At 44.8% G+C, this 40,703-nt stretch carries 41 protein-coding genes, 2 tRNA genes and 1 pseudogene; 17 read left to right on the top strand and 27 right to left on the bottom strand.

Going from position 1 to position 40,703, the window contains the following annotated elements; genetic code table 11:
• Positions 1–201 precede the first annotated feature (201 nt).
• The 7 genes from purF to RIG66_RS31720 all read right to left on the bottom strand — a co-directional run bounded on the left by purF (position 202) and on the right by RIG66_RS31720 (position 7,589).
• A complete protein-coding gene (gene purF, locus RIG66_RS31750; protein ID WP_446383805.1) occupies positions 202–1,695 on the bottom strand; it encodes an amidophosphoribosyltransferase in 1,494 nt (497 codons plus the stop codon).
• A gap of 165 nt (positions 1,696–1,860) precedes the next feature.
• Entirely contained in the window at positions 1,861–4,209 is a 2,349-nt protein-coding gene (purL, locus tag RIG66_RS31745) for a phosphoribosylformylglycinamidine synthase subunit PurL (RefSeq protein WP_446383803.1), read from the bottom strand.
• A gap of 54 nt (positions 4,210–4,263) precedes the next feature.
• Entirely contained in the window at positions 4,264–4,671 is a 408-nt protein-coding gene (locus RIG66_RS31740; RefSeq protein ID WP_446383802.1) for a hypothetical protein, read from the bottom strand.
• Between the two features lie 3 nt (positions 4,672–4,674).
• On the bottom strand, positions 4,675–4,890 hold the full coding sequence (locus RIG66_RS31735) for a hypothetical protein (protein WP_446383800.1): 216 nt from the start codon (positions 4,888–4,890) through the stop codon (positions 4,675–4,677).
• A 180-nt stretch (positions 4,891–5,070) separates the two neighbouring features.
• The gene (locus tag RIG66_RS31730) at positions 5,071–5,766 is read right to left on the bottom strand and encodes an HNH endonuclease (RefSeq protein WP_446341132.1); all 696 of its coding nucleotides are present in this window, start codon (positions 5,764–5,766) and stop codon (positions 5,071–5,073) included.
• Positions 5,763–7,085: an AAA family ATPase gene (locus RIG66_RS31725; protein ID WP_446383798.1), complete on the bottom strand. Its 1,323-nt coding sequence runs from the start codon at positions 7,083–7,085 to the stop codon at positions 5,763–5,765. Before RIG66_RS31725 ends, RIG66_RS31730 begins: the two co-directional genes overlap by 4 nt.
• Before the next feature lie 78 nt (positions 7,086–7,163).
• Positions 7,164–7,589: a helix-turn-helix domain-containing protein gene (locus tag RIG66_RS31720; protein WP_446383796.1), complete on the bottom strand. Its 426-nt coding sequence runs from the start codon at positions 7,587–7,589 to the stop codon at positions 7,164–7,166.
• 317 nt (positions 7,590–7,906) lie between these two features.
• Here RIG66_RS31720 and RIG66_RS31715 point away from each other — a divergent pair, with 317 nt between their 5' ends.
• Complete coding sequence (locus RIG66_RS31715) at positions 7,907–8,719, top strand: CheR family methyltransferase (RefSeq protein WP_446383794.1); 813 nt, start codon at positions 7,907–7,909, stop codon at positions 8,717–8,719.
• A 64-nt stretch (positions 8,720–8,783) separates the two neighbouring features.
• On the opposite strand, the gene RIG66_RS31710 is transcribed toward RIG66_RS31715, so the two are convergent.
• Positions 8,784–9,044: a hypothetical protein gene (locus RIG66_RS31710; protein WP_446383792.1), complete on the bottom strand. Its 261-nt coding sequence runs from the start codon at positions 9,042–9,044 to the stop codon at positions 8,784–8,786.
• A gap of 462 nt (positions 9,045–9,506) precedes the next feature.
• On the opposite strand from RIG66_RS31710, the gene RIG66_RS31705 reads away from it, so the two are divergent.
• From RIG66_RS31705 to RIG66_RS31660, 10 genes are all read left to right on the top strand, one after another.
• Positions 9,507–10,385, top strand: a complete 879-nt coding sequence (locus RIG66_RS31705; protein ID WP_446383790.1) for a class I SAM-dependent methyltransferase — start codon at positions 9,507–9,509, stop codon at positions 10,383–10,385.
• 13 nt (positions 10,386–10,398) lie between these two features.
• A complete protein-coding gene (locus RIG66_RS31700; RefSeq protein WP_446383788.1) occupies positions 10,399–11,106 on the top strand; it encodes an HAD family hydrolase in 708 nt (235 codons plus the stop codon).
• A gap of 323 nt (positions 11,107–11,429) precedes the next feature.
• Positions 11,430–11,873: an endonuclease domain-containing protein gene (locus RIG66_RS31695; protein WP_446383786.1), complete on the top strand. Its 444-nt coding sequence runs from the start codon at positions 11,430–11,432 to the stop codon at positions 11,871–11,873.
• Positions 11,874–12,111: 238 nt separating this feature from the next.
• Positions 12,112–12,184, top strand: a tRNA-Ala gene (locus RIG66_RS31690).
• Between the two features lie 134 nt (positions 12,185–12,318).
• A complete protein-coding gene (locus RIG66_RS31685; RefSeq protein WP_446383809.1) occupies positions 12,319–12,549 on the top strand; it encodes a DUF4258 domain-containing protein in 231 nt (76 codons plus the stop codon).
• Complete coding sequence (locus RIG66_RS31680; protein ID WP_446383784.1) at positions 12,542–13,084, top strand: hypothetical protein; 543 nt, start codon at positions 12,542–12,544, stop codon at positions 13,082–13,084. The genes RIG66_RS31685 and RIG66_RS31680 overlap by 8 nt, the downstream gene beginning before the upstream one ends.
• A gap of 349 nt (positions 13,085–13,433) precedes the next feature.
• Positions 13,434–13,667, top strand: a complete 234-nt coding sequence (locus tag RIG66_RS31675) for a hypothetical protein (RefSeq protein WP_044208127.1) — start codon at positions 13,434–13,436, stop codon at positions 13,665–13,667.
• Positions 13,668–14,180: 513 nt separating this feature from the next.
• Positions 14,181–14,801 carry a FeoB small GTPase domain-containing protein gene (locus RIG66_RS31670; RefSeq protein ID WP_446383782.1) on the top strand — a complete coding sequence of 207 codons (621 nt, stop codon included), beginning with the start codon at positions 14,181–14,183 and terminating at the stop codon, positions 14,799–14,801.
• Positions 14,767–16,218: a nucleoside recognition domain-containing protein gene (locus RIG66_RS31665; RefSeq protein WP_446383780.1), complete on the top strand. Its 1,452-nt coding sequence runs from the start codon at positions 14,767–14,769 to the stop codon at positions 16,216–16,218. The genes RIG66_RS31670 and RIG66_RS31665 overlap by 35 nt, the downstream gene beginning before the upstream one ends.
• Positions 16,219–16,437, top strand: coding sequence for a FeoA family protein (locus RIG66_RS31660; protein WP_044208130.1), 219 nt, complete (start codon positions 16,219–16,221; stop codon positions 16,435–16,437). It abuts the gene before it with no gap.
• A 252-nt stretch (positions 16,438–16,689) separates the two neighbouring features.
• Here RIG66_RS31660 and RIG66_RS31655 read toward each other — a convergent pair whose 3' ends face one another.
• From RIG66_RS31655 to RIG66_RS31610, 10 genes are all read right to left on the bottom strand, one after another.
• Positions 16,690–19,965 (bottom strand): CHAT domain-containing protein, encoded by a 3,276-nt coding sequence (locus tag RIG66_RS31655; RefSeq protein ID WP_446383778.1) that lies wholly within the window; start codon positions 19,963–19,965, stop codon positions 16,690–16,692.
• A 136-nt stretch (positions 19,966–20,101) separates the two neighbouring features.
• Positions 20,102–20,305 carry a DUF433 domain-containing protein gene (locus RIG66_RS31650; protein ID WP_446350613.1) on the bottom strand — a complete coding sequence of 68 codons (204 nt, stop codon included), beginning with the start codon at positions 20,303–20,305 and terminating at the stop codon, positions 20,102–20,104.
• A 142-nt stretch (positions 20,306–20,447) separates the two neighbouring features.
• Entirely contained in the window at positions 20,448–21,014 is a 567-nt protein-coding gene (locus tag RIG66_RS31645) for a hypothetical protein (RefSeq protein ID WP_446383776.1), read from the bottom strand.
• 62 nt (positions 21,015–21,076) lie between these two features.
• Positions 21,077–21,769 carry a hypothetical protein gene (locus RIG66_RS31640; protein ID WP_446383774.1) on the bottom strand — a complete coding sequence of 231 codons (693 nt, stop codon included), beginning with the start codon at positions 21,767–21,769 and terminating at the stop codon, positions 21,077–21,079.
• 265 nt (positions 21,770–22,034) lie between these two features.
• On the bottom strand, positions 22,035–23,810 hold the full coding sequence (locus tag RIG66_RS31635; protein WP_446383772.1) for an ABC transporter substrate-binding protein: 1,776 nt from the start codon (positions 23,808–23,810) through the stop codon (positions 22,035–22,037).
• 9 nt (positions 23,811–23,819) lie between these two features.
• Positions 23,820–24,398, bottom strand: coding sequence for a PIN domain-containing protein (locus tag RIG66_RS31630; protein WP_446383769.1), 579 nt, complete (start codon positions 24,396–24,398; stop codon positions 23,820–23,822).
• Positions 24,376–24,909, bottom strand: a complete 534-nt coding sequence (locus RIG66_RS31625) for a hypothetical protein (protein ID WP_446383767.1) — start codon at positions 24,907–24,909, stop codon at positions 24,376–24,378. The genes RIG66_RS31630 and RIG66_RS31625 overlap by 23 nt, the downstream gene beginning before the upstream one ends.
• A gap of 26 nt (positions 24,910–24,935) precedes the next feature.
• The gene (locus tag RIG66_RS31620) at positions 24,936–25,532 is read right to left on the bottom strand and encodes a DUF4352 domain-containing protein (RefSeq protein WP_446383765.1); all 597 of its coding nucleotides are present in this window, start codon (positions 25,530–25,532) and stop codon (positions 24,936–24,938) included.
• Positions 25,533–25,810: 278 nt separating this feature from the next.
• Positions 25,811–27,658 carry an ABC transporter ATP-binding protein gene (locus tag RIG66_RS31615; RefSeq protein WP_446383763.1) on the bottom strand — a complete coding sequence of 616 codons (1,848 nt, stop codon included), beginning with the start codon at positions 27,656–27,658 and terminating at the stop codon, positions 25,811–25,813.
• Positions 27,659–27,748: 90 nt separating this feature from the next.
• Positions 27,749–27,889 (bottom strand): hypothetical protein, encoded by a 141-nt coding sequence (locus RIG66_RS31610; protein WP_446383761.1) that lies wholly within the window; start codon positions 27,887–27,889, stop codon positions 27,749–27,751.
• 379 nt (positions 27,890–28,268) lie between these two features.
• Here RIG66_RS31610 and RIG66_RS31605 point away from each other — a divergent pair, with 379 nt between their 5' ends.
• Complete coding sequence (locus tag RIG66_RS31605) at positions 28,269–28,589, top strand: hypothetical protein (RefSeq protein WP_446383759.1); 321 nt, start codon at positions 28,269–28,271, stop codon at positions 28,587–28,589.
• Between the two features lie 174 nt (positions 28,590–28,763).
• Here RIG66_RS31605 and RIG66_RS31600 read toward each other — a convergent pair whose 3' ends face one another.
• Positions 28,764–29,582, bottom strand: coding sequence for a pentapeptide repeat-containing protein (locus RIG66_RS31600; protein ID WP_446383757.1), 819 nt, complete (start codon positions 29,580–29,582; stop codon positions 28,764–28,766).
• A 212-nt stretch (positions 29,583–29,794) separates the two neighbouring features.
• On the bottom strand, positions 29,795–29,968 hold the full coding sequence (locus tag RIG66_RS31595) for a hypothetical protein (RefSeq protein ID WP_446383755.1): 174 nt from the start codon (positions 29,966–29,968) through the stop codon (positions 29,795–29,797).
• Between the two features lie 77 nt (positions 29,969–30,045).
• Between RIG66_RS31595 and RIG66_RS31590 the strand changes: the two genes are divergently transcribed.
• Positions 30,046–32,931: an nSTAND1 domain-containing NTPase gene (locus RIG66_RS31590; RefSeq protein WP_446383753.1), complete on the top strand. Its 2,886-nt coding sequence runs from the start codon at positions 30,046–30,048 to the stop codon at positions 32,929–32,931.
• Between the two features lie 100 nt (positions 32,932–33,031).
• On the opposite strand, the pseudogene RIG66_RS31585 reads toward RIG66_RS31590, so the two are convergent.
• The 4 genes and pseudogenes from RIG66_RS31585 to RIG66_RS31570 all read right to left on the bottom strand — a co-directional run.
• A pseudogene (locus RIG66_RS31585) lies at positions 33,032–33,241 on the bottom strand (hypothetical protein); the annotation flags it as partial.
• 30 nt (positions 33,242–33,271) lie between these two features.
• The gene (locus RIG66_RS31580; protein ID WP_446383751.1) at positions 33,272–33,676 is read right to left on the bottom strand and encodes a hypothetical protein; all 405 of its coding nucleotides are present in this window, start codon (positions 33,674–33,676) and stop codon (positions 33,272–33,274) included.
• Positions 33,677–34,003: 327 nt separating this feature from the next.
• Complete coding sequence (locus RIG66_RS31575) at positions 34,004–35,335, bottom strand: GTPase family protein (protein WP_446383749.1); 1,332 nt, start codon at positions 35,333–35,335, stop codon at positions 34,004–34,006.
• Positions 35,336–35,413: 78 nt separating this feature from the next.
• Complete coding sequence (locus RIG66_RS31570) at positions 35,414–35,929, bottom strand: AAA family ATPase (protein ID WP_446383747.1); 516 nt, start codon at positions 35,927–35,929, stop codon at positions 35,414–35,416.
• Positions 35,930–35,988: 59 nt separating this feature from the next.
• On the opposite strand from RIG66_RS31570, the gene RIG66_RS31565 reads away from it, so the two are divergent.
• Positions 35,989–36,510, top strand: coding sequence for a hypothetical protein (locus tag RIG66_RS31565; protein WP_446383745.1), 522 nt, complete (start codon positions 35,989–35,991; stop codon positions 36,508–36,510).
• A 49-nt stretch (positions 36,511–36,559) separates the two neighbouring features.
• Here the strand turns inward: RIG66_RS31565 and RIG66_RS31560 are convergent, their stop codons facing one another.
• From RIG66_RS31560 to RIG66_RS31550, 3 genes are all read right to left on the bottom strand, one after another.
• Complete coding sequence (locus tag RIG66_RS31560; protein ID WP_446383744.1) at positions 36,560–37,693, bottom strand: ferrochelatase; 1,134 nt, start codon at positions 37,691–37,693, stop codon at positions 36,560–36,562.
• A 28-nt stretch (positions 37,694–37,721) separates the two neighbouring features.
• The gene (locus RIG66_RS31555) at positions 37,722–37,892 is read right to left on the bottom strand and encodes a hypothetical protein (RefSeq protein ID WP_446383742.1); all 171 of its coding nucleotides are present in this window, start codon (positions 37,890–37,892) and stop codon (positions 37,722–37,724) included.
• A gap of 155 nt (positions 37,893–38,047) precedes the next feature.
• Positions 38,048–38,134 (bottom strand) — tRNA-Ser (locus RIG66_RS31550).
• A 76-nt stretch (positions 38,135–38,210) separates the two neighbouring features.
• On the opposite strand from RIG66_RS31550, the gene RIG66_RS31545 reads away from it, so the two are divergent.
• The 3 genes from RIG66_RS31545 to RIG66_RS31535 form a co-directional block, all read left to right on the top strand.
• Positions 38,211–38,579 (top strand): 2Fe-2S iron-sulfur cluster-binding protein, encoded by a 369-nt coding sequence (locus tag RIG66_RS31545; protein ID WP_446383740.1) that lies wholly within the window; start codon positions 38,211–38,213, stop codon positions 38,577–38,579.
• Positions 38,580–38,721: 142 nt separating this feature from the next.
• Positions 38,722–39,255: a thermonuclease family protein gene (locus RIG66_RS31540; protein WP_446383807.1), complete on the top strand. Its 534-nt coding sequence runs from the start codon at positions 38,722–38,724 to the stop codon at positions 39,253–39,255.
• Between the two features lie 543 nt (positions 39,256–39,798).
• A partial coding sequence (locus RIG66_RS31535; protein WP_446383738.1) for a filamentous hemagglutinin N-terminal domain-containing protein occupies positions 39,799–40,703 on the top strand: 905 nt, incomplete at its 3' end.

Here is a 40,703-nt window from a genome sequence, read left to right as displayed (position 1 = left end):
TGAATAGGTGAGGTGAATGGTGGTAGGTGTGAGGTTTTTTCGCCTCCAACAGACAATTCCATCCTGACACCCGACACCCGACACCCGACACCCGACACCCTTGCTCAACCGAGCTTTCACCTTAAGTTGACACCAATGGATAATATCGTGCCCCTAAAGGTAGCTTGAAGTGCCCAAAAACAGTAGGGGCGCACCAGTTGCTTAAACCTTCGCTTCTTCCAGCATCAACTTAGACCGTTTTAGTCGTTCGGGAACTGGAATCGGATAATCTCCAGTAAAACACGCCGAACAGAACGTATTCGCATTATCTTGAGTCGCCAGCATCATACCTTCCCAACTCACATACGCCAGAGAATCCACGCCAATTTGTTCAGCAATTTCCTCAACCGACTTGGTTGCGGCGATAAGCTGGTCTTGAGAATCGGTATCAATTCCATAGAAACAGGGATGAGTCACAGGTGGTGCAGAAACCCGCATGTGAACCTCAGTCGCCCCTGCATCCCGTAACGCTTTGACAATCTTCCGACTCGTGGTTCCCCGAACAATCGAATCGTCCACAATAATCACTCGCTTACCCATGAGAACATCTTTCAGCGGATTCAGTTTCATCCGAATCCCCGACTCTCGCATACTCTGCGTCGGTTGGATAAACGTGCGTCCCACATAGCGATTTTTAATCAACCCTTCCGCGTAGGGAATTCCCGACTCTTGGGAAAAGCCGATCGCGGCGGGAACACCGGAATCCGGTACCGCAATTACAATATCGGCGTCAGTCGCCGCTTCTTTTGCCAATTGACGCCCCAACCGTAGCCGATAGCTGTAGATGCTTTCATCCTGCATCACGCTATCCGGGCGAGCAAAATAAATCATTTCAAAAATACACAGCTTGCGTTGGGGTTTTTGACTCCAGTGGAATGACGCCATCCCGGCTTCGGTAATCCAAACCAATTCTCCCGGTTCCACATCCCGCAAGTATTCTGCGCCAATAATATCTAACCCACAGGTTTCTGAAGCGAGGACATAACGCATCGGATTCGTACCTAAGGTGCCAATCACCAAGGGACGAACGCCATGGGGGTCACGCACTCCCATCACCCCTTCCGGCGTACCAATTACTAAACTATAGGCACCTTCACAGAGGTTAAACGCACTAATCGCCGCGTCTAACCAATCCTTCCCTTGATCCACTTCCGCACCGATCGCGATCGCAATCATCTCAGAATCCGTCGTGGTCAAAAATTCATTATAGTTGCGGTTCTCTAAATGGGTTCGCAACTCAGAAGCATTGACTAAATTTCCATTATGTGCTAGAGCCAACGACCCTAAGCGGGTATTCACCACAGCAGGTTGGGCATTTACAACCCGACTCGACCCCGTTGTCGAGTAACGGGTATGACCCACTGCGATTGTTCCGGGCATTTGGTTCAAAAGGTCTTCGTTAAAGACTTGGGAGACAAGTCCCATATTCTTATAGAGACGCACCTGTTCTCCCTCAAAGGTGGCAATCCCCGCTGATTCTTGACCCCGATGTTGCAGGGCAAACAAACCAAAGTATGTTAGCTTGGCGACATCTTCGTCTGGTGCATAGATACCAAAAACCCCGCAAGCTTCTTCAGGTTTGTCGGGGCGTTGGCTGATAATCTGATCAGATTCAGCAGGATTGGGGGTAGAGGAGTGGGGTGGCTGGAGAATCATGGGTATTAGCTTACTCCTGATAGTGGCAGTCAGTTCGACTTGTATTAACGCAAATCAATCGGGAATCGTTAATTAAACTTAACGATTCCTTAACGATACCATTAATTTGTAAGTCATGGATCATGCGTCATTAGTCCTTCATTAGCCGTGACTGCCTTAACACGACTATAAGCGACGCTCTAGGGCGTTAAAGAAGCGATCGCTCATATCTGCGATCGTAGCGTTGATTAAGGGAGGATGATCGTTGATTAAAATTTTTAATCCTTCCGATAGAGATTTAACCCTCCCCAACCGTTGCCAACCCTGGGCAGATTCCCCTAAAGACTCCATCAAGTAAGCCTCCCAATCCTCCTGGGCTTCCGGCTTCACTGACACCAGAATCCGACTGGCGCCCTCACCAAATAAAATCTCATCCCAACGCCGTTCTAGAGAAGCCTCTGTCAATCCTAAGTCAATCTCAGCCCCCAATCCGCCGGAAATACAACATTCCGCCAGCGCCACGGCTAATCCACCTTCTGCACAGTCATGGGCTGAATTCAGGAAACTGCGTCGAATTCCCTCACGACAAGCCGCTTGTACCCGACGTTCTAACTCAAAATCCACGATGGGAGGTTTTCCCGCCACAACTCCATGAATCGCACTCAAGTATTCCGAACCCCCCAAAGTGAGATGAGGTGTAGTAACAGTTAGCGATAATCCCAATACGTAAATTAAATCCCCTTCACACTGCCATCCTTGATCACAAATCTGACTTAAATCCGGAATCGCCCCCACCATCCCAATCACCGGAGTCGGATAAATCGGTTGCGGATTTCCCTGACTATCCAAGGTTTCGTTATACAACGAGACATTTCCCCCCGTCACAGGCGTCGCCAATTCTGCACAAGCCTCAGCGATACCCTGACAAGCCGATGCCAGTTGCCAGTATCCTATCGGCTTTTCTGGTGACCCAAAATTCAGATTATCGGTGACGGCGACAGGTTCTGCACCCACACAGCTTAAATTACGGGCGGCTTCTGCAACCACCGCTTTTGTACCTTCATAAGGGTCAAGATAGACATAGCGAGAATTACAATCCACCGTAGCTGCGACACCCGATTGGGAATTTCTGCCTGATTCCGGGGGACGTAAGCGGATGATTGCCGCATCTGCACCACCGGGAAGCATCACAGTATTATTTTGCACCTGATGGTCATACTGGCGATAAACCCAGCGTTTTGAGGCAATGGTGGGTGTATCTAAGAGTTGCAGGAGAATATCCGTCCAGGATTTAGCCTCACCCGACAGTTCGATTCCGGTACGATTACAACTCGGTAATGACTCAACCGTCCATTGCCAAGCCTCTTTTGCATACTCTGGCGCTTCTGTCAACACATCCCGATCATAAATCGGCGTATTATCCGATAACGCCGTGGCTGGGATTTCCGCCGCTACTTCACCTTGAAACAGAATCCGCACAATTGGTTCTTCAATCACCGTACCCGCGACAACCGCCTGCAATTCCCAACGGTGGAAAATATCAATTAACTCCTGTTCTCGTCCCTTGTGCGCCACAAACAGCATCCGTTCCTGGGATTCCGAGAGTAAATATTCATAGGGAACCATCCCGGTTTCGCGGACTGGGATTAAATCCAAATCCAATTCAATTCCCACACCTCCCTTTGCCGCCATTTCCGAGGTAGAACAAGTAATCCCCGCCGCCCCCATATCCTGTGCCGCGACAACCGCCCCAGTTTTAAAGGCTTCTAGACAGGCTTCAATCAGGCATTTTTCCAAGAAGGGGTCTCCCACTTGCACCGCTGGGCGGTCATCCATCGATTTATCGGTGAGTTCTGCACTGGCAAAACTGGCACCGCCCATACCATCGCGCCCGGTAGTGGAACCCACATACAGCACCGGATTGCCAATTCCTGACGCCCCAGATTTCACAATTTCTGGCGTTTCCATCAATCCCAACGCCATCACATTGACCAGGGGATTCCCGGTATAAGCGGGGTCAAAGTAAACCTCACCGCCAACCGTAGGGACACCAACGGAGTTACCATACCCCGAAATACCCGCCACAACCCCAGAAAATAAGCGCCGGGTGCGGGGATTATCCAGGGAACCGAAGCGCAGGGAATTCAAAACCGCAATGGGACGCGCCCCCATGGTAAAGATATCCCGCAGAATTCCGCCAACGCCTGTGGCGGCACCTTGATAGGGTTCCACCGCCGAGGGATGATTATGGGATTCAATTTTAAACGCGAGTTGGAGTCCGTCGCCCAAGTCTACCACGCCAGCATTTTCCCCCGGACCCACGAGGATACGTTTCCCGGTGGTGGGGAATTGTTTGAGGAGAGGGCGGGAGTTTTTGTAACAACAATGTTCTGACCACATAACGCCGAACATCCCCAGTTCAGCTTTATTGGGATGACGCCCTAGACGTTTAACAATTTCCGCGTATTCGTCCGGTTTGAGTCCTTCAGCGGCGATTTCTTCGGGGGAAAAGGGGGCAGAGGATAGAGTAGACATGGAACCCTTGTACAAATGGCACAGGGATAATTGTATCGATTAATGGGCGTCTGGCTAAGGAGATTTCGGCTTGACTTCAAATTCCAATTTAGAACGGTAGAAGCAAACATCGAATTCCAGAAAAAAGTTGGTCTGACCCAAAATCAATGGTGTGTTTGGACGCTGCACCCATGCAAACAGCAATTCGGTTGGCGGACAGTCTGCGATTTGGGCGATCGCAGAAAACGGCATCGCTGGCTGATTGCTGAGATTACCCGCTAACTGAATAATAGCTTTGCGATCGTCCCAAATTTCCCCTAATTGAAGACCGAGTTCAAAAGGCAAGACATTAACTGTAGCACCGCTATCCACTAGCCCAATTGCTTCAACTGTTTGGTCTTCTCGATGTAGCAGTAGCGGAAGTCTGGGCAGGCTGTCAAACTCATTTTGAGTTGGGCTAGTGGTTGAATATTTAAACCGCATATATCACTGCTGACTTGCATCTGAGCGTTTGAAGGCTTCCATTAAAACTGCGCCTGCCCCAAAGCAATTGTATGGGGTTGGCAAGTCATAAATTTTAAAGGGTTCCAACGGTGAAATATCCTCAGCCGTCTCCAAATCCTCAGCCAAAATTCGGATCAGTTTGAGCTTTTCCGTTGGGGTGAGTCGTCGTGCAGCAGGAATTACCTCAGCTAGTGACATAATTACACGTTCCCAAATCGTAATAGTTTATACCAACAGCTTACTCAATGCCAGCCTGATCAGGTTCAGCATCAGCAACCTAATTCAGCTTTTACTGCTATCCTTTTTTGTTAACCCAGATGTGACTAAACCCGCCCCGATAAACGTGGCTTGGCAAGGAGATAGTTAACACGGATGGATTCACAGCGCCCCACCAGGGCGAGGGATTGGCTGAAACTGATCATTAAAACAGGACTGGCAAGTCCCCTCAAAACTATCAATAAACCGCTTCAACATATCAGTGTCTTCGGAGAATACAGTCATCCACACCGACCAAAATCCTCTTGTCTTAGCCGTTTCTACAATCTGTTCTCGCATGAACGGTGTATCGTTCTTTTTCAGATTTTTCAATGACCGTTCAGCAAGATCCCAGGCTTTTTGACGATTAAGCCAGCGTCGGTCTTTCATAGCTGGATCATTGGCTGGAGTACGATCTAACCCGGTTAATTTAAGAGTGTTTAGCGCCTGTTCCTGTTCAGACTCTTCCAGATTGGGGTCAACCCGGACAATTCCTCCAGGTAGATAGATGAAGGCACGAAATGTATTATCGCGATCAGGTAAATAATAGTCTGCTAATACAATGTTTTTATTCCCTTTAGTCGAATTGCAATTTGTGCAAGCCAGCAGAAAGTTATCCCAATCTCGTTCAAGATGTGGGTACAAGCTTTTGGGTAAGATATGTTCTACAGCCAAAGAAACGCCAAGCGGTGTTTCACAAAATGAACAATATTCTCCTATTCTCGTAATTAAATCGCCCCGTGCATCTTGATACTTATGAAATAGTTTAGGGATACCTGTCGCATCAGTAGGACAGGAACCTCGGTCAATTGGTCTCATTGCTTATCCCTACCTAGACCAGCCGCTTCTCGTTCCATTTTCAGAAAAGCGTGATAAGCAGGATCATCACTATAGGGCATTGTCAACTCATCTAATTTAGTTTTTAGTTCTTCAATGCGTTCTGGAGGAGCATCTTTAGCGTCTTGCAGTACCCGATAATACTCTTGGGCGGCTTCCATCATCTTCTGGTAACGCTCACTTCTTTGGGGAATTTCTACCCCCATCACATATTCTGTGATATCTTCAATGCTTTTATTTTCATATTCTTCAATTCCTGCTGGTTTATCTAGATTAATCAGTTCTCCTTCACGTAGAGATTGGATAATAAAAGGTGAATGTGTTGTTACTACAAATTGAATCTTAGGAAACGTTTTCTTTAAATCATCAACAACCCGTCGCTGCCACTTGGGATGCAGATGCAGATCGATTTCGTCTATTAATACAATACCAGAAGTTTGTTGAGCAGCGTCACGTCCTAGTTGAGGATTTAATACGGCGACGCGATAGGCGATATCGGCAACCATCCCAAATATATTCCGAAACCCATCACTCAACATCCGAAATGGTAGTATACGTCCATCATTGAATGTTGTGATCAATTCATCCTCAAGAATGTCATACCTAACACTCTGACAGTCTTCTAAACAATTAGCAATTGCCGTTTTAACAGCATCAAGTACCAGAATCGATTCTCCCCGCTGAAGCGCTGCAATTTCCATCGTTTTCAACCACCTCATCAGCACATTTGGGTTTGAGGTTGGATCTAAACAATTGACATATCCCAGCATCCGCGATCCAGGTTTAATAGTTTCAACGGATTCTTCCGTGTTTTGTAGCCAGAGGCGACCTGTTCCGTAATAAGCAATTAGGGGCAATAGTATGTCCTCTCCCCTACGGACTTTTTTCTGAATCTGTTTTGAGATATTGACTATATTAGGAGATACGGTTTGTTCTAACTGCGGATTATTCTCACCGCTATCGACTCTATCGACGATCTGTGACTTCCGTTCCCAAACAATTTCAGATCCATCAACCACAGCCGTACAATCAAATACAACAGGATATTGGGGTTCAATAGTTGGTGTTTGTCCTTTTTTATATCTCACTTGACGTACATCGTCATCGCTGAACTTACGTTCGAGATCTTTAAAGTTATCAAATTTACAAAATAGGCAACTTATACTTATTGCTATGGCATCAAGAATAGCAGTTTTACCTGTACCATTATCTCCTACCAGTACAGTAAAGCGTTCTGAAAAATCAAATATAGTATGTTCAAAGTTTCGGAAGTTTATCAGTTCAAGGCGGTGAATTCTCATGTCTTTCTCCTGCAACGTGAGTTAATGACTGGACTCAAGGGAGACTCAGTTCGTCATTTTCCTAGATATTATGCAGTATCAGTTGTCCCACGAACCACGTTCCTCCTGGAGATATTGGTCAGCTTCTTCCGCTGTTTTAAATAGTCTTTGACCAGGCAATGAATCTAGCAAGTCTATAGAGGTTTGAGGATGTTTTTCTGTGCTTAGTCCCCGACGTAGCTCTGACGGTGACACCCCTTGATGTTTGTTCTTACTCGGCTGATGAGTCGAGTCAGACGTTTCTACTGTTTCCGAGTCGGGTTCCCACAACATTAAGTCTCCGGGTTGACAGTTAAGAGCAGCACAGAGCTTTTCTAGGGTTGCCCATTCTAATCGTTCTGGCATCTCCTGAGAATTCTTTAACTTAGAGATAGTGACAGGATGCATTCCCGTTGCTTCCGTCAAGTCCTTATTTTTCAGGTATCGCTCAGCCATCAGCACATTCAAGCGCCATTTAACAGACATAGTTCTTCTTCAATGAGATAGGGTTATAGGTATCAATCTGGCTTTTCGTGAGCCAGTCTCGTCGTCAATGCCTCTAAGGTGCCACAACTCTACTGAGGATATTTTAGCCTCAGCGCTGACATAATTAGCCTATGCGTTTAATGCTGGAGTTAGTCGTAGATACTAATATTATCGTTTCCCCTATTCCAAGACGTGCCATGGCACGTCTCTACATTGCTCCCCTTCCCCTACGGTTACTCTGTTGGGTTGCACTCCGTTCAACCCAACCTACAAACGTGACATTCTAGATAACAGCGGTGACATTCTAGATAACAGTGATGAAAGATACTGAATGCTTTCACTTCTTGCAGTGGGCTTTACCTCAATTAAATTTACGTTGGGCGGGGTTTCGTAAGGTGCGAAAGCAAGCCTGTAAACGTATCCAACGGCGTATTCTTGAACTTGGACTATCTGATAGTGACGCCTATCAATCTTACCTAAATACTCATCCGGAAGAATGGACAGTATTGGATGGCTATTGTCGAATTACGATTTCCCGATTTTATCGCGATAAACAAATTTTCCAGCATTTACATCAAGAACTATTGCCCCAACTCATCCAGCTTGCCCAAGAACGAGGTGACACAGAATTTGTTTGCTGGAGTGCTGGCTGTGCATCGGGAGAAGAAGCGTATACCCTTTCCATTCTCTGGCATTTAGCTAAATTTGCTCAAACTTATAACCTTTCACTGAGAATTATTGCAACTGACGCCAATGACTATCTCTTGAAGAGGGCGAGAACGGGTTGTTATCAAGGGGGAAGTTTAAAAGAACTTCCGTCTGACTGGTTGGCACAGGCTTTCACTAAATCTGATGAATTTTATTGTATTCGTCCTGAGTTTCGTGAGGAAATTGAGTTTAAACAACAGGATATTCGTGTCACTATGCCTTCGGAGTCATTTCATTTAATATTGTGTCGGAATCTAGCATTAACGTATTTCGATGCAGACTTACAACAAAAAGTGTTATCGCAAATAGTCAAGCGATTGATTCCTGGAGGAGTATTGGTTGTTGGTAGCCATGAAGCTTTACCATCAAATTTTCGGCAGATGCAAGCTGTTCAGTTAGGACTTTATCGAAAAGAAGGATGATTTTAGTTAGGATTGACGATTGATAGTTGACGGTTGACGGGTCACTGGTATTTCGCAAAAGTCTTTAACAAACACAAGCGCCAGCTTTTAAAGGCTGGTGAGAGGCTAATGAACGAGGAATTAAGCCAGCAAAGGATAATTCACCTTGTTCTTTAATCTGAGAAGTTTGAGGATTGTTTTTGGAAAGAATAAATTCGAGGATTGACTGTGCTTGTTGGGGATCATGCAGGTAATAAATCGCCTGAGATTTAGGCGAGAGCCAAATTTGCAGCTTCCAGGGCTTAGATGCAGACACGGAATTGGGTTCGAGGGAAAAGGTAATCATGATCGGCTGGCGTCCTGATTTCGAGGAATTACAAAGATGGAGAACCTAAAGGTTGAGAGAGAAATGCTTTCTTGATTCCCACTTATAACTGTACCGAATTTTTCCACTCTTTATAGAGAGTTAAATCATCCGGAGTTTTGATTTTAATCCGCCCTAGGGGTGAGCCGCATAATATAAATTTGATGAAATCGATCAACTTAATAAAGTGATTGCAGTCACAAGTAGGGTGGCGGCAAATCATTCTTTTCCCGAAGAAAAACTGCTGTTCTGCCATTATTAGTTAGGCATCATTAGTCATACTCGCTCTTTCTCAAGTGAGGATGTTTATTTTCATAAAATGTGGTTTTTGTCAAGACTCAGTAATGAATGGGTGGTCTAAGACATACCTGAATCCGGATGTTATGCTCAGAAGTGCCAAAATTATTACAATAAATTAAGCAAGTAGGATTAGAGCTTAAACTTATGGTGAATCGCAAAGACACGCTTTGGGAGCAATTCTTACAACCCATTGTTGGCGTATTCATCGACGGGGAGCAATTGCGCCAGCTTTATGAGAGCATTGACTGGCAACGAGAGAGCGATCGCCTTTCTACACCTGACTTAGTTTACCCTGATTACTACAAGAGTCAGAACTTCCATGGTATTGAAGGGGGTTACTTGAATGGTGGTGCGGCAACCAGCTATGATCCGATTACCCAATACGCTTTACCTCCCAACGAAACCTGGGTACGCCAGGAGTCAATCGATCGCATTCAGGGAACACCGCGACGGATTCTGGATTTAGGCTGCGGTACGGGTTCAACGACTCTACTGTTAAAACAGGCGTTTCCTCAAGCTGAGGTAATCGGTTTGGATTTATCCCCTTATATGTTAGTCATGGCAGAGCGCAAAGCTAAAGCCGCCGGGGTAGACATTCAATGGCGTCATGGCAAAGCGGAAGAGACGGGTTTACCAGAGGCGTCTTTTGACCTGGTAACCGCTTCCTTATTATTCCACGAAACCCCCCCAGCCGTGGCGAAGTCGATTTTGCGTGAAAGTTTCCGACTCCTTAAAGGAGGTGGACAAGTTCTGATTCTTGATGGCAATCAGCGAACCTTGCGTCAAGTAAACTGGTTAACGGAGGTGTTTGAAGAACCCTATATCAAAGCTTACGCCACCGATAGCGTAGACGCCTGGATGGGTTCGGCTGGCTTTGAAGCGGTGCAGACTCAAGACGTGTGGTTGCTGAATCAGGTTACCCAAGGCATGAAACCTCTCCCGGTAGACGAACAAGTGTACCAACGGACTCAACGCCGTACAATCGACGACTTCGGTTCTGAAGGTATTCCAGCTCCAGCATAGTAACGAATCTGGTATGAGTTTAAAGGCAGTTCTGTTTGATTTCAACGGTGTAATTATCAACGATGAGTCGATTCATCAGCAACTCATCGAAGAGATTCTGCTGGGCGAAAATCTGCGTCCCTCGGCGTCGGATTACTGGGAGGATTGCTTGGGGCGTAGCGATCGCGCTTGCTTAAAAGTATTATTGGAGAAACGAGGTCGGGTGATGAGTGATGACGACTTAACCCGTTTAATCTCCCGAAAAGCCGACGCCTACCGCCGTCAACTGGAAACTCTATCTAAATTACCGATATATCCGGGAGTCGAAGATTTAATTTACAAAGTCCGCGTGGCTCAATTACCCATAGGGGTGGTGAGTGGGGCGTTGCGATCAGAAGTTGAGTTAGTCTTGGATCGGGCTAAACTCTTGCAATATTTTCCGGTTATTGTGGCAGGTGATGACATTAAGGTGAGTAAACCGGAACCGGATGGCTATCTGTTAGCGGTGGAACGCCTCAATCAGCAGTTTCCAGAACTTAATGCCAAATCATCGGATTGTCTTGCCATAGAAGACACCCCGGCGGGTATTGCAGCCGCCAAACGCGCCGGAATGCAAGTCGTCGGCGTTGCTAATACCTATCCCTTTCACATGCTTCAGCGTCAAGCCGACTGGACGGTTGATTATCTGCATCAGCTTGAACTTGAGCGCGTGCAGGAAGTTTATGCTCAAGTTGTGGGTTAGAACTGTAGCTGTGCGATTCGCAGCAAGCGCATTCAAAGTCCCCCTTTTGAAGGGGGATTTAGGGGGATCTAAACTTAATAAAGAAGTCCATAAACTGATGCAATAGAATCTCAACTTGAGTGGAGATCCCCCCTAGCCCCCCTTTTTAAGGGGGGAACCGGATTCAATTTCGTCTAGTCTAGCTACTTGAGTAAAGATTTTCTCTACCCTGCTTAAAAAAGGGGGAAACCGGATTTAAAGTCCTTTTTTTAAGGATGCTTCGCTTTTATTGCATAGGCAAACTGGACTCGATGTCCCTCTTTTCGATTTCTAGTTTAAGAAAAATGGCATTACCAACATCAGGCAACCGAAATCTCAACACCACAGACTTTCATCTTCCCTATGATTCGCGCCTAGTAGCCAGAGCTAAATCCCTTCGCCAAAATCCAACCACAGCCGAGAAAAAACTCTGGCGAGACTACCTGAGAACATTCAAATTCCGGATACTGCGACAGAGACCTATTGATCACTTCATTGTTGATTTTTACTGTGCTGCCTTGAAATTAGTGATTGAAATAGATGGAGATTCTCATTTTACAGACCAAGGAAAAGCTTATGATTTTAACAGAACTAGTATATTAGAAGGCTATGGTTTGCAGGTCGTTCGGTTTAAAAATGAGGAGGTACTCAATCATTTTGAAAGTGTTTGTCAACAGATTGATGCGATCGCCTCAGCCGCCTCAGCCGTTCTACAGCCCACGCGAACTCAAAACTTCTATGACGTTTAATAGGTGAAACGACCTTGTATCAGAAAGAACCCTTCTGCCTTTTGCTATAAATCTAAACCCTTATACCAATTGACAAACTTGATCACATCGTTCTTCGTCAGGGTGCGATTGGGCTTCGTGTCAAAATACTTCTTGAGGGAGTTGACAATTCTATTTCCAGAGTGTAATAAAGACTGCTTGGGAAAAACGACAGCCGTGCGATCGGGTGAGCCGCTACAGTATGCTAAACTAGGAGTCCGGGGAATTAGCTCAGTTGGTAGAGCGCTGCGATCGCACCGCAGAGGTCACCGGTTCAAATCCGGTATTCTCCATTTTTGTCGCATACCGCTTGTTGCTGGGAGCGCACCGACCTTGTAGAATTAAGGCGCAAGACGTTTCATCTACAAGTTAATCATTTCCTTAAAGAACTTGAGCAGTCTTTATCTTTATGAAGACTCTAGAGTAGATTAAAAGTCAATTACAAGCCGGAAAATTTGAATTTACCCGCCATGCCTTTAAGCGGGCAATCGAACGCAATATTAGTGAAGCAGAGATTAGAGAAGCGAGTGTAACAATGGAGGTGATTGAAGATTATCCAGACGATAAGTATTCACCAAGTTGCTTATTGCTAGGATTTACGTTATTGTTAGTCGGATTAGTCCGAACATATCTCAGCCAACCCTCAACATATGGCTGATGCCAAAGCAAAAGCGGCTCAATACTTCACCATCCTCAACCGCATCGAGTACGTTATTGCTCTGGATGACAAATACAGCGAACCCAGCTTTCTAGCCTTCCTACGCTTGTTCAACAGGCTCTATAATCAGTTGCACCGTACTGATGATGTCAAAGACGCGATCGAAGTCTACTTTGACAACCAAATTGGAATCGTTGAGGTTGAACCTCAAGAAACAGAACCCAAGAAAAAGCGAGAAACCAAAGTCGCTAAAGGTAAAGAACCCAGTAACACAGTCCATCAATTTGACATTCTTGCAGTCATCGAAGCCCGAAATGAGCAAGAAGAACTCAAAGGTGAGCGCATCAAAGAATTTGAGGCAAAAATTCAGAATTTATTCAAATATGTCAGAGACTCCGATGAGGGTAAGCGCTTGATTGTCAAAATCAATTCTGATGTACCTGAAGATGAGATTTATGACGACTTCGCAAAAATCTACCGCAAATACAAAATCCTTAACCGGAAGACAGTAGGGGACTATTCCGGCTTCTCATAAGTTCCCCACTCGCACTGCCAACTAAACTCAGGCGGATATCGCTTCGGTAGCATCCCATGACGAAATCATTACCAGTCCGAGTCTTCACCGACAACCGATCGCCCAGTCAATCGACATAGCTGGTCAGTTTTACAAAGTAATTTTTCAGTTTGTTAAGGCTTTGGTAACTCTTGTATCATCCTCAGTACAATCGTGAGTTGGGTCGTTCGAGATGAGTTATGGTAAAAAAAACCAAGCAATCCTTAAGTAATTCTTAAAGGAGTCGTGTTCTTTGCCAGATCGCGACACGGCGCTGGAACACCAGCTTTATTTCTCGGCTGCTGCCACTTTACCTAAGGAAGGAGATTGTATGACTCCCACAATGCTGCGTCAGTTGTGGTCTTTAATTGAAACGACTCAAACTAACCTGCTACTGAAACTCGACGATGCTAGTCTCGTTCAGTGGATACTCAAGCAATTCAAACAAGAGCGAGGTCTCAATTCAGAGGAAATGCATATTTTGAATGACTATCTCTATAATCGCTTGTCTCTGATCCGAGATCTGGCAGAACAACGGTATACGGCAAGTCACTCGTCATCCTAGTGCAATTTGGCTGCAAGTACCCATCAGTTCACAAAAGAGGGGGTGATGAGGTGAAAGGGTGACGGCATACAGAAGATTGAGGTGGGCAATAACACTCTCTCGATAACCTGAGCATTTCCAGGTTGATGATTCTTGCCCACCCGACTTCAACTTCAAGTGACTTATTCTCAACATTTATTAAAAAATATTTCGGTAAATTACTATATATTTCGTGCCTAACCAGCGCTACGTTACCGCCAATCCCTGGAACACTAAAGAGAATCTGTTTCAGCTTTTATTTATCTTGTCAGACTGAGATAATAGGTTTAAACTTTGATCAGGACAAGGAAGAAGGCTTCGCGTCAAGCTTCGATCAATGAATCTCAGCGAAGAGAGGTTCCTCTTCACCCAAATATTAAGCTTTTATAAAAGGTAGACCTGATACAGAAATTTAGGTCATTATTGACTAAACTTAATGAGAATTACTTTTAACAAGTTGCCAAATTCGCTTCCCATCATTGGAGTCGAGACGATATGGAATGTCACAAATGTCAGAACACCTGCCACAGTAAGCCCAAAAGAGGGGCTGGCTGGAAATGGTGGAGCAAATCACCACAACCATCACTGCTGAAAACTGAATCGATTCCCCAAGTCGCGTTGGTGGGGATGCCCAATGTGGGTAAAAGCGTTCTGTTTAATGCCCTGACGGGAACCTATGTCACCGTGTCCAATTATCCAGGTACAACGGTGGAAGTCTCCAGGGGTCAGATGACGGTTGGGGATCGCTTGTTTGCGGTGGTGGATACACCAGGAATGTATTCCCTACTCCCGATTACCGAAGAGGAAAGAGTGTCGCGGGATTTATTACTCAGTGAATCCGTAGACTTGGTGATTCATGTCGTCGATGCCAAAAACTTAGGGCGGATGCTTCCGTTGACGTTTCAGCTTATTGAAGCGGGTTTGCCTGTGCTGTTAGCCCTCAACATGATCGATGAAGCCGAACACCTGGGGATTCAGATTCACCGGGATCATCTGGAAATGGAATTAGGGATTCCGGTTGTCACCATGGCAGCGGCACTGAATGTGGGTTTACGAGACTTGAAGTATAAGGTGAATGATTATGTTAAGTCAGCTTGCTTATCCGGAACCTATTGAGGGGGCGATCGCGAAACTGGAGTCATTGTTATCACGATTGTCGCTATCCCAGGATTATCCCCTGTCTCGGCGTAGTATTGCCCTACTCTTGTTGCAAAAAGATCCGGCACTTTGGCAACAACTTCAGATTCAGGAGACAGAAGCGGAAATCAAAGCCGCGATCGCAGATGCTGAGAGTCAGTTGGATGAACCGTTAATCGCAGTTATTGCTAAGGCGCGTCAGCAACGGGCGTGGGCGATCGAACAAACTGCCCTCAGCGAATCCAGTCAAGGCAAAACCCCGTTAGCAGAACGACTGCACCAACTCACGGTGAATCCGTGGACAGGATTTCCGATTTTGCTAGTGATTCTCTATTACGGGGTTTACAAATTTGTCGGCGAATTCGGCGCGGGGACGATGGTGGATGCCATTGAAACCTTTTTTGAGACATATATTAATCCCGTTGTCAACCAAACGGTAGCGGTAATTTTGCCCTGGCAACCCTTACAGGATTTAATCGCCCACGACTACGGGATTATTACCCTAGGGATTCGCTATGCGGTGGCGATTGTCTTACCTGTGGTTGCCACCTTCTTTTTAATGTTTTCCTTCCTGGAAGACAGTGGCTATCTGCCGCGATTATCCTTGATGCTGGATAACCTGTTTAAAGCGATCGGGTTATCGGGGCGATCGGTGATTCCAATTGTGTTGGGATTGGGATGTGACACCATGGCAACCTTAGTCACCCGCACCCTGGAAACGACACGGGAACGACTGATTGCCACATTTTTACTCTCCTTAGCCATTCCCTGTGCAGCACAGTGGGGGGTGATTGTGGGATTGTTAGCCCAAAAACCTGCCGCGTTGTTAATTTGGGGTGGAGTAATTGGAGCGATTTTCATGATTACGGGCTTTGTCAGCGCCCGACTGCTTCCGGGAAACCCGGCTAGTTTTTACATGGAAATTCCGCCTTTGCGCTTTCCCAAACTGCAAAACATTCTGGTGAAAACCTATCTCAGAATGAAGTGGTATTTCTTGGAAATTCTGCCTCTATTTATTTGGGCATCAGTGATTATTTGGTTTGGGCGTTTGACCGGGTTATTTGGCTTGATTATTCAGGGGATTGAGCCGATTGCTTTAGGGTTAGGATTGCCCAGAGAAGCAGCGCCCATCTTTTTATATGGCTTCTTCCGGCGGGATTACGGCGCAGCTGGGTTATTTGATATGCAGCAAGAGGGAATTTTTACAGGAAATCAGTTGGTGGTGACAGCGATTGTATTGACCCTGTTTTTACCTTGTATTGCCCAACTGCAAGTGATGTTAAAAGAGCGCGGGGCGAAAGTAACTTGGGCGATTGTGGCGTTTATTTTCCCCTTTGCCTTTTTTGTGGGATATCTGGTCAATGGTTTGTTAAATATATTAGGAGTGACGATTTAAATGATTGCACTAGCATCGGTTAAACGGGGAAATAGCGGCACCGTTGCTGCGTTGAAGACGAAGGATGAGATGACGTTGCAGAAGTTGATGGCGATGGGGATTAGTCCCGGAATGCCGATTCTGTTGGAGCAGCGGTTTCCTTCTTATATTATTAAGGTGGGCAGAACGCGGGCGGCGTTGGATCGGGAAATGGCAAAGATTATTTATTTGCATCGCTAAGAGGGCAAATGTCACCAGATTTAGGGTGATTTTGGCTAGGGTTAGATTGACGAGGAGAGGGCATGGCAATGCCATGCCCCTACCATAACCCAGAGATAATTAGATTGGGTAGGGACACGATAGTATCGTGTCCTTAAGGTTGTGATGTACTGGATCGGCGCTTATAACTTAGGGAAAATTACTCCTCTCCAGATATAAACCCCCAATTTAGCGTCCCAGTCACTAATTTCTCATCTACACGGACTGACCAATTCAGCGTAAGCCTTGGCAGGTAAATGCCGCCCAGAATCGCGGTTGTGAGAAGGGATATTCATCTGGAGATTTTTTTATAGTCTGAATTGGCTGAATGATTGTATGGTATTTACGATAGTCGCTTTCCCATTTTAAATAGTCTGTTGAATCGGGTTGGCATTGATTGCGCTTACGCCTTGCCTCTTTCCGTTTAGCTTCAGCTTGTTGGCAGAATTCTTTGATATCCTCTCGATTTAGCAGTTCGTCTTTCTGGAGTTCTCTTAATTTGATTTGAGCCTGTCGCAGCGCTTCCGGGCGATTTTTTCCCTGTTGTCGCTGTTGATAGTAAAAAATAGAGAATAAAGCGGTAGCTAAATCAGCCACTGACCAAAGGCTGCTAACCACACTTCTCGCCCCGGCACATAAAAATCCAGTCGAGAGAGTGAGACTATCATCGGTAATTTCTGGCAACCCTAATCCCGTCTCGCAGCAGGAGAGAAAGACATCGAATAAATCAGGTAAACGCCATCCTGGTGTCATTAATTGCCCCAATGTAATATGACCATCCGCTAATTTAAGTACCGATTCCAATGGATTATCCAGGCGAAATTCGGCATGGTGACTGGAGTGAATCACTTGGACTTGATGAACTAGGTGGCGATAGTTTTTAACCGTGGCTTGAGTCTTCCCCTTTAATCGTAGGTTATCGGGAATATTATGTAACCGGGCGATTTGTTCGCCTTCAAAACTGGCAAAAGGTAGATCATCTGTGGCATCTTCAACCGTGCCATATTGGGTTGCAGATAATGTCTCTACATCCTGATCGCGGCGTTGGTGGCAAAATTTTAAGATTTGGCAACTGGGGGTATAACGGAGGAGGAATTTATCTCCGAAATAGTCTCGACTTGCACCATTCTTTGAGGCTGGAGAGGAGTTCGGAATCGGTAAAGCTGCCAAGGGAATTTGATGCAGCAATAAGTGAGGAATAATAATCAGTTCGTTAATACCGTTTAAATGGTTGGTAATCAGTTCAGTCAGTTGCAGGTGTTGAGAGAGTTCGTTGAGAAATGTGTTGATATGGCTTTTCCAGTTCAACTTATCCTCAATATAAGGCTGTAACCAGTTCTGAGAAATAAAACGTTGCAGGGTATTAATTCCTTGACCGGGACAAGTGTGTAGCGTCAGTTTATTTTGTCGTAGAATGAATAAATGTAGGTCGTTAGTCGTTGTATAGAAACTCAGAATGGCAGTAGTCGGTTCGTCAACAAGTTGTTGTATCTGAGCAAAGTTAGGCGCATCAACTTTAATTTCTCCAGCTAGTACGGGGTCAAGGCGTCTCAGTTGTTCCCAGACGTGCAGTTTGTCAGCTTCTAAGGATGCGATCGCGTCGTTTTCGGCTTGGAATGCAGCGCGGTTTCTAGGATGGCTTTCTATCCCCATCAGTTCTCGATTATTACTGGATTTATTCTGTATTCGTTCTTGGTCAATGCGCTGTTGCAAATTATCAAACTTTTGCAACAATTCCTTGACATCTGGGGCAATTTCATCACTCTGGTAAAGGTCATTACTTGCCATTAAATCGACCAAACGTTTAGCCCGCGATCGCTCGACGGTTTCCAGGGCTTTTTCTAATTGTCCAGCATTAATACAAACTTGCACCATATTGTGATATATATGAAAGGCTTCTGCCGAAATCTCTTGACGGCGAGATTCAGACGTTGCCCAACTGCGACTGGTTTCTACAGCTTCAATGGCAATACCGTATCCCTCTATAGATTCTGCCCAACGCTTTGCCTTTGCCGCAATCTCACCGAATTGGCGTGCAGCTATGAAGCACTCCGCCGGAAATGTGATTGGTGTAAAAACTTCTAAAGCTAACCGACAACAAGCGATCGCTTCCTCAATTTTCCCTAGATTTGTATAGGCAATAGCTAGATTATTTTGGTTTTTAGCCCAATAGTCGGGAAAAGCATCGCGGCTAAAGACTTGAGAAGCAGCTTGGTAAGCTGTCATTGCTTTCTCTAAGTTTTCTGTCCGATTACCGCGAATTCGTTCACTGTAGACAAGTCCCAAATTTTTTTGAGCCATTGCCCATTCTTTGGGAAACGTCTCTTGGCTGTAAACTTGTAAAGTAGCTTCATAAGCGGCGATCGCTCGTTCCTGATGTTCGGCATCGTATGTCCGCTTCGAGTAAACCATACCTAGATTGTTTTGAATCGTAGCCCATTCTCTAGGAAATTCCTCTTTAGTGGCGACTTGTAAGGCAGATTTGTATGCAGCAATAGCTATTTCCAGATTTTCTGCCAGATTCCCCCGAATCCGATCACGGTAAACATTAGCCAGATTCATTTGTGTCTGCACCCATTTCTGGGGAAACGCTTCACGGGTATGAATTTGCAAGGCGGCTTGACAGTAGGCGATCGCTTTTTCCAGATTTTCCGATCGATCTCCGCGAATTCGTTCCTGATAGGTAACTGCCAACGTGTTTTGAGCATTTGCCCACTCTTTAGGAAACATCTCCTTAGTATAGATTTCCAGTGCGGCTTCGATATACTCAATGGCTACTTCCAAGTTTTCTGCGCGATTTCCCCGAATTCTATGAAGATAGGTATCTCCAAAATTATGTTGCAGCTTTGCCCATTCTGAGGGTATTTTCTCACGGCTGCAGACGTCTAAAGCTGCTTGAAAGTGTCGGATTGCCTCTTCCAAGTTATCAGCTTTTTGTCCCAAAACTCGGTTGCTGTAAGCCCCTCCTAAATTATTGTGAATTCCTGCCCAGAGTTGAGGGATTTTTTTTCGGGTATCTATTGTCAATGCTTGTTTACCAACTAAAATAGCTTTTTCTAAGTTCTCAACTCTATTTCCACGTATCCGGTTCGTGTAAGCCAAACTCAAATTATTTAGAAGTTCTGACCAAAGTAGCTTTTCCTCAAACTTTATTGCCTGACTAAACATTTCAGAAACAATTTCATAACCTTTTATGGCAATCTCTAAATTGATAGCCCTATTGCCTAGTGGAAATTGCATCAGCAATGTGTTAAAGTAGATAATTTTTAACGAGATAAATCGTGCGGTTTTAGACTCATCTTTCCGTAGGGTAGTATCTGCCCACTTGCAAAACTGCTGTAAAAAATCATCATTCAGTTTATGTGAGTTAGCTTGTAGCAGTGAATATACTATTTCTAAATCATCCGGGCTTTGTCCAATTGCCCCCAATACCTCAGTTAAGAAAGAAGGAGGCTCTATTTTACGTTTTTTGTGTTTTTTATTTTTATTAGTGCCAAATTCTTTTGCCATATAAATTCAATTTTTTGCCAATTGACTAAGTTTTTTATTGCTGATCTAGTTCATTCGCAATCTCAGAGATTTTAGTATAATTTATTCCCTGAAAATCAACGGTATATAACCATTAAAATTTAACTCTTTTATTAATTCATTCAAATCCATAATAAATACAAGCAAATATGTCATCCCGTTCGATACTCGGATATCCATCAAGAATCTCCTCGACAGTCATCCCACTCGCTAAATAGTCAAGAATTAGAGAAACCCAAATGCGATGACCTCGAATACAGGGCTTACCATGGCAAATATTGGGATCGATAGAAATTCTGGATAATAGAGTTTCTGGATTCATATCAATTTTCCTGGAGGAGTCAGCAACTTTTGATTATAAATTATAGCGACCCAAACTCAGATATTGCACCAATGGCAACCCATTATTCGTAGGGGCGCACGTCGGTGCGCCCTTTTCTTGGCTGAAAGCACATCCATTCACCTCAATTTTCCATAATCCTCCATTCTCTTTCCTTAAGTTCCGCTAATTTCTCCAACAAACTTTCGGCTAAATCAAATAACTTAAACTCATCTTCCTCATCACCCGAATCGCGAGTCATCTCTCCAACCGTAACCCCACCTGCCAAAATCATGGTCGCTTCATGCAGCCTATCTGATTCATCAGCAATACTCAAACAGCCTTCCAACTGGGCAATAATTTGAGCTAATCCCTCAGTTTCCATTTGCTGCTGCACTCGCATCGCTAAGGGATGATCACTTTCTCGCGCCCAAACTGCAGCGGGATAATCACTTGCCAAAAAAGCACCGATAAATTCGACAATTGAGGTATCAATAAATGTCTGATCTGATGCTAAGGTGACAGAATTCTCTCCTGTTGTTTCATCATCGTCCCACCTGTCTAACCAATCTCCCTCGATATCCTCAATATACAAATTCACAAAATCAAGTCCATGAGTCAGCCAATCCTGCTGCATTTTCCGGGATTTTTCCAGCGCTTCCGAAAACGCGCCTAATTCATCATGGCTGTAATTTTGTTGTTTGGTGACCATAAGTTAGATAGAAAATTCCGTTTGTGCTAAAAAAATTCGGTCGTCAGAACCAATCTGCCCCGTTAGGGAAATTGGAGATAACGTCCCAGGGGAAGAAAGTCACTGTTATGAAGTGTTATTGTTACTAACTGCTCCAAAAAATCGGGCTTTCCAGGGTTGTAACTTAGGAAAAGTCCTCTATCAATTACCCACATTTGCAGCGTATCCTGCCAATTTTTATATTTTTTTTGAGAATGGTTATTACTCACAGTCGTCACCTGAAGGCAAAGTGGTTTTCTTTGACGAAAACTAACAATCAGATCTGTTGCCATAGAAAAATCAGCGATATAGCATCGCCAAACTGTACCCCCTCGACTCTCAATTGTCTGAACTATAGATTTAAGAATATCATCGTCTGTTGGACTGAACTCACTTGACATCAACTTTTGTTTCCAAATGTAAAACTTTGGATCACTGCTATTTAGCCATTGGGGAAAAAGATAACCATACCAATATTGTTCCGTGGGCGTCATTTTCTCAAAAGCAGAGTCCTGCAATTCTGGAGAGGATAAGCCTTTAAGCTTAAGCCAAACGTCAGCATCTCGAATCACCTCTAACAAAAACGCCATGACAAATTTTTTGGCAGTAAGCGAACCTGGCTTGATGTCTTTCACCCAGCGGTTGATCTCGTCTAACCGTTTTGCTAAACAGGGTTCTATTGATGATGCCTCTTTCATTAGGGATTTGAGTTGAGCCTTGATTTCTAGGGAATGCACATGATTGCTCTATTTGTCAGTAACGGGATGATGGTTGAATTTATTATATCTCACTTCGTCCCAAGTCTCTACTTGATTTGCCATTGATTAAATTAACATAAAGAAGCGCTGCATTGAGCCAAAATTGTACTTAGGGTCAGGGCAGGTTTATTCACTTGGTAAGATTTCGCCGCAGCTAAGAGTAAAACCCACCCCGACAAATCAACCTTTTGATTGAAGGGTTTGATGCAAGCGTTGATGGCGCTAAAGCGCAACTACAAACGAACTAAGTGTCCTCCGCTGCAAGTTTGAGTTCATAAATATTCCAGAATACTCCCCCTAAGGCGGAAAATTTGACCTCTTGGACGCGATCGCGTACCGCCGCCATGGATAAGGGGTTGACTAAATAAATAAACGGCAGATACGCTTGAGTAATCTGTTGCGTCTCGGCATAAATCGCTTTGCGCTTGGCTTCATCTAACTCCTGCACCCCCTCTAGATACAGACGCCCAATTTCTGCTTCCCAATCACTAATTGTCCGTCCCTCAATCGGCGGTTGACCGGGTTTGGCGGGTTGGTTGAAGCGATGGGAGGAACCATTGGGTAACCAAACATTTGCCCCATCATGGGGTTCAATTCCCCCGGTAAATCCCAACAGATAACATTCCCAATCAATCGTGTTATTTAGCTTATCCAATAGCGTATTAAACGCCATGGGAGTGAAATCAACTTGGATGCCAATTTGACTCAAATCCTGTTTAATTTGCGCCCCGATCGCTTCCCGGATTTTATTCCCTGCATTTGTCATTAGGGTAAAGCGGACGCGGTTCCCCTCCCCATCCTGCAATTGACCCTGATCATTGTAGGAAAATCCGGCATTTAAGAGGAGTTCCTTGGCGCGATCGCGATTATATTGATACACCTTCAATCCTGCTTCAGGCGATAAATAGTAAGGACTTTGTACAGAAATCGGTGAATTTTGCAATTCACCCAAGCCGCGAAAAATATTGTTATTGATTTTTTGCCGATCAATCGCATAAGCTACCGCTTGTCGAAAATCCACCGTATTAAACCAGCGAGATTTAATCGGATCAACTAAGGATTTACCATTGCGCCGCCCTTGATTCAGATTAAACGCAATAAAAGATGTCCCTGGCGCAGATCCTCCCTGATAGATGGTAAAATTTCCCCGTTCTTCTTCCCGTTTGAGTAAGGAAAAATAGTCGGGCGAAATTCCCACCACATCCAAGGAACCGGAACGAAATTGGATTAATGAGGTATCGGTAGATTCGACAATTTGCCAGACAATCTCTTCAATATAAGGCATCGAGTCACGCCAGTAGTACGGATTACGTTCAAATATGACTCGTTCACTGGTCGAATAGTGAGTTAAGCGATAGGCACCATTGCCAATAATTTGATTGGGTTCGGTATCGGTTCCCCAAGTGGTGAGAAATTTGGGTTTTCCTGTGGCGTCAGTTTTAGTAATAGAATTCCGCAAACTATGACGGGGTAAAATAGCCAGTGTCGCCGATCGCAGCAAGGGGGCAAAGGGTTGGGGAACGCTGAATTCGACTTGGCGTTGATTCAGTTTCCGTACCGTTGGCAATTCACCCTGATCGTTTAAAGTCAAGCTATCTCGAATAATTGTAGGAATTTCCGGATTAAAGTAAATATTATTATAGGTAAAAACGACATCATCAACCGTCAACGGTTGACCATCCGACCATTTTAACTCTTGACGTAACGTAAACGTAATTCGTCGCTGATCCTGAGCAACTTGCCAGCTTTCCGCGAGTGCAGGTTCAACCGTTCCCGTTAACCCATTTTCACTGACTAATCCTTCATAGATATAGCCAAAAACATTCGGGGATTCACTGCTGAGGGCGTAGTTAAAGGTTTTGGGGTCACTGAGAACACTTACTACCAACTGTGACGTGGATACAGCTTGGCTGGGGGATTTAACCAGGTTGTAGGAGGAGAACGCGATCGCACACAAGAAGGCGAGGATTGCAGCGAACCCTAGACGCCTTATGTTAGAACTAGCCAATACTTTGATCATTTCTGTTGCTTATTCAGATTGCTGGGACTGTAGCCAATTAAGCAATACTTGAGTGCTACTAAAATAATTTGTAATCCCAACATTTCCCAATGCGGCTTGAACTTCGGGTGTACCAAAGTCCCGTTCATTACTACTCAAAAATGCTTGAGTTTCCGTCGGGTATAACCGAGCCTGATGTAGAATACAGTGAAGAATTAGATTATCTGTATAATCTTGATCAATTAAAGAAATAGTTAAACTATCTTGGATCATGGACGGCGTTAAAGCAATGAGTTCAGCTTTTCCAGATATCTGGTTAATCGCTTGATACAGACGCATTTTAATCTCTGCAAGTAGCTGCTCATTTTCAGTTCTAGACTCCATTAAAAGCGCCAACATCGACCTCGCATGAGATGAGGTGACATCTCGCCGTAACTGACTAATTTGTAAATTTAGTTCATTTTCAAAACGTCGGCGGTATTTTTGCTCCTTTTCTAACGCTGATAAAGATTCCATTAAACAAATACTTGGCATGACTAGCTGCACCGATGATGGCGTATTTTGCAGTAATGTAGTCGCTAATAAATCACGCCCAGTACAAATACTCATGAGAAAGTTCGTCTCTAAGTATAGTATCACCTGAAATTTCTACCTCACGTTTGGTGCTACCCTCGTCTAGTCGTTCTAATAAACCAATCGCTGCTAATTCTTCTGATGCTGGCGGTGTTTCTAACTTCCAGTGGAAGGCTAAGTCGTCCAGCCATGCTAAAAGCAATATTTCTAAGTAACCTCCAGTTATCTGTTGATGCTGATAGTCACGCTTATAACTATCAAAGTCTCTGATATATGGTTTTACCACATCCGTCGTCTTTAGGGAACAGATCGCCTCTGACCAATTGACGCCATCCCATTGAACAATTTGAATCGTTTCCGGGTCAACTAGCATCGCGAACGGAGCCACGGTTTGCGTGGCTTTTAGGTAGGAGGTAAATTGAGAGAGGGTAAGCTTAACCACACGGCTACCTCTGACATCAGCAACTAGAATAACTCGTCCCTGTTTGTCTAAGGCAATTACATCAGCAGAGATTTGATGGCGGAATATGGGATTGGCAGTTTCCATAGGGTTGATTGGTGATGGGTGATTGGTTATAGTTTAACAACAATGGGTTGACAATCTAACCCCTTGGCTGCTGTTGATTTTTCTTCACACTCAATCGGATTCGGCTGAAATAACAGTTTCAAATTGGTTGTATCTTCGGGAACTTCAAACACAAGCTGTCCCTGTCGTTGATCGCCGGGACTAATTTCACCTGTCGGTGTCTCAATATCCTCCAATGCACTGGCTAAAAGCGCCACTTCATAAGTATTATTGTTGCCATCAATCACTTCAAAGGAAACCACGGAAAAGGTTTGTGGTTGTTGTCCTTGATTAACAATTGTTGTATCGACTACCACCCACTGATTTCCTTTATTGGGTTGAATCACGCCTTTTCCGGGATGCAACCTGGTGCTGTTAACAGTAAATTGGAGATTGAGATTGTTTTTGTTAATGGAAATGACTTCACCGAGAGAATGTGTTGGTGCTGAAATGGGCTTGGTTGCAGGAGATTCAGTCGTTTCCCCAGACGTGCGATCGCGGCTTTCAATCGTCTCAGGATTTTGTTCTGATGGAGAACATCCTAGGGCGAAAGTGAGGAGGGTAATCGACACGATCGCACCGATTCTTTTTAGGGTTTTATACATACTTAGTTATCCTTGTCAATATGAACAAGAAAAATAAACGGAATCAATTTACCAAAACTTGGGCAAATCAAACGAATCTAGGCAAACAATTTGGTTTATCAGCGATAGCCATGGGCAAGAAACTGGTAGAAGGCAGGAGGTAAAAGTTATATCTTATTGTAGGGGCGGGTTTAGCCGTTTAATTGATGGGTATACCGATAACTTATCAACAAAACCCGCCCTCTTGTCGTTTCGATTTGAGACGAATGACGAATGACAAATGACAAATGACGAATCTCCTAACTTCCCAACATCTGCAACTTATACAAAGCCGCATACAAACCATTCTGTTGCAACAGGTGTTCATGAGAACCGGATTCCACCAACTCACCCCGCTTAAGCACCAAAATTCGGTCTACATTGCGAATCGTTGAGAGACGGTGGGCGATAATAATTGCCGTGCGTTTTTCCAATAAATGATCAAGGGCTTGTTGAATTAACGCTTCGGTTCCCACATCTAAACTCGCCGTCGCTTCATCTAACACCAGAATTTGTGGATCACGAATCGCCGCCCGGGCAAATGCTAATAACTGCTTTTGACCCCCAGAAAGGTTCGTTCCCCTCTCCCGAAGTTGAGTATCGTAACCTTGCGGAAGTTCTTCGATAAATTGAGCCACATTTGTGGCTTCCGCCGCCGCTTTCACTTCTTCAATCGAGTAGTCTTCGCCCAAGGTAATATTACTTTTAACATCGCCAGCAAACAAAAACCCCTCTTGCAAAATAACCGCCATCTGACGCCGTAATTCAGCTTGGGGCAAATCCCGAATATCAATCCCATCCACTAAAATGCGTCCCTTTGTGGCTTCATAGAGGCGACACAGCAAACGAATAATCGAACTCTTTCCCGCACCTGTGGGACCAACTAACGCCACTTTTTCTCCGGGGCGAATGGTAAAATTTAAATCTTTGAGAACATAGTCATCATCTTTATAAGCAAACCAGACGTGTTCAAAGCGGATTTCACCTCGATGCGCCGCTATTTCTCTCTTACCATTTGTCCTCTGCTGTTCTGAAATTAACGCCGCATGAGATAACTCTGGATCACGAATTTCAATCGGCTCATGCATAATATCACTCACCCGTTCAAGTGCCGTGAATCCAGCTTGGAACATGGTAAACTTGTCCGCAAACTGACGCAAAGGATTAAATAAACGCTGGGCGTAAAGAATAAAAGCAGATAAGACACCAAAACTGAGATTATCTCGCAGAATTAACCAGCCTCCTAACCATAATACCGCCGCGATCGCAACCAAAGAAATCCACTCTAATGTGGCAGATACAGCAGAATCGTGAAAAATGGTTTTATCAACTTCCGCGACATAGCGCTGGTTCACCGCCCGAAACATCTCAGCATTCACTTGTTCCCGGCGAAATAGTTGGACAATATTAATCCCAGCGATATTTTCTTGCAACATTGAGTTGAGTGTGGAGAGTTCTTCTCTGGCTGTATAATTCGCTTTCCGATATTGCCGCTGGAAGTAGACAATTAACCCGGTAACTGGAAATAACATTAATATCAGAATTAGCGCCAGTTGCCATTGTAGGGAAAACATGAAAATGGCAATAACCAGCATTGAGAAAATGTCATTGAGAATGCCAATGGCACCACTGGAAAAGACTAATCCTAATGCTTCCACATCACTGGTGATCCGGGTAATCAGTTTTCCCACCGGAGTTCGGTCAAAAAATCGCACCGCCAGGGAGGTAATATGGTCAAATAAATCATTGCGAATCCCGGCGGTAATTTGCTGACCTAATTTTTCTTCCAGGAATTTCTGAAAAATGCTACAGGATAATCGGATAATGATACTCAGTAATAACAGAGTCGCCAGGATATTGATGCCTTCGGATAAAGAACGATTATCCAGAAACCACCAGGCTTCTTCTTGACGAATCAAGGAAACCGCTTGCCCAATAATTAAGGGTTGAATCGCACCTAGAATGGATACGGGAATGAGTAAAATAATCGCTGTGATCAGTAGGCGTTTTTTAGTCAGCGCGTAAGGAACCAATCTCCGGAAAAGTCGCCAATCCGTTTCCCCGCGTCGGTTAACGCCTCTAGATGTTGGTGATGATGCCTTAGTCATAGTAAACCCTGGTTTGTAAAAGTCATACAGTCATACATTTGTACATTCGTAGGGGCGAAACCTTCGCGCCCATATTTGTCGGTTCTACTGCTAAATTTTCGCCCAGTAAAATTCTAAAGTTTCATCGCCAATGCTTTTTCCATAATAGGATTCTGTTTCCTCCACAATTGGAAATCGTTCTCGCGATAGATACGCCGGAAAAGTCGGCTGAAAATATGTCCAATATGTCATCTTGAATTAAACTATTCATATAACTTCCGGCTCATCCCTGATAAAGGATTGACAAAACGAGAACGTTGACAGTCAGAGGATTGTTAACTGTTCAAGGTGTGGGTACGGGGAACCGTCTTCTAGCATACAGGTTAACCTATCTGGGCAGATTCTGGAGGAGTTCGTCGTGGCGCTGTCTTCGCCTTAAAGTCAGACACTGACTACAAACGCTGAAGTCAGCAACATTCTCGGTAGGTGTGTCAACCCGCCTCGACAAGCGCCGGATGTATTTCTTTCCAAGATACCGGATCGAGATACACCCGTACAGTGGAGTCAATTTAGCAATTTAGAGATAAAATTGAGATAAAATTATCCAGGATTAGAAGCAGGATAAACAAGAATGGCTCAATCAAAATCCAATCCTACAGTACATCGTCGAGGCAGAGTATTTTCTGAGATTCAATGGTCTCCGGAAAAAATAACCCAGTGGCAAGCTGAAAAGGAAGAATTGTATCAGCGTTGTCAAGTTATTTTTGACCGATTAAAGCCGGAACTCCTTAGGAAGGATAACAATGGGTATGTCATGATTGAGCCAAATAGTGGAACCTATATTCTAGACTTCGATGAGATTACACTCCTGCAAAAGGTGATTCAAACTTATCCTCAAACCCAAACCTTTATGTTTAAGGTGAATGACACTGGAGTATTCGGCACAATATGATTGAGGGGAAATTTGGAGATAATGAGGAGTTGATTTTTCAAATCGGGTCGTAAGTGGTTAAGAAATCGGCAGTTAGTAGTGGATATGGCTTTAGGAGTGTTGACTTTGGGAGAAAATCCATGATCATCCTCACAACTTATGCTGACGAACTCAAACAAATTTTCTTCAGTCTGATTACTCATGAATTCTACCATCGGGTAAAATAGCCCCCGATAAAATAGCTCCCGTTAATTTAACCAACAATCGGTCGCCTGTTCCCACTTTAGCGCCCCGCAAATCCGCACCACTCAAATCCGCCCCACTTAAATCTGCACCAATTAAATTCGCATCCCGTAAATTTGCCTGAACTAAACAGGCTTGAAATAAGTTAGCGCGAAACAGATTTGCTCCCTCTAAATTCGCGCCACTGAGATTCACCTTATGTAAAAAAGCATCCGTCAGGTTAGCTTGACTGAGATTGGCATTACTAAGATTACGTCCAGATAGGTCTTTTTCTTTCAGATCAACCCCCTGAAAATTAGCGCCACTGAGATCAGGCTGCGATCGCGGGCGCTGGGATTGCTTAGGTTCTCTGGGTTGGTAGTAGTTCCTGGATGAGGAAGGCGGTTGCTGCGGTTCTCTGGGTTGGTAGTAGTTCCTGGATGAGGAGGGCGGTTGCTGCGGTTCTCTGGATTGATAGTAACGCCGCGATTGAGTGGGTTCTCGTCGGGGCGATCGCGCACGGTAATAATAGGTATTGGAAGCCGATTTGCGCGGCGGTGAGGATGGAGGTTTGGGGGTTTTGGGTTTTTGCGATCGCAGTTCGTCTCGCGCTTGGTTAATTTCCTTGAGTTTGGCTTCAGCTTTCTGGCGCAAGCGCTGATTGTCCTCGGGGACGCGATCCGGGTGCCAAATAAATGCCAAGTCTTTGTAGGCTTGGTTCACGTCTTCTAGGGAGGCTCCGGGTTCTAGTCCCAGTATTCTGTAGTAGTGGTCTAAATTGTTAGATGACATTGCCGTTTAGCGCCTGTTGAGCCGTTAGCACGAGGTTGGAGAACAGATCCGAGTGAATGCGCTACGCAAAACTTAAGTAAATCTAGTAGCGTGGCACAGCTCATAGGTGGACTAGGAAATTAGCGGAAAGCCTTAATCAGTAAAGATTGTAGCATTTTTCTAAAGTCACAATTTGTAATCTTAGGTATATGGACAATATACCCAATACGTGCTTATGTTAACCTCAAATTTACCTCAATATCACCATTCTGGTCTTTGAGAAGCGCGATCGCGTCTTGGGCTGTGCCGTCAGGGGGTAATATATTTTCAAATGTATTAAGTTCGGAACGTGTGAGTTGAGTATTCATGATATCCACACAGGCTAATTCAGGGATAGTTAGCCTCAATGAGAATAAGTGGTCAGATTTTTTGCTCCTTTTTCCCTGAACTCACTACAATAAATAAATGATGTAGGAGTGAAGACTTGAACGATTTTACTCTAGCCAATCAGGAGTCTTTAGATGAATTAGCCTGGGCAATGGAAGCCTGTCAGGGACAGTTTTGCCTGATGTTGGCGCGTTGTAACTATGGGTATTTGCAACAACGCCTGATCCAGCAACTGCAAGACGAATGCACCTTCGACATCCGACTTATTCACCTGAAGCCAGACGACAAAACCCTATTTAGCACCGTGCGATCGCAACTGGGACAGGAGATACCTTCTGCCCTTATGGTATCTGGCTTTGCCGCTTTAGACAATGTGGACGACATGTTCGCGGCGATGAATCAGGTGCGGGAGGAGTTTCGCAAGAATTTTCCCTTTCCTTTCATCCTATGGATGAATGATCGGGTTTATATTCGACTACTGAGAATTGCGCCAGATTTCGAGAGTTGGGCAACAACAACCGCGTTTGCGATACCAACGGATGAGTTAGTTAATAGTCTCCAGCAGGCTGTCACATCTCTATTTACCAAAGCCTTAGCTGTAAATTCCCCTCAATCTTTATATAAGTTAGCCAACATTTTAGACCTAGGTTGCTTAACTCGTTCAGAATTCGAGGTAGCCTTAAAAGAGTTATCTCAGCGGGAACTAGACTTAACCCCCCAGTTTGCCGCAGACTTGGCATTTCTACGCGGAATAAATGCGGGTGATAGTCCAGAAGCCTTAGATTATTTTCAGAAAAGTTTAGAATTTTGGCAACAACAAACCTATGTAGGGGCGGGTTTTACTGATAACCCTTCGCCTCAAACCGATAATCTAAATCAACCAACCCTTATTGAAGAACCCGGAGAAACGATTAACCCTCAATTAAAAGTCGGGTTAGTGCTATTTCACATTGGACTCTACCACTATTACGCCGTTGATCGAACAAAACACGGCGAACCCAATTGGCAACCCGCCAAGATTGCTTTACAGCAATGTCTGGAAATCTTTGAACAAGAAAACCGCCCCGATTTAGTGGCAAAATCCATTACCCAACTTGAACGAGTCTTGCAACGGATGCAGTCATGGGATGAATTAGAGCAAGTGGCACAAAAGGGGTTATCCTTGCATCAACAGTATGGAATTACCAGTAAATTAGCCCAAGATTATAGTTTTTTAGCCGAAGTCGCCTTACAAAAACAACGCTGGGAAGAGAGTCGCCAAGTCGCACAACAAGCCGAGGATATTTTAGCTCAACTCCCGGAACAGAAGCGATGGTTTCAGGGATTAAACTTGCTATTTTTAGCCCAAGCCGAACGACAATTGGGCAATAAACACGACGCGATCGCGCATTTGGTGCAAGCCAGAGAGTTAGGTGATAAAGGACATCCTTTAGTTTATATCCGAATTTTAGCCGAATTACGCGATCTTTACTTTGAAAAAAAGCACTATTTAGAGGCTTTTGCCACAAAACAACTACGGCTTTCTATTGAACAACAATACAGTATTCGCGCCTTTGTTGGTGCCGGGCGACTCCAACCCCATCGACAAGAAGCGTCAGCCAAAACCGATAATCAAGAAACAGTTGCGCCGGAAATTATCGCATCAGGGCGACAGCGAGATTTAGAGCGATTATTGGAACGAATTGGACGGAATGACTGTAAACTAATCGTGATCCATGGACTATCTGGCGTGGGCAAAAGTTCTCTCGTGAATGCGGGATTAATGCCAGCGTTGAAGCACAGATTTATTGGTATTCAAAATAATTTACCTATTTTAATCCGAGTTTATACCAATTGGGTAGAAGAATTAAGTAGGCAGTTAACAACAAATTTTGTAAGGGATGAGTTAGAGGAGGAAAAAACGCCAAATAATCCTGTAGGGGCGGGTTTAGACGATAGCGTTTCGATCAAACCACCAACCTTTCAACAAAACCCGCCCGATTCTTCTGTAGGGGCGGGTTTAGGAGATAACCTTTCCAGAAAACCACAAACCTCTCAACAAAATCCGCCCTCACCTTCTCAGGATGTAGACAATAACTTTTCCAGAAAAACACCAACCTCGCCACAAACCCCGCCCTACGCCAAAATCCTGGAACAATTACGGCAAAATGAACAGCACAATATCAGGACAGTGCTAATTTTTGATCAGTTTGAAGAATTCTTCTTTGTTTATCCCAATTTAGCGCAACGGCGACCATTTTGGGACTTTTTAGGAGACTGTCTGAATATTTTATCAGTCAAAGTAATTCTATCGCTGCGGGAGGATTACCTGCATTATCTACTAGAGTGCAATCGCCTGGATAGCATGAGTGTCATTGGTCATGATATTTTAGGCAAGAATGTACTGTATGGATTAGGAAATTTTTCACCCGCAGATGCCCGATCAATTATAGAAGATTTAACCACGCGATCGCGCTTTTATCTAGAACCCGCCTTAATTGATCAACTGGTCAAAGATTTAGCAGGTCAAACGGGGGAAATATTACCCATTGAATTACAGATTGTCGGGGCGCAACTGCAAGCGGAAAACATTAAAACATTGGCTGACTATCGAGAGGTAGGAACGAAGGACGAATTAGTCAAGCACTACGTAGAAGCTGTGATTGAGGATTGTGGCGTTGAGAATCGACAAGCAGCGGAATTACTGCTGTATTTGCTGACGGATGAAAAGGGAACTCGCCCGCTAAAGACTCGCGCTGAATTAGAACGAGATTTAAAGGAATTCGTTTATGATTTAACGACAGATGCGAGTAAATTAGATTTGGTACTTAGGCTTTTTGTTGAATCTGGATTGGTGTTTATGTTACCAGAGCTTCCGGCTGCTCGCTATCAATTAGTTCATGATTATTTAGCCGCATTTATTCGTCAGCAGCAACAACTAGGATTGTTGGTGGAGCAGAAGCGACAGTCTCACCAATCGCCTTGGGTTTCAACCCAAGGCTGAAAGCTAAAGTCGTCTAAAGACGACTGAATAAGAATTTTAGTCCATTTTAATGGACTTGGGCTATTAGCCTGGAGTTTGAACTCCGGGCGGGTTTTCAGGTTTACTTTATACCTTTAAATCGTTCTTTAGCCGACTGAAACGCTTCTTGCATCACCGATTGAATTTTCTGAGGATCGGGTTTTTTTCCGCCCATTAAATCCCCAAAATAAACACAAGCCCCCTCACCTAAAGCCCAGGTATACGCCGCCGCCCAAGACGCCGCGATCGCACTCACGACTCCTCCAACTTGAGAAGGTGTGCAACAGCTTCCTTCTGTTTCGCTGTTAACTTTGGCTCAGACTTATGCAGGGGCTTTAATGCCTAATTCCTGCATGAGTGTCTCCAATGAGGTGTTTCGTAAACTTGCCAGTTCAACTAAATACTGAATTCGACGAGCATTGGCTTGTTCAATTTGGTCGGAGATCTCAATTAATGTTGCCTGTTCCTCAGGTGTTAAGATTTCAGCACGGCGTTTAGCCAGCAGGGTATGATACTGTTCCCATCTTTGTGGTGGTAAACCCAGATTAATGTTTTGCAATAAGTCAGCTTCAGCCTTTGACAGGCGGGAAATAGGATGCGGAACTGGGCGCAAGCGCTCTTTCAATGCATTCACAATGTAATGATTGGGATCAAGACCTTGTTGGGCAGCCTCATCCCGTAACTGTTGTTCGAGTTCTGGCGTAAGCTCAAGTGTGATGGTTGCCATCTGAATACCCTTGATCAATATGTTTCCTTATCTTACCTGCGAGAATGAATGTTGGATTAGCACGGCTGGCAATTATAGCAGTAGACACATCAATTAGGACTTTCGGCACCATTGTAGAGACGTTGCATGCAACGTCTCTACATAAATGATGTGTCCTAACCGCTATGGCGGTTGCTATACTTTGACCACAGTCTCACCAACCGCCTTGGGTTGAAACCCAAGGCTGAAAGCTAAAGTCGTCTAAAGACGACTGAATAAGAATTTTAGTCCATTTTAATGGACTTGGGCTATTAGCCCGGAGTTTGAACTCCGGGCTGGTTTTCAGGTTTACTTTATACCTTTAAATCGTTCTTTAGCCGACTGAAATGCTTCTTGCATCACCGCTTGAATTTTCTGAGGATCGGGTTTTTTTCCGCCCATTAAATCCCCAAAATAAACACAAGCCCCCTCACCCAACGCCCACGTATACGCCGCCGCCCAAGACGCCGCGATCGCACTCCCTAAACCGGGTAAAAATTTGATTAACTCTCGTCCCACCGCCTGCGCCACAAAACCCCCCGCGATCGCACTCACGACTCCCCCAGCTTGAGAAGGCGTCAGCGTTTGTCCATACAATTTCCCCAACAAACCAACCAGTGAGACTTGTAGCGCCGTCAAAACGGGCATTGTAGCAAAAGGTAACGGTACAGCCGCCAGAGTTGCTGCCATAATCGAAAATGACAAAATATAACGTCGCCCGACATCCCGGTAGAGATTACCAAGTTGCTGACCTGCGTCTCCCTGTGCCAATAATTGAGAAATGGCACGAGATTCGGCTTCTGGTAATAACTCAGCTAAGGCGTCGCTGAGTGCCTCTAAGCCATAAAATACGGGATTATACTCATCTTCTTCTAGGGTAAAATCAATCATAACCGCCCGATTATAAAGTCCCTTAAAGGTGTCCTGAATCCCCTCAAAGGCGCGATTCAACTCTTCATAGTCTGGCGGATAAGCAGGATGATCAACGACATCAGTTGGATAAAGTTCATGTAAACAAGTTACAGCCAGCAAACAGGGAATCTGGGGATATTCCTCTTGTAACTGTTCAGCCACCTGTCTCAGCGTATCCGTAGCAAAGTCATTAATTTTCACCGTCAAAATCAGGATTCTGGCACGATTACTATCCTGTTGCAATTCGCCCGCCAATTCCTGAATAATGATCGGCGTTTCTTGGTTAACATCACCCAAACCCACAGTATCGGTGAAAATCAGCAAGGGTAGGTCATTTGAGGGATAGGCATAACGCTCAGTATATTGCGTATGGGGACGAAATCCCTGACCCACAATCTCCGCCGAAACCCCTGTCAATCCCCGCACAATAGAACTTTTCCCTGATTGAGGCTTGCCAATCAGCAGCGCTTGGGTTGTGGGGAGTTCTTTCCGCACCGACGCCAAAATCTCAGCGACTTGCGCCTCATTAACACTAAACCAGTCAATCACCGTTTGTGTGACTTGTTCGGTGGGAAGGAGTTTCTGCAAGCGATCGCTGGCTGTAGTCCAGAGTCCAGCCATGCGGTTCGTCCAGGAGTTATCAACCGATTCTGGGGTTGTTCCTTCCGTTGGTTTTTGCACCTGCTGAGAATCAGCCGATGGTACGTCAGCCTTATGTTCGTCAGTCATCCTATAAAACGATGAATCCCTTTAATCCTACCTATCTTTAGATTACATAGATATGTAGAGACGTTGCATGCAACGTTTCTACCGATTGATTGGTTGATCAAAACGGTTGAACATTGACGAGATCTCCAATTCTGTATCCGCGATATTGACCGAATTCACGGCTAAAAATCCCTCGTTGGTTTGAGGTGGATGATCTCGTAATGCGCGATAGAACTCCTCAATCACCGGATCAGGAACTTGGCGTTGGCGCTGTCGGTTCCAAGCTTTGCAAGTTTCTAAGGGAGTGGTAAGATACCAAGCTACCCAGCGCACGGTTTCACCAGATATCTTAGGCAACAGCGATCGCCGCCATTCGGGTTTAGCATTGGTGGCATCATAAATCACCGGGTTGCCATCGGCAATGGATCGATGAATTTGCTGCAACACTTGCGCCTCAATCAATGACCAATCCCCTTGGATGTTCTCATCCCCAAATAGCTGCGCCCGGATCGCGTCTGTGGATACAATCACCGCTTTGGGTTCGAGTTGAGTTAGTTTGGTAGCTAGGGTAGACTTGCCAGAACTAGGAGAACCGATGAGAAAATGACAGATCATCAATAAATTGTTTCAAACGCGATTTACCTGACAATTAACCGATTACGGATCACAATTATATGACTTCTGTCAATACTAATTTATACCTAATTGTAGAGAACCTCGGTTTCTTTATCGTTGCCACTGGATTTACCGCAATTGTCGGCTGGGCGTGGCGGAAGGCTAAACCGTTCACTATTCCTGAACCCTTGCCCGGATGGTTCAAAATTTGGTTTGGTACAGTTCAGGTTATCGGAGTCTTGGTTCCCCTAGTCGTTATGCTTCTCTGGGGTGTCTGGTGGCATTATTCTACGGTGTTAACTGTACTTGTCTCCTATTTTTTGATGCTAGGATTACAAATTATATCGGAGATAATCACATTAAAACAGTTTCAATCGGTCGTTTGGGTAATGGTTCCTTACTTATATCTGCCTTATCGCCTCTGGCAATTATATGAAGGATTGACTATCCTGAATTCTGATAGCGAATTGATGTGGGTAAGGACTCTGTTAATTGTAGAAATTGTTCTTTGGACGGGTAACTATCTCCTAGATTTGGCACAGCTTCCCCGGTTGTGTCGATGGGAGGTTAAGGAAGGCTAACTCTCTTAATCAGATCCCCAACTTCTTCAAGAAGTCGGGGATCTTAGGTTTAGTGATCGTGGTGATGATGATGGTGATGATGATGACTGGAAGCTGATTCCGGATTAACCGCGATCGCAGTTTCGCTTAAAAGCGCTTCAATCTGAGGATTTGCCCAATCTGCCGCCATGGCTAGAAAGTCAGGATGATCATTAACACAGGGCATCTGCACATACGTCACATCAGAGTTACGATGCTCTAAAGCGTGAATGATGTGATGAACATCTAGCAAGGTTTCATGATTTTCTGTAGCAAAGCCAATCGGCATAAATACGATCGCTTTTGCCCCTAAATCAATCAGATTCTTCGCCGCTAACTCAGTATTGGGTTGTGTCCATTTAATCAAAGGGGTTTGGTGATTCAGCCAACCCACTGAAATTAAAGGATACTTATAAATTAACTTTTCCCGTACCCGTTCATACAATGCCTCACTTTCCATGATGCCGGAGGTAAATCCCTTTGCCTCGTGGGGACAACCATGGTTCATCAGGACAATGCCAATTTGAGAGGGTAAGTAAGCCGAGGCTAAATCAGCCGCGATTTTTTCCTCTACCATCTGCGCCATTAAGTCAATGTAGGCGGATTCGTTGTAAAACGAGGGGATATACCGTTGTCCGTTGAGCCAATGTTCGTCGCCCTCTGTCAACTTGACTAAGGCATTATTCACCTGTTCGACAGCAATGCCACTGGTGAAGATAGAATCAACGACGAGGAGGGGATAAATCAGCAGTTTATCAAAGCCTTGAGCTTTAATCTGCTCCAGCACCTGTTCCGGTAAAAACGGAGCGCAGAAGTTAAACGCCTTAAAGACTTGGACGCGATCGCCCCATTTTTCTTGCAGGTGTTGTTCGATTCCGGCTCGTTGCTGCTCAAAAATTTGGTTGTGGGGGGAGATGAAGTTATTGTGCTGATGTCCCCACTCATGGAAATCAAAAACGGCTAACAGTTTGGCTAAGGGGGGATACACCCAAGTGGGTACAGGTGCAAACTTAGCGGTTAATAAGTTTAAGGCTTGCTCATTATAGTTGGCAAAGTCTTCGTAACTTTCGACTTCCCCGTAACCCATGAGTAAAACGGCAACGCGATCGCCGCCTTCTGGGTTAGATGTGGGTATTGATTGGACTTTTTCAGGAGTGGCAACCACAAGACTATCCTATCAATTGATGGAACATTCACTGGGTCTCTTCCGAGGTTAGGAATTGAGACTCGCCAGTTACCCTTAGGGTAGCATCCCCTGTGGGGGGATGATTCACCTGTCTCGCTACAATTAGTTTATCTGAAGCAATACGCCAATCAAGGGTGGCAAAAAACTGATGCATGAGCCAGAGCCGAAAAATTGGCATCAAAAGACCTGGGTTAGAGTCCTGCTACTAATCTTTGCTGTGCTGATCGCGGGGGGGCTTTACTTGCTTTCTATCCGCATCGCCACTCAAAGACCTCGAACTGTTCCGGTTACACCCGACACGTCAGGCTTAGAATGATTCAACCGTCTTGTCAACGGAGAGGGAGGGATTCGAACCCTCGTTAGAGTTTCCCCTAAACAGCATTTCCAGTGCTGCGCCTTAAACCGCTCGGCCACCTCTCCAGGGGGTTTATTATGATGTGTGCGAGACTTAACAGTATCAAACTTAGCACACAATCTGTAATTATACACGAAAGGGATGACTCAATTCTATAAAATTACCATTCACCATCGCCAAACCAATACCAAGCATACTCTAGAAGTTCCAAGCGATCGCTACATTCTCCAAGCCGCCGAAGACCAAGGCGTAGAACTCCCGTTTTCTTGTCGCAATGGCGCTTGCACCACCTGTGCGGTGCGTGTCCTCTCCGGTGACATCTATCAACCCGAAGCCATGGGACTATCGCCAGCGCTGCGCCAAAAAGGTTACGCGCTTTTATGTGTGGGTTATCCCCGTTCTGACATAGAAGTCGAAACCCAGGATGAAGATGAAGTCTACGAACTCCAATTTGGGCGCTATTTTGGTAAAGGCAAGATTCGGTTTGGATTGCCCTTAGATGAGGATTAGAACAAACATCAATCACCAATATCAGCATTACTCCCCCCTTGTGAAGGGGGGCTGGGGGGGATCAAAACACCACACAGCTACAGCTAATCACACAACTAATAGTTCCATTTCGGATACCTTAACCACTTATCCCAACCGCCTTATTGCCCTCCTGATTAGCTGTAGCCTTCTCCTATTACTGGGAGGATGCCAATCTAAAAAAGTTCCTCCTGGTATCCCTGTACAAGTCCAACAAGTTGTCAGTGGACAAACCATCGAAGTATTAGATACCACTCAACAACCCGCCTTAATCGTCCGGGTGCGGTTAATTGGCATAGAAGCACCCGACTTAAAACAACAGCCTTGGGGAACGGCGGCTAAAACTCGGATTGAACAACTTATCGGTGAAACGAGGGGTCAACAACTGGTACTCCAATCAGTTTTCTTAGAACCCGATGTCCAAACCAAAGACAGTTTTGGTCGTTGGTTAGCCTACGTTTGGCATGATGGAGTCATGATCAATGAACAACTAATCAAAGAAGGATATGTTCTAGCGACACCGCGATCGCCCAATAATAAATATAATGAACGCCTAATCCGCGCTCAAGAATACGCCCGAATTATGGGATATGGAATTTGGAACCCGGAACAACCCCTACGCTTAACCCCGGCAGAATTTCGGCGACGCAATCCTTAAGATAAAGCAGAAAGCAAGTTTGTAGTAAGCACTTTAGTGCTTAAACGCATAGCTGGAGTTGGCTCAGGTTCTCTCACTACAAAACAAATCTGATAGATTTTGCCGATTTTCTGGGCGCACGTCGGCGTGAAATTGGGCGCACGTCGGTGCGCCCCTACGATTCTAATCCACCAATTAAGGTGTGCCACTCCACTAGCCATTGCCAACTTATTATAAAAATCGGACTTACGCCAAGTCTCTATTCGTAGGGTGTGTTAGCGTAGCGTAACGCACCTTTGCCCCCATAAGTGGTTTCGCTGCCTAAGTCCTGAAAAATAATGTTTGATGGTCAGGATTTGATTTTTTAACAGTTCACCATGGACGTTTTACCTACTCTGTGCAACCCGATAAGAGTTGGATTTTTTTATCATAATTGATTCATCCTGCTAGTCGAATAGCACAATGAATCAAAACTAAATATTGTTTACTTTTATTAAAATAAAACCCAAAAACGCTCAGGATCAGCGAAACTATCAAGCATAGCGATTACAGGGTGTTGAACTAATGAAATCGGCTCGGTTGTGCTGGCGTTGCTTATCGGTCTTGCTGTGTCTGTGCCAAGGTATACTTTTGGGTATTGCGTCACTGGTGGTTGATTCTCCAGTCTTGGCGCAGCCGATTCCCGCAGCAGACGGTACAGGGACAATTGTCACACCGGATGGGAACCGCATCGACATTTCCGGTGGTAGTCTGTCTTCTGATGGCAAAAATCTTTTCCAGAGTTTCCAGCAGTTTGGCTTAAATCCCGAAGAAGTCGCCAACTTTTTAGCCAATCCAGATTTAAACAATATCCTCAGTCGCGTCGTCGGTGGTGACGCCTCTGTGATTAACGGGTTAATTCAGGTCACAGGCGGCAATCCTAACTTATATATAATGAATCCGGCTGGGATTATTTTGGGTCCTTCTTCCCAATTAAACGTCCCCGGTGACTTTTTCGCCACCACCGCTGACGCTATTGGTTTTGACAATGGTAATTGGTTCAACGCCATTGGCACGAATGATTATAACAACTTAGTCGGAAACCCCAACCAATTTGCCTTTGATGTATCTGAGGCGGGAAGTATTGTTAATGCAGGCGACTTAGCGGTATCAGAAGGAAAAAATCTAACCCTACTGGCTGGCAATGTCGTTAACACCGGGAAACTAACCGCACCTGGGGGAAGCATTACCGTTGCAGCCGTTCCCGGTTCCAATTTAGTCAAAATTTCTCGACCTGGGGGATTATTGTCTCTGGAGGTTGAACCACCGAGGACGTCAGATGGGGAATTGTTGCCAGTTCAGCCAGGAGATTTAGCCGAATTATTAACCGGTTCAGGGGAAGAGGTTGATACAGGCGTCGAGGTTAACGAATCGGGCGATGTACAACTAGCAGATACTGGAGTAACCATACCACAAGAGACAGGAGTTGC

The organism is Coleofasciculus sp. E2-BRE-01 (assembly GCF_040221695.1).
In the GTDB taxonomy this organism is placed as follows: Bacteria; Cyanobacteriota; Cyanobacteriia; order Cyanobacteriales; family Coleofasciculaceae; genus Coleofasciculus.
The sequence above is the reverse complement of the archived record's forward strand: the minus strand, read 5'-3'. Positions and strand labels throughout refer to the sequence as shown.

Coding starts and splice junctions, on each gene's coding strand:
- purF (WP_446383805.1), bottom strand. CDS start 1,695: ATGATTCTCCAGCCACCCCACTCCTCTACCCCCAATCCTGCTGAATCT.
- purL (WP_446383803.1), bottom strand. CDS start 4,209: ATGTCTACTCTATCCTCTGCCCCCTTTTCCCCCGAAGAAATCGCCGCT.
- RIG66_RS31740 (WP_446383802.1), bottom strand. CDS start 4,671: ATGCGGTTTAAATATTCAACCACTAGCCCAACTCAAAATGAGTTTGAC.
- RIG66_RS31735 (WP_446383800.1), bottom strand. CDS start 4,890: ATGTCACTAGCTGAGGTAATTCCTGCTGCACGACGACTCACCCCAACG.
- RIG66_RS31730 (WP_446341132.1), bottom strand. CDS start 5,766: ATGAGACCAATTGACCGAGGTTCCTGTCCTACTGATGCGACAGGTATC.
- RIG66_RS31725 (WP_446383798.1), bottom strand. CDS start 7,085: ATGAGAATTCACCGCCTTGAACTGATAAACTTCCGAAACTTTGAACAT.
- RIG66_RS31720 (WP_446383796.1), bottom strand. CDS start 7,589: ATGTCTGTTAAATGGCGCTTGAATGTGCTGATGGCTGAGCGATACCTG.
- RIG66_RS31715 (WP_446383794.1), top strand. CDS start 7,907: ATGAAAGATACTGAATGCTTTCACTTCTTGCAGTGGGCTTTACCTCAA.
- RIG66_RS31710 (WP_446383792.1), bottom strand. CDS start 9,044: ATGATTACCTTTTCCCTCGAACCCAATTCCGTGTCTGCATCTAAGCCC.
- RIG66_RS31705 (WP_446383790.1), top strand. CDS start 9,507: ATGGTGAATCGCAAAGACACGCTTTGGGAGCAATTCTTACAACCCATT.
- RIG66_RS31700 (WP_446383788.1), top strand. CDS start 10,399: ATGAGTTTAAAGGCAGTTCTGTTTGATTTCAACGGTGTAATTATCAAC.
- RIG66_RS31695 (WP_446383786.1), top strand. CDS start 11,430: ATGGCATTACCAACATCAGGCAACCGAAATCTCAACACCACAGACTTT.
- RIG66_RS31680 (WP_446383784.1), top strand. CDS start 12,542: ATGGCTGATGCCAAAGCAAAAGCGGCTCAATACTTCACCATCCTCAAC.
- RIG66_RS31675 (WP_044208127.1), top strand. CDS start 13,434: ATGACTCCCACAATGCTGCGTCAGTTGTGGTCTTTAATTGAAACGACT.
- RIG66_RS31670 (WP_446383782.1), top strand. CDS start 14,181: ATGGAATGTCACAAATGTCAGAACACCTGCCACAGTAAGCCCAAAAGA.
- RIG66_RS31665 (WP_446383780.1), top strand. CDS start 14,767: ATGTTAAGTCAGCTTGCTTATCCGGAACCTATTGAGGGGGCGATCGCG.
- RIG66_RS31660 (WP_044208130.1), top strand. CDS start 16,219: ATGATTGCACTAGCATCGGTTAAACGGGGAAATAGCGGCACCGTTGCT.
- RIG66_RS31655 (WP_446383778.1), bottom strand. CDS start 19,965: ATGGCAAAAGAATTTGGCACTAATAAAAATAAAAAACACAAAAAACGT.
- RIG66_RS31650 (WP_446350613.1), bottom strand. CDS start 20,305: ATGAATCCAGAAACTCTATTATCCAGAATTTCTATCGATCCCAATATT.
- RIG66_RS31645 (WP_446383776.1), bottom strand. CDS start 21,014: ATGGTCACCAAACAACAAAATTACAGCCATGATGAATTAGGCGCGTTT.
- RIG66_RS31635 (WP_446383772.1), bottom strand. CDS start 23,810: ATGATCAAAGTATTGGCTAGTTCTAACATAAGGCGTCTAGGGTTCGCT.
- RIG66_RS31630 (WP_446383769.1), bottom strand. CDS start 24,398: ATGAGTATTTGTACTGGGCGTGATTTATTAGCGACTACATTACTGCAA.
- RIG66_RS31625 (WP_446383767.1), bottom strand. CDS start 24,909: ATGGAAACTGCCAATCCCATATTCCGCCATCAAATCTCTGCTGATGTA.
- RIG66_RS31620 (WP_446383765.1), bottom strand. CDS start 25,532: ATGTATAAAACCCTAAAAAGAATCGGTGCGATCGTGTCGATTACCCTC.
- RIG66_RS31615 (WP_446383763.1), bottom strand. CDS start 27,658: ATGACTAAGGCATCATCACCAACATCTAGAGGCGTTAACCGACGCGGG.
- RIG66_RS31610 (WP_446383761.1), bottom strand. CDS start 27,889: ATGACATATTGGACATATTTTCAGCCGACTTTTCCGGCGTATCTATCG.
- RIG66_RS31605 (WP_446383759.1), top strand. CDS start 28,269: ATGGCTCAATCAAAATCCAATCCTACAGTACATCGTCGAGGCAGAGTA.
- RIG66_RS31600 (WP_446383757.1), bottom strand. CDS start 29,582: ATGTCATCTAACAATTTAGACCACTACTACAGAATACTGGGACTAGAA.
- RIG66_RS31580 (WP_446383751.1), bottom strand. CDS start 33,676: ATGGCAACCATCACACTTGAGCTTACGCCAGAACTCGAACAACAGTTA.
- RIG66_RS31575 (WP_446383749.1), bottom strand. CDS start 35,335: ATGACTGACGAACATAAGGCTGACGTACCATCGGCTGATTCTCAGCAG.
- RIG66_RS31570 (WP_446383747.1), bottom strand. CDS start 35,929: ATGATCTGTCATTTTCTCATCGGTTCTCCTAGTTCTGGCAAGTCTACC.
- RIG66_RS31565 (WP_446383745.1), top strand. CDS start 35,989: ATGACTTCTGTCAATACTAATTTATACCTAATTGTAGAGAACCTCGGT.
- RIG66_RS31555 (WP_446383742.1), bottom strand. CDS start 37,892: ATGCCAATTTTTCGGCTCTGGCTCATGCATCAGTTTTTTGCCACCCTT.
- RIG66_RS31545 (WP_446383740.1), top strand. CDS start 38,211: ATGACTCAATTCTATAAAATTACCATTCACCATCGCCAAACCAATACC.